The following is a 56,850-nucleotide window of genomic DNA, read 5'->3' as shown; positions in this document are numbered from 1 at the left end:
GCAGGCCGGAGGTGTGCCAGTCGTCGATGACGGTCAGGTCGCTCATCGGCACCAGCGCCATGACCGGCTCGGGCTCGCTGTCCGGGCCGACGACGACGGCCACGATCTCCTGCCAGTGGCTGTGGTGGGCGCCGCTGACGAAGCCCCACTTGCCGTTGACCACGATGCCGCCCTCGGCGCGCACGGCCATCGCGGTGGGGCTGAGCGTGCCGCAGATGCGCACGTCGGGGGTGGCGAACACCTCGTCCTGGACGGCCTCGGGGAAGTGGGCGGTCATCCAGGTCGGGATCCAGTAGACCGAGGCCGTCCACGCCGCGGCGCCGTCGGCGCGGCCCAGCTCGGCGGCGACCTCGACGAGGGTGCGCGTGTCCGCCTCGAAACCGCCGTAGCGGCGCGGCGTCCGCAGCCTGAAGACGCCGGCCTCGGCCAGCGCCTCGATCGTCTCCTCGTGCAGCCTGCGGTTCTCCTCCGCCCAGGCCGCGTTCCTGCGCAGGACAGGGCCTGCCTCCGTCGCGCGGCGGACGAGGTCTTCCCGCGCCGGAGCACCTGTCATCAACACCATGTCCTCCCGGGACGTCAGTCGGGACACTGCTTCCTGAACGTCCCATTCGCCGGTTGACGGGCGCATCTTCCGGCGTGCGGGATTGCCGGGCACGCACGGAGATGCGAAGGTCACCGGCGCCGGGCGAGCCTTGGGGGAAAACCCGAGACGAAGGGTTCGCGCAGCATGACAGCCGTCACCCACGCCCCCATGGCTCCGCCCGAGCCCGGGCTCACCCCCGACGAGATCGTCGCCAGGGCCGAGGCCATGGTGCCCGCCCTGGTCGAGCGCCAGGCCGAGACGGAGCGGCGCACCTACTACGCCCCCGACACCCACGAGGCGTTCGCCAGGGCGGGCTTCTACCGCATCCTGGTCCCCCGCCGCTTCGGCGGCTACGAGTTCGGCGTGGAGACCTTCATGCGGGTGTCGATGACGCTCGCGCGGGGTTGCCCGTCCACTGGCTGGATGTACTCCTTCGGCTCGGCGCACACGCTGGCGGTGGCCACGCTGTTCGGCGAGCGGGCCCAGAGCGAGCTGTTCGCCTGCGGGGACTTCGTCTGCCCGGCCACGGTCGCGCCCGGCGGCTCGGCCCGTCCGGACGGCGAGGGCGGGTGGCTCCTCGACGGCACCTGGAGCTACTGCTCGGGAGCCCCGTACGCCACCCACTTCATGGGCCACGTCGTCGTGGACGGGCAGCCGATGCTGTTCGTCGCGCCGCGCGACCAGTGGCGGCGGCTGGACGACTGGGGCGGCCAGCTCGGCCTGAAGGGCAGCGGCTCGCACAGCATCGCCATGGCGGGCGGCCGCGTCCCCGGCCACCTCACGCTGCCGATCCACCTCAGCCAGGCCGTCGTCACCGGCGGCACCCCGGGCCGGGACCTGCACGGCAACCCCGAGTACGGCGGCGGGCCGCTCAGCGTCATGCTGCTCGGCAGCGCGGCCGTCGTGCTCGGCATGGCCCAGGGCGCCCTGGACGCCTACGAGGAGCTGATGCGGACCAGGACGACCATCTTCCCGCCGTTCACCACCCGCGCCGAGGACCCCGACTACCAGTTCTGGTACGGCGAGGCCGCCGGCATGCTCGCCGCCGCCGAGGCGGCCATGACGAACGCCGTCCAGCAGTGGAGCCGGACCTGCGCGGCGGGCCCGGAGGCGTTCACCAGGGAGCGGGACGTGCGCCTGGCCACCGTCAGCCGCGAGGTCGCCCGGCTGGCCTGGCGGGCCGTGGAGGGCTGCCTGTTCCCGACGGCCGGTTCCAGCGCGGTCAGGGACGGTCAGCGCATGGAGCGGATCTGGCGGGACATGTCCACCACGCACAGCCACGCCGGGTTCGCGATCTACCTGGCGGCCCTGGCCAACCGGGAGCTGTCCCGCGCCCGGTTCGGCCTGGACTGAGCCCTCGGACGACCAAGGCGGGCCCGGTTCCCCGGGCCCGCCTTCCCGTGCGCTCAGGCTCGTACGGCTGCGCTCAGTCCACCAGGACGGGCTCCTGGTCCGGCTGGTGGTGGCCGTCGTGCACGCCGGCGAAGGGCGCCACGCCGCGCAGGCGGACCAGCGCGAGCACGGCCAGCACGGCGCACAGGGCCGCGCTGGCCCACGCGACCGCGTGCAGCCCGGCGGTGAACGCCTCGCGGGCCGCGCCGAGCAGCGCCGCGCCCTGGTCGGCGGGCAGTTGCCCGGCCACGGTGACCGCGCCGGTGATGCCGTCCTGGGCGAGCGCCGGGGTGCCGGCGGGCGGGCTGAAGGTGCCCCGGTAGACCGCGGTGCCGAGGCTGCCCAGGGTCGCGACGCCGAGCGCGACGCCGAACTCGCCGCCGGTGGCCACCAGCGAGGCGGCCGAACCGGCCTGCTCCGGCGGGCTGGTGCTCATCGCCACCTGGTTGATCATGCCGCCGACCGGCCCGACGCCGAAGTAGCACACGCCCAGGAAGACGATCAGCGCGGTCACCGCGCCCACGACGACCTGGGTGAGCAGGAGCTGCCCGACGACCGCGATCACCATGCCGCCGCCCAGCAGGTACGCCGGCCGCACCCGGCTGGCCAGCCGCGGGGTGAGGTTGATCGAGACGATGAGCGCGACGGCCGGGCCCAGCAGCCACAGCCCCGCCTCCAGCGGCGACATGCCCTCGACCGTCTGGAGGAACAGCGCGACCTCCATCCCGGTCCCGGTCTGCAGCGCCCCGCACAGCAGCCCGATCAGCACCGCGGCGGTGAACGCGCGGTGGCGGAACAGCCGCACGTCCAGCAGCGGGTGGGCCAGCGCGCGCTGCCGGTGCACGAACACCGCCCCCACCAGCAGCCCGGCGGCGACCGCGACGGCCGGACCGGCGCCCCATCCGTCGCGGGCGACCGCCTTGAGGCCGTAGATCAGCGGCAGGATCGCCGCCAGCGACAGCACGACGCTGACCAGGTCGATCCGGCCGCCGGCCGGATCGCGGAACTCCGGCAGCAGCGGGGCCGCGGCCAGCAGCAGGAGCATGACCGGCACGCCCATGAGGAAGACCGACCCCCACCAGAAGCGCTCCAGCAGCGCGCCGCCGACCACCGGGCCGAGCGCGATGCCCAGCATGAAGGCCGTGCCCCAGGCGGCCATGGCCAGGCCGAACTGCCGGGGGTCGCGGAACATGACGCCGATCAGCGACAGCGTCGAGGGCAGCAGCGTGGCCCCGGCGACGCCGAGCAGCGCGCGGGCCACGATCAGCATCTCGGGGCTGGTGGGGAAGGCGGCCAGCAGCGACAGCAGGCCGAAGGCCGCGCCCCCCGCCAGCAGCAGCCGCCGGCGGCCGATCCGGTCGCCGAGCGAGCCCATGGTGACCAGGAACCCCGCGGTCATGAAGCCGTAGATGTCGGTGATCCACAGTTGCTGGGTGGCGTCCGCGCCCAGGTCTGCGCTGAGGTGCGGCAGGGCCAGGAACAGCACGCTGATGTCCAGGGCCACGAGCATCGTGGGCAGGAACAGCGCCACCAGCCCGAGCCACTCTTTCCGCCCCGCGCGCGGGGCGCCGTCGTCGGTCACGTCCTCACTCCTTGTTCCCTGGGTTCATGTGGTCAGCTCGATCCGCGTGTGGTCGCCGACCACGAGACGGTGGTCGCTGCGGCCGGGAGCGACGGTGGTGTAGCGCCCGATGAGCGAGCCGCGCAGGCCGCTGGCGGCCACGATGGAGGCGCCGTCGAGCACGATGGAGTCGGACAGGCGGGTGGAGCGCACCACGCAGTCGCGTCCGATGGAGGTGCCGGGCCCGATGTGGCTGTCCACGATCAGGGTGTCCGGGCCGATGATCGCCGGTCCCTCGACGACGGAGGCCACCACCCGCGCGCCGGGGCCGAGCACGACGTCGCCGCGTACCAGGCTGGCGGCGTCCACGTGGCCGGCGATGTCGCGGGAGAGCCGGGCCAGCAGCCGCCGGTTGCACTCCAGGACGTCCTCGACGCGGCCGGCGTCGCTCCAGTAGCCGCGGTAGAGGCTGGCCCTGACCTCCTGGCCGGAGGTCAGCAGCCACTGGACGGCGTCGGTGATCTCCAGCTCGCCCCGGCGTCCGGGGACGATGCGGTCCACCGCCTCGTGGACGGCCGGGGTGAAGAAGTAGACGCCGGTCATGACCAGGTCGCTGCGCGGCCGTTCCGGCTTCTCCACCACCCGCAGCACCGCGCCGGTCTCGTCGGTCTCGACGACGCCGAACGGCCGGGGGTCGGCCACCCGGTGCACCACGATCTGGGCGGCCGGGCGCAAGGCGTGGAACTCCTCGGCGATCGGGCCGATGCCGTCGGCCAGGACGCAGTCGCCGAGGTACATGACGAAGTCGTCGCCGCCGAGGAAGGGTCGCGCCAGCTTGACGCAGTGGGCCAGCCCCAGCGGGCGGAGCTGGCGGATGTAGGTGACGCGCGTCCCGAACCGCGAGCCGTCGCCGACGACCTCGGCGATCTGCGCCTCCCTGTCGCCGACCACGAGGCCGATCTCGGTCACGCCGAGCCCGCGCAGGCTCTCCAGCACGTGCTCCAGGACCGGTTTGTTGGCGATCGGGATGAGCTGCTTCGGCATGGAGTGGCTCAAGGGACGCATGCGGGTGCCGGACCCGCCGGACAGCACCAGAGCCTTCATGCTCGCCAGAATCCCAACGGCGGGCCCCCGCGGGCATCTCTGACAGTGCGGGATGACGGTGAGGAAAGCCCGGCTACCCGATGCCCTCCACCAGCCCGGCGCCCGAGGACAGGCCGTCGCGCAGCCGCTGACCGGCCCGTTCGTCGACCGTGTCGGCCAGTTCGTGCACCCGCGACAGCGCCCGTTCGGCCGCGCTGGCGTCGCCGAGGGCGACCAGCACCTCGCTCAGCATCGTGAGCGTCTGCGCCTCGAACAGCGGCGCGCGCATCTGGCGGAACAGCGTGACCGCCTTGCGCAGGCGGCCGATCGCGTCGCCGGGCTCGTTCGCGGTGACGGCCAGCTCGCCCAGCCCGGCCAGGGCGTGCGCCTCGGCCAGGCGGTGGCGGGCGGTCTCGGCCACGGCCAGCGCCCGGCGCAGCAGGTCGTTCGCCTCGCGCAGGCGTCCCCTGCGCAGGTGGGCGATGCCGAGGCCGTGCAGGGCGAAGGACTCGCCGACGGTGTCGCCGATCTCCTCCACCAGCGTGAGCGCCTCCTCGAACGCGCCGGCCGCCAGCGCGAACTCCTCGGCCTGCAGGTGCACCCGGCCCATCCGGTGCAGGATCTGCGAGATGATGCGCCGGCTGCCGCCGCTCTTGCCGCGGACCAGCGCCTCGGCCAGCATGATCTTGGCGTCGTCGATGTCGCCGCACTCCGACCGGATGGCGGCCAGGTTGTCCAGCGTGTGCGCGGCCGAGATCTGGTCGCCGATGTCGGTGAAGATGGCCAGCGCCTGTTCCAGGTGCGTCGCGGCGGCGTCCAGCTGGCCGTTCATGCGTTCCAGGAACGCCAGGTTCCGCCGGGACCGGGCGATCTGCACGACGTTGCCGGTCTTCTCGAACAGCGTCAGGGCCGCCTCGAAGTCGCGTCTGGCCTCGCCGAAGTGCTGTTCGGTCTGGGCCAGCGTGCCGCGCACGCACAGCATCTCGGCCTGGCCGCGCTCGTCCCCCGCCCGGCGGGCCGCCTCCAGGGCGATCTCCTGGATCTCGCGCCAGTCGTCGAGGTAGACGTGCAGCTCGAAGAAGGGCTCGGCGTTCATGGCGGTGCGCCAGCACAGCTCCACGAACCCGGCCTGGGCGGCCTGGCGGATGCCGGCCAGCAGCACGTGGCGCTCGCGTTCGAACCAGCCGATCGGGTCGGCGACCAGCCGCTCGACCAGCTCGGCCGGGAGCGGCGAGTCGGGGCCTGGCCGCAGGTGGGGGCCGGCGGGCGGGCCGTACTCGCGGGTCCTGGCGGTCTCGGTGAGCCGGTGCAGCGCGTCGAGCACGCGGGCCAGCGCCGCGCTGCGCTCGGCGGGCGGCTCCTCGGCGGCCAGGCGCTCGTGGGCGTAGACGCGGATGAGGTCGTGGAAGCGGTACTGGACGTTGACGTTCCTGCCGACGCCGGCGACCTCGATGAGCTGGGCGTCGACCAGGTCGTCGAAGAGGTCCTGGGCGTCGGCCAGCGGCCGGTCGAGCAGGGCGGCGCCGGTCCAGGCGGAGAAGATGTGCGAGTGCAGGATCGCCAGCCGGCGGAACAGGCAGCGGGCCTGCTCGGCGAGCGCGTCGTAGGTGAGCGACAGGCTGGCCCTGATGCCCATGTCGCCGTGCTTGAGCTCGTCGAGCCGGCGGGCCTCGTCGCCGAGCCGGTCCACGAGCTGCTCCACGGCCCAGTGGGGGCGCGAGGCCAGACGGGCGCCGGCGATGCGCAGCGCGAGGGGCAGGAAGCAGCACAGCTCGGCCAGGGCGGCGGCCGACTCCGGCTCGGCCCGTACGCGCTCGGCCCCGGCGATGCGGGACAGCAGCTCGACGGACTGGGCGGCGTCGAAGAGGTCGACGTCCACGTGGGTGGCGCCGGCCAGCCCGCCGAGCCGGGTCCGGCTGGTGGTGATGACGGCCGAGGTCGGGCTGCCGGGTAACAGCGGCAGCACCTGGCTCTCGGCGGCGGCGTCGTCGAGCACGATGAGCATCCTGCGGTCGGCCAGCAGCATGCGGTACAGCTCGGCCCGCTCGCCGAGGGTGTCGGGCAGCGCCGTACCCTGCACGCCGCAGGCCCGCAGGAACCGGTCGAGCACCTGCATCGGGTGGACCGGGCGGGAGACGCCGCCGTGCAGGTCGGCGAAGAGCTGGCCGTCGGGGAAGTGCGCGGCGACGCTGTGCGCGGCGTGCACGGCGATCGTGGTCTTGCCGATCCCGGCCCGCCCGGCGACCGCGATGACGGGCACGGCGAAGCGGCCGTCCCCGGCCAGGGGGACGGTCACCCGCTGCCTGATGACGTCGAGCTGGGCCTGCCGCCCGATGAAGTCGGCGATGTCGGAGGGCAGCATGCCGGGCACCGCGGGCGGACGGGCGGGCGGCTCGGCCGGGGCCGCCGCGGGGGGCGGCTGCGCCTCCAGGCTCTCGTCGGAGGTGAGGATGGCCGATTCGAGCTGCTGCAGCCGTTCGTTGGGCTCGATGCCCAGCTCCTCGACGATGACCCGCCGGGCGTCGCGGTAGACCTGGAGGGCCTCGGCCTGCCGTCCCGAACGGTAGAGGGCGACCATGAGCTGGGCGGCCAGCCCCTCCCTGAGCGGGTGTTCCTGGACCAGCGCGGCCAGCTCGCCGACGAGCTCGTGGTGGCGGCCGAGGTCCAGTTCGAGCTGCACGCAGTCCTCGTTGGCGGTGACGCGCTGCTCGGCGATCCCGCTGGCCAGCGCCTGCACGGCCCTGCTGTCGATGCCGTCGAAAGCCGGGCCGCGCCACAACGCCAGCGCCTCGCGGTAGTGCTGGATGGCCTCGGGGAAGGAACGTCCGTCGCGAGCCTTGCGGGCCCGGCTCACAAGACTCTCGAAACGGCGTGCGTCGATCGCGTCGGCGGGGGCGCGCAGCATGTAGCCCTGCCGGGTGGTGACGATCATCTCGGGGTGGCCGTGGGCGCTGAACAGGCGCCTGAGCGCGGAGATGCAGATCTGCACCTGTGCGCGCGACGTGGCCGGAGGGTCCTCATCGTAGATCGCCTCGACGAGGCGGTCCAGTGTGACCGAGTGATTGGCGTTCAGGATCAGGACGGCGAGGACGATCTGCTGCCGCGCCCCGCCGAGATCGAGCTGTCTCTCGCTCGCGGTTACCTCGAGCGCACCCAACACGCGAAACTCCACCCGCATCCCCTCAAACAAATCATCGCCCTCGGTCAATGATCTTTCCCGAAGCGACCGGAATCCGGGCGTGATTGCCATGATGAGCGGCGTAACTGGTGCTTACCCCTCAAAAGTTTCTGCCATGGTTGGGTGGATGGTACAACGCCATTGGGTACGTGGCCAGTTTTGGAGCGTTTCAGGGTGATCCGGGTTGCCTGTCACCGTCAGCGCTGAAAGACGCCCTCGATCAGGCCCCACGGCCAGTCCATGGTGCCGTTGACGGTGTCGTGCTGCGCGGCGGACGGAACGGCGTGCGCGGGGGCCGGCGCGGCGGCGATGGCGGCGAAGCCGGCCAGCGCGGCCAGCAGCAGCGCGAGGGTGAGGCGGACGCGGGCGGTGATGGCGGTGGTCGCGGTCATTTCGATCTACCTCCGGGTGATTACCGCGGTCTTCGTCCGCGGCTTCGGAAATGACGCTCACACGGTGCGCAATTCGCCCTTTATCCATCTTCTTTTCACCGGCCATCAGCGCACGTTGGACGCTGTGCACCCCCATCCCCGCACCCGCCGGCGATAGCGGGGATAGCGCGAAATAAGGCGGCCGCCTCTTTTCGCGCTCGGCGGCGATCGGACGGCGATAGCGCGGCGATAGCGGCCGGAGGTCCGGCGGATAGGCGGCGGCGGAAGCCTGGGGCGCGAGCCCGGGCGGCGCGACCTGTCGTCGTCCGGGTGGCCATGTGCGCGGACGGCCCGCGCGGACCACTCGGAGAGGTTCGATGGGAATAGCGGTGCAAGCCCAGGACGCGGTCTACGGCCGGGGTGCGGCCGACCTGCACGTACGCCTGGACCATGACGCCGACGGGCAGTGGGTGCTCGAAGCCGAGACCCGTACGGACCAGGACGGCTCGGTCAGCGAGTGGGCCGACCGCCCGCTCGACCGCGGCCTGTACCGCATCGTGTTCGCCACCGACCCGTACTTCGTCGGGCTCGGGCTGCGGCCGGCGTATCCGGAGATCGTCGTCACCTTCCGCATGGTGGACGAGACCGCCGTGAACCACATCGTCGTGCTGATCTCGCCGCATTTCTCGACCGTCTATTTCGGATCGCTCAGCTGAGGGACAGTGAGGCCGGACATGAAGATCAGCCGCTATCGACCCTTCCCCCGGATGCCGCTCGGCGACCGCGCCTGGCCGGACGCCGAGCTCACCGCGCCGCCGCGCTGGCTGTCCACCGACCTGCGGGACGGCAACCAGGCGCTGCCCAGGCCCATGGACCCCGGCCGCAAGCTGGTGCTGTTCGACCTGCTGGTGGGCATGGGCTACAAGGAGATCGAGGTCGGCTTCCCGGCGGCGAGCCAGGACGACTACGACTTCGTCCGGCTCCTGGTCGAGCGCGACCGCATCCCGGACGACGTGTGCGTGACCGTGCTGACCCAGGCGCGCGACGAGCTGATCGAGCGCACGGTGGAGAGCGTGAGCGGGGCGCCCGGGGCGACGATCCACCTCTACAACGCGACCTCGCCGCTGGCGCGGCGGCTGGTGTTCGGGATGAACCGGGACGAGTGCAAGGACCTGGCGGTCCAGGGAACCCGACTGGTCATGAAATATGCCGATAAATTACTCGAAGAGGGGGATGTTCGGTTTCAGTACTCGCCTGAGCATTTCCACGACACCGAGCCTGACTTCGCGCTGGAGGTCTGCGCGGCCGTCATGGACGTCTGGCAGCCCGGCCCCGACCGGCCGATCATCCTGAACTTCCCCACGACCGTCGAGCGCTCGACGCCCAACGTCTTCGCCGACCAGATCGAGTGGCTGCACCGCAACCTGCCGCACCGCGAGCACGTCTGCCTGTCGGTGCACACGCACAACGACCGCGGCACCGGGGTCGCGGCGGCCGAGCTGGCGATGCTGGCCGGCGCCCAGCGCGTCGAGGGCTGCCTGTTCGGCAACGGCGAGCGGGCGGGCAACGTCTGCCTGGTGACGCTGGGCCTGAACCTGGCCACCCAGGGCGTCGACCCCGGCATCGACTTCTCCGACCTCGACCGGGTGCGGCGCGTCGTCGAGGAGTGCACCGGGCTCGCGGTGCCGCCGCGCCACCCGTACGGGGGCGACCTGGTGTTCACCGCCTTCTCCGGCGGCCACCAGGACGCGATCAAGAAGGCGTTCGACGCCATGGACCGGGAGGCGGCCCGTACCGGGGGCGATCCGGCGGGGCTGCCGTGGGAGGTGCCGTACCTGCCGGTGGACCCGCGGGATCTCGGGCGCACGTACGAGGCGGTGGTCCGGGTCACCAGCCAGTCGGGCAAGGCCGGCCCGGCGTACCTGCTGAACGCCCGGTACGGGATCACGCTGCCGCGCGGGCTGCAGATCGAGCTGGGCCGGGCCGTCCAGGCGATGGCGGAGGCCGGGCAGGGCGAGGTCGAGCCGGAGCGCATCAGGCGGCTGTTCGAGCAGGAGTACCTGCCCCCCGGCGACCCCGGCGGCCTGCCCGGCGATCTCGCCGGGACGGTGGCCACGCTGCACGTCGACGGCGGCGCGTACGGGCAGGCCCGATCGGAGACGGCGGCGGCGCTGCGCGCGGCGCTGGAGGCCGCCGGCGTCCGGGTCCGGGCCGTGCACCACCTCGACGGCGCGGCCGTCGCCGCCGGCGGCGGGGTGACCGTCTACGCCCGGTGCGGCACAGACGGCGGCACAGACGGCGGCTCAAACGGCGGCTCAAACGGCGGCACAGACGGCGGCACGGCGTGGGGCGCCGGGACCGCGCCCGACGCGGTCGCCGCGGCCCTGGCCGCCGTGGGCACGGCCGTGGCCCGCGCCCGCCGCGCGGACCCGCCGCCGGCCTCCGCACCCGCCTCCCCCGCCCCTGAGCTGCCCCTTCCCGAGCCCGGACGCCGGCGCGCGGCCAGGAACCGGCGGCTGATGGCGGGACGATAGAGATCGAATACCACCCCGGCCTAGCGTGAGCGCAACACGACATGTGGGGAGACGGCCATGACTCTCATCGAACGGCAGGAGGAGATGTCCTGCCTGGAGTCGCTCGTCGCCAACGCCATCCTCGGCCGTGGACGGGTCGCGCTGGTCAGCGGGCCCGCCGGGACGGGCAAGAGCGCGCTGCTGCGCGCGTTGTCCGAACAGGCCATAGAGCTGGGCGCGCTCGCGGTGACGGCGACAGGATCGCGCATGGAGCAGGACCTGCAACTGGGCCTGCTCCGCCAGCTCATCCAGGACGCCCCCTTGGTCGAGGAGGAGCGCGAGCGCTCGGAGAAACTGCTGGCGGAGGGCGTGCGGACCGCGACCGCGGCGCACGCCGACGCCGAGCGGCTGCTCGACCCGCAGGTCGTGCACGCCCTCGTCACGGTGCTGCTCGACCTGTCCGAACGCTGCCCGCTGGTGGTCGTCGTGGACGACGTGCACCACGCCGACCGCACCTCCCTGCTCTGCCTGGCCTACCTGGCGCGGCGGGTGCGCAACGCGCGGATCGTGGCGGTGTTCGCGCTCAACGACCGGCAGGGCACGGACGGCCCGCTGGAGACCGACCTGCTGCGGCTGCCGCACTGCCTGCGCCTGCAGCTCGCCCCGCTGTCGCGCAGGGGCGTGGCCGCGCTGGTGGCCGGCCAGGTGGGGCTCAGCGCGACCGAGCGGTTCGCCGACGAGTGGCACACGATCAGCGGCGGCAACCCGCTGCTGGCCGGCGAGCTGGCCGCCGACTACCGCCAGCACCTGCGGGCCGTGGAGGAGCCGCCGCGCGAGCTGGTCGTCGGCGACCGGTTCGTCCGGGCGGTCGAGACGTGCCTGCGGCGCAGCCACCCGCGTACCGTCCGGGTGGCGCAGGGCCTGGCCATCCTCGGCGAGGCCGACGGGCTGGCCGAGATGCTCGAACTGCCCGCGGTGGACGTCGGCAGGGAGCTGCTCACGATCGGCGCGACCGGCCTGCTGCGCGGCGGCGGCTACCGGCACGAGGCGGTGCGCTCGGCGGTGCTGGCCGGCATGGACCTGTCGGAGCGCAAGGAGCTGTACCGCCGCGCCGCCGAGCTGGCCTACACGCGCGGCGTGCGGCCCGGCGTGGTCGCCGACCGCCTGCTCCAGGCCGCCAGGGTCGAGGCGCCGTGGGTGGTGCCGACGCTGGAGGAGGCCGCGCTGGCCGCGCTGCGCAAGGGCGAGGTGGAGTCGGCGGTGGCCTACCTGAAGCTGGCCTGGCGCGAGTGCACCGACGAGCTCCAGCGCTCCAAGCTGATGACCATGCTCGTCCGCGCGGAGTGGCGGATCAACCCGGCCGCCCCCGCCGGGCACCTGGACCAGCTCGCCGAGGCGCTGCAGAAGGGCAGCCTGCACGGCAGCGACGCCGTCGTGCTGGCCCGCGCGCTGCTGTGGCACGGCCGCTTCGAGGACGCCCGCGACGTGCTGGAGCAGCTCAACCAGGAGGCGTCGGCGTCCGACCACGCGACGCTGGCCGAGCTGGTCGTGGCGCAGCTGTGGCTGCGGGTGACCTGCCCGCCGCTGGCCGCGTACGTGGCCAACCCGCCGCGCGAGCACATCCTGGCCGGGATGGTGTCGGTCGCCGTCAACCGGCGGCTGGAGTCCACGCTCGCCCTGGCCGAGGTGCTCACCCACGGCCCGCGCGAGCACAACCTCGACGCCGTCGAGCGCATCCTGGAGGGCGAGCGGCTGGACGAGATGTCCCTGGACGTCGTGGAGAACTCGCTGCTCGCCCTCACCTACGCCGGGCGCTGCGAGCGCGCGGCGCCGCTGTGCGACCTGTTCGGCGACGAGGCGGCGGCCCGGCAGGCGCCCAGCCGCCGGGCCCGGCTGGCCGCCATCCGGGCCGAGATCGCGATCCGCCAGGGCGACATGCCCGCGGCCGAGCGGCACGCCCGCATCGCGCTGGACACGATCCCGATGAGCAGCTGGGGCGTGGCCATCGGCGGCCCGCTGGCCAGCCTGATCATCGCGCTGACCGCGATGGGCCGGCACGAGGCCGTGCGCGACCCGCTGGACCGGCCGGTCGCCGAGGCCATGTTCCAGACCCGTTACGGCCTGCACTACCTGTACGCCCGCGGCCGCTACAACCTGGCCGGCGAGTCGTTCGTGGCCGCCCTGCACGACTTCCTGCGCTGCGGCGAGCTGGTGACGGCCTGGGGCCTGAACAACCCGGCGCTGATCCCCTGGCAGGCCGACGCGGCCGAGGCGTGCCTGCGGATGGGCCAGACCGAGGAGGCCAGGGAGCTGATCAAGGCCCACCTGGACGGTTGCGGCCCCGGCGCCTACCGGGGGCGCGGCATCGGGATGCGGCTCAAGGCGGCCGTCTCCGAGCCGGCCCGCCGTCCGGCGCTGCTGCGCCAGGCGGTGGAGTACCTCCAGCTCGCCGGCGACCGGTACGAGCTGGCCAGGGCGCTGTTCGACCTGGTGGAGGCGTACGAGGCGCTGGGCGAGTTCCGGCGGGCCCGCACGGTGGCCGGACGCGCGCAGGCGGCGGCCCTGGAGTGCGGGGCCGAGCCGATGATCGGCGCGCTCAGCCGGGCGGCGGACGCGGACGGAGCCCCGTCCCCCCTGCCGGGCGACCTGATCGGCGTGCTGAGCGTCGGCGAGCGCCGGGTCGCCGCGCTGGCGGCGGCCGGTTACAGCAACCGCGAGATCGCGGCCAAGCTCTACATCACGATCAGCACCGTCGAGCAGCACCTGACCCGCACCTACCGCAAGCTGAACATCCGCCGCCGGGCCGACCTCCCGCTCGTGGTGGAGTTCGACGACACCGCCCAATCCTGACCGCCCAATCCTGACCGCCCGATCCTGACCCGGGCTGAACCGGTCCGGCGAGCCTTCCGCCGCCGGACCGGGTTCACCCGTGCTCACCTGTGCTCCCGGTGGGCACCGGGCATCCAGGAAGTTGCGGCCGCGCGGGCCCGCGGGCGAGCGTCGAAGGCATGGAACTCACCGTGGTGCGGGGGCAGGCGACCCCCGAGGAACTCGAAGCGGTCGTCGCGGCGGTCTTCCGCCGCCTGGCCGAGGCGGCCGAGCGCGAGGCGTCGGCCTGGTCCGACCCGTCCGTCCTGGTGCCCAGGCCGCTGTCCGGCGGCGACTGGCGGCTGGCGGCCTGGGCGAGCTGACCCGGGTCTTCACGGTACTGGAGGAGGAGCACACCATGTCGTCTCTGCTCGGTTCGCTGCGCCGGCTCGTGCTGGCGCCATCCCTGGCCGACGTGACCTTCGGCGCACGCGGCTTCCCCGTCGTCCCCTCGGCGCTCACCGGCCGCCTGGAGGCGATCCCGCAGGCCGTCGTGTGCGGCTTCGAGTGGGGCATCGACGTCCGTGACCAGTGGGAGATCGAGCGCCGGCTGTCCCTGGTGGACGTCGAGCAGCGCGGCTTCGCCTACGAGGGCGCGACGATGGCCTTCACCGTGCTGGACGCCATGGGCGGCGGGCGCGGGCGGCGTACCCGGGACCTGCTCATGGGCCCGGGGCAGCCGCACATCTTCCTGGCCTACATCGGCATCGGCTTCGCCATGGCCCGGCTGCCGCGGGTGTTGTGGAAGAAGGTGCTGCCCGACCTGGACGGCACCCCGTACCACCCGGTGATGAGCTGGCTGGCCGTGGACGGGTACGGCTTCGACCTGGCCTACTTCCACACCCGCCGGTACGTCGACGGGCAGCAGGTGCCGGCCCCCTACCCCTGGCAGGGCGACGCGGCCTACTTCCCGCGCGCCGTGGACCAGGGCGTCGGCCGGGCGTTGTGGTTCATCCACGGCGGCAGGCCGGGCGACGTGGCCGCGGCGGTGCGCGCGTTCGCCGCGGGGCGGCAGGCGGACCTGTGGAGCGGGGTCGGGCTGGCGGCCACGTTCGCCGGGTGCGCGGCGGGCGCGGCGGCGGTGCTGCGCGAGGAGGCCGGGGAGCACCGGGGCGAGCTGGCCCAGGGCTCGGTGTTCGCGACCAAGGCCCGGCACTACTCGGGGTTCGTCCCGGAGCATTCGGCGGCCACCGGCGCGGTGCTGACCGGGCTCGACGTGGCCGGCGCGGTCGCGCTGGCCGACGAGAGCGCAGTCGCGGCGGGCACGTCGGAACGCGTGCCGGATTACGAGCTGTGGCGCGGCAGGGTGCGCGCGCATTTCGCGGCCGAGGCCGAGATCCCGGCCCGCTGACCGCTTCCCGGAATAAGCACGTCATTCGCTTTCGCACGCCCAAAAATGAGCCTCCGAGCTGAGCAAACCCGAAGTTGTCCGGCCACCGGGCGGCATGTGTCAATGAAATTGGATTGTTCGGGCTATAAGCGGCGGAGGCTCAATTGGCAAGCGCATTGCGGTCACTGAGACGCAGAATTCTGGTGCCGGACGTCGGCGAGACGAAAGTCGAAACGCGCGGCTTCTGGGTGAAGAACGCGGCGTCCACTGAATTACTGGAGACGGTCGGCGAATACTTTCTCGCCGGTTACGCCCACGCCGTGGAGTCACGCACCGTCGCCGAGGCCGAGGACCGGCTCGAAGAGGTGCCCGCCCGCTTCCGCGGCTTCGCCTACGAGGGCGCGGGCATGGGCTTCGCCATCCTGGACTGCCTGACCTTCGGCGACCTGCGCCGGGTCAACGCCTGCCTCCAGGGACGCGGGCACCACCACAACTACATGATCTACGTGGGGATCGGCTGGGCCATGGCCCGGCTCCCCCGCTTCCTGTGGCCCAAGCCCCGGCTGCTGGACCCGCTGCTGCTGTGGCTGGTCCACGACGGGTACGGCTTCCACCAGGCCTACTTCCACACCGACCGGTACGTGCACCAGCAGGTGCGCGAACCCCGCTTCTCCTGGCCGGCCGGCCAGGAGGACTACGCGGCCCACGCCCTCGACCAGGGCATCGGCCGCGCACTGTGGTTCGTCGCCGGCACCAGCGCCGAGCGGGCGGTCACGCTGCTCGAACGGTTCCCCGAGTCCCGGCACGCCGACCTGTACGCCGGCATCGGCCTGGCCGCCACCTACGCGGGCGGCGCCGACGACGCCGAGCTGCGGTGGCTGCGCGAGCGCGCCGGAGCGCACCGGGGGCCGCTGGCCCAGGGCAGCGTGTTCGCCGCCGAGGCCAGGATCCGCGCCGGGCTGCTCTTCCCGCACACCGAGTCGGCCGTGGGCGTTCTCTGCGGCACCACGGCGGAGCGGGCGGCCGAGGTGAGCCGCCTGACCCGCCCCACCGCGACAGCACAGGACTCGCCGCCCGCCTATGAGGGGTGGCGCCGGCGCATCGCCGAGACGTTCGTCTTCCATGGAGGTGTTCCCTCGTGAGCTCGGTAGCCGCGTGGTTGCGCAAGCAGGCGGCGGGAGTCGCCGCACTCGCGCTGATGATCGCCGTCTTCGCGATCGGCCACCCGACCTTCGCCTCCGACGCGACCAAGGCCGAGATGGCCGGCGCGTACGGCTTCAAGTCCCTCGCGATCGCCGTGCCGGGCGGCGGCTCGGCCAAGACCGTCCGCAAGGTGAACCAGGCATACAAGCACATCGACGCCTGGATCTCCTCGGTGGGGGCCGCGATCGCGCTGAACGACCTCGACGGCAACGGCAGGGACGACGACCTGGTGATCGTGGACCCGCGTACCGACCAGGTGGTCGTCACCCCGGCGCCGGTCGAGGGCGGCGGCGAGCGGTACCGGCCGTTCGCGCTGTCGCTCGGCTCGCTGCCGGTCACCGACGCGATGGCGCCCATGGGCGCGGTGCCCGCCGACTACAACGACGACGGCCGGACGGACCTGCTGGTCTACTGGTGGGGCCGCACGCCCACGCTGCACCTGCAGCGGCCCGCCGCGACCCGGTTCGAGGCCGCCGCCTTCGACGCGGCCGAGCTGGTGCCCAACCCGGGCGGCGCGAAGTACGCCGGCGAGGTGTGGAACAGCAACGTCGCGACCGTCGCCGACTTCGACGGTGACGGCAAGCAGGACATCTTCGTCGGCAACTACTTCCCCGACGGCAGCCCGGTCCTCGACAGCCGCGTGGACGGCGGCGTGCAGATGAACCACTCGCTGTCCAAGGCCGTCAACGGCGGCCGGGACTACTTCTTCCGCGGCACCGGCAACGGCGGCTTCACCCGCCTGGACGGCGTGCTGCCGCCGGACGTCTCCACCGGCTGGGAGCTCGGCGCGACCAGCGCCGACCTGGACGGCGACGGCCTGCCCGAGCTGCTGCTGAACAACGACTTCGGGCCCGACCACCTGCTCTACAACACCTCCTCCCCCGGCACCATCAAGTTCTCCGCCACCGTCGGCTCGCACGAGATCGGCGTGCCCAAGTCGAAGGTGCTCGGCGAGGACTCCTTCAAGGGCATGGGCTCCGACGCCGGCGACCTCAACCACGACGGCGTCCTGGACTTCTTCGTCAGCAACATCACCACCCCGTACGGCATCCAGGAGAGCAACTTCACGTTCCTGTCCACCGTCAAGACCCAGGCCGAGCTGCGCGAGAGGCTGCGGCAGGGCGAGGCGCCGTGGAAGGACCTCAGCGCCGAGCTGCGCACCGCCTGGTCCGGCTGGGGCTGGGACCCGAAGATCGAGGACTTCGACAACGACGGCGAGAACGAGATCGTCCAGGCGACCGGGTTCGTCAAGGGCGACGTCAACCGCTGGCCGCCGCTGCAGGAGCTGGCCGCCGCCAACGACGGCGTGACCAGCAACCCCAAGTCGTGGCCGAACGTCACCGAGGGCGGCGACATCGCCGGCGCGCAGACGCTGGCCTTCTTCGCCAAGGGCCCCGACGGCCGCTACGCCAACCTGTCGGAGCAGCTCGGCCTGGCCGTGCCGGTGCCGACGCGCGGCATCGCGACCGGCGACGTCAACGGCGACGGCCTGATCGACTTCGCGGTGGCCCGCCAGTGGGAGGCCCCCGCCTTCTACCTCAACACCAGCCGGTCGGCCGGCTCGTTCCTCGGGCTGCGCCTGCTGCACGACACCCCCTCCGCGGCCGGCCCGCTGCCCGCCGCCGGCTCGCCGGTGATCGGCGCGACGGTGACCGCCACCACCCCCGACGGCCGCTCCTTCATGGGCCGCGTGGACGGCGGCAGCGGCCACTCCGGCAAGCGCGCGCACGCGGTGCACATCGGCCTCGGCGCGAACGTCACCGGCCCCGTGCGGGTCAAGCTGAGCTGGCGCGACCGCGCCGGGCAGCGGCACCAGCAGGAGCTCACGCTCACCCCCGGCTGGCACACCCTCCAGCTCGGCTCGCAAGCGAAGGAGAAGTGACGGCATGGCCGCCAAGACGATCACCCCGCCACGTCACGATCCCAAAGTGATCACGGCGCTGCGCCGGTTCGCGATCTCGATCACCATCTTCAACATCCTCGGCTACACCGTGCTGGGGTTCGAGCAGCCGTGGTCGTGGCCGTTCGTGGCGCTGGCCACCGGCTACACCGTGGAGATCATCCTTGAGGTGATCGGCGCCCGCCAGGAGGGCCGCGCGCCGCGCTTCCTCGGCAACGGCCCGCGCGGGCTGATGGAGTTCCTGTATCCCGCGCACATCACCTCCATCGCGCTCAACATGCTGATCTACGTCAACGACCAGGTGCTGGTCATGATGTTCGGCGTGACCGTCGCCGTGGGCGCCAAGTGGGTGCTCAAGGCGCCGGTGCGCGGGCGGATGCGGCACTTCATGAACCCGTCCAACTTCGGCATCGCGATCATCCTGCTGCTGCTGCCGTGGGCCAGCATCGCGCCGCCGTACCACTTCACGGAGAACGTCGACAACCCGATCGACTGGATCATCCCGGGGATCATCATCATCGGCGGGACCATGATCAACGGTAAGCTGACCGGCCGCATGTGGCTGATCGGCGGATGGGTGGGCGTCTTCGCCCTCCAGGCCGTGGTACGCGGGCTGATCATCGACGACATCTCCATCCTCGGCGGGCTGTCGATGATGACCGGGGTGGCGTTCATCCTGTTCACCAACTACATGATCACCGACCCGGGCACCAGCCCGTCCAGGCCGCTGTCCCAGGTCGCCTTCGGCGGCGGCGTGGCCGTGGTGTACGGCCTGCTCATGGGGATGAACATCCCGTACGGGATCTTCTTCGCCACGGCGGCGGTCTGCCTGATCCGCGGCGGCTTCCTGTGGGCGCTGCACATCGTGAACAAGGCGCGCGAGCTCGACGCCGCCAGGGTCAGCGCAGCCGCCGCCCAGGCGCTGCAGCACGCGCGGGAAGAGGTCGCGAAGGCATGACGAGGATCGCGATCGTCGGCATGGCCTGCCGGTACCCCGACGCCGCCTCTCCCCGGGAGCTGTGGGAGAACGCGGTGGCCGGCCGCCGGGCCTTCCGCCGGCTCCCGGACGAGCGCATGCGGCTGGAGGACTACTGGGACCCCGATCCCGCAGCGCCGGACCGCTTCTACGCCAAGATCGCCGCGGTCATCGAGGGCTACGCCTTCGACCGGGTGGCACACAAGATCGCCGGCAGCACGTACCGGTCGACCGACCTGGCCCACTGGCTGGCCCTGGACATGGCCGGCCGGGCCCTGGCCGACGCCGGGTTCGCCGGCGGCGACGGGCTGCCGCGCGAGCGCACCGGGGTCGTCGTGGGCAACACGCTCACCGGCGAGTTCACCCGCGCGAACGTGCTGCGGCTGCGCTGGCCGTACGTGCGGCGCACCCTGGCCGCGGCCCTGAAGGAGCAGGGCTGGGACGACGACCGCCTGGCCGCGTTCCTGGCCGACTACGAGGAGTCCTACAAGAGCCCCTTCCCGCCGGTGGACGAGGACACGCTGGCCGGCGGGCTGTCCAACACGATCGCCGGGCGCATCTGCAACCACTTCGACCTCAACGGCGGCGGCTACACCGTGGACGGCGCCTGCTCCTCGTCCCTGCTGTCGGTGGTGACGGCCGGCAAGGCGCTGGCCGACCGCGACGTGGACGTGGCCCTGGCGGGCGGCGTGGACCTGTCCATCGACCCGTTCGAGGTGATCGGGTTCGCCAAGACCGGCGCGCTGGCCAAGAGCGACTTCCGCCTGTACGACCGGCACTCCAACGGCTTCTGGCCCGGCGAGGGCTGCGGCATCGTCGTGCTGATGCGCGAGGAGGACGCGCTGGCCGCCGGGCGGCGGATCTACGCCACGATCGCCGGCTGGGGCGTCTCCTCCGACGGCAAGGGCGGGATCACCCGTCCGGAGGTGAGCGGCTACCTGCTCGCGATGCGCCGCGCGTACGACAAGGCCGGGTTCGGCCCGGAGAGCGTCGAGCTGTTCGAGGGCCACGGGACGGGCACGGCGCTCGGCGACGCGACCGAGCTCACGGCCCTGTCGCGGGCCAGGGCCGCGGCCGCGCGGCCGGCCGCGGTCGGCTCGATCAAGGGCATGATCGGCCACGCCAAGGCGGCCGCGGGCGTGGCGGGCCTGATCAAGGCGGCCATGGCCGTGCACGAGCAGGTGCTGCCGCCGACCATCGGGTGCGTCGACCCGCACCAGGTGCTCACCGACGAGGGCGCCACGCTGCGGGTGCTGCGCACGGCCGAGCCGTGGCCGCAGGGCGCGCCGCTGCGCGCCGCGGTGACCGCCATGGGCTTCGGCGGCATCAACACCCACGTGGTGCTGGAGAACACCGGCCCGCGGCGGCGGGTGTCCAGCCGGGTCAAGGCGCTGGCCGCCGCGTCCCAGGACGCGGAGCTGTTCCTGCTGGACGGCGGCACCTGGGACGAGCTGCGCGGCCTGGTGTCGGAGCTGCTCGACTTCGTGCCCAAGGTGTCCTACGGCCAGCTCGCCGACCTGGCCGCCACGCTGCGCGGGCGGCTGCGCGGCCTGCCGTTCCGGGCGGCCGTCGTGGTCTCCTCGCCCGACGACGCCGTACGGCAGCTCACCCGCGTGCTGACGGCGCTGGAGTCCGGCGAGAACGCGCTGTCCACCCCCGACGGCAAGGCGTTCCTCGGCCGCGCCTCGGCCCGGCCGCGGATCGGCTTCCTCTTCCCCGGGCAGGGCTCGGGCCGCGGGACCGACGGCGGCGCGCTGGCCCGGCGCTTCGCCGACGTCGCCGAGGTGTACGCTACGGCGGCGCTGCCCGCCGACGGCGACATGGCGGCCACCGAGGTCGCCCAGCCGCGCATCGTCACCGGCTCGATGGCGGGCCTGCGCGCGCTGTCGCTGCTCGGCATCGAGGCGGACGCGGCCGTCGGGCACAGCCTGGGCGAGCTGTCGGCCCTGCACTGGGCCGGCGCGATGGACGAGGACGCGCTGCTGCGCGTGGCGACCAAGCGCGGCCGGGCGATGCGGGAGCGCAGCGAGCCGGGCACGATGGCCGGCGTGCGGGCCGCGCCGGAGACCGTGCCGGCGCTGCTGGGCGACCTGCCGGTGGTGATCGCCGGGTACAACGGGCCGCTCCAGACCGTCGTCGCCGGGCCGGTGGCGGCGGTGGAGGAGGCCGGCCGCCGGGCCGAGCGCGCCGGGCTCACCTGGACCAGGCTGAACGTCTCGCACGCCTTCCACTCGCCGCTGGTCGCCCCGGCGGCCGAGGCGCTGGCCGGCTACCTGGCCGAGGAGCGGTTCCGGCCGGTTGCCCGGCGGGTCGTCTCCACCGTCACCGGGGACGACCTGGCCGCCGGGACCGACGTCCCGGCGCTGCTGCACCGGCAGATCACCGCACCCGTGCTGTTCGCCCAGGCGCTGGCCGCCGTGGCCGCGGACGCGGACCTGCTGGTCGAGGTGGGCCCCGGCCGGGTGCTCAGCAGGCTGGCGGCCGAGCTGACCGACGTCCCGGCCGTCGCGCTGGACACCGACAGCGAGTCGCTGGCCGGGCTGCTCGGCGTGGCCGGCGCCGCGCACGTGGCGGGCGTGCCCGTCGCCTGCGAGGAGCTGTTCCACGGGCGGCTGGTCAAGCCGCTGGAGATCGGCGCGGCGTTCTCGTTCTTCACCAGCCCGGCCGAGCAGGCGCCGCAGGTGCGCGTCAAGGCCGCCGCCCCGCAGCCGGCGGAGCGGACGGCCGAGCAGGCCGGCGAGGCGAGCAGCAACGGGACGAGCGCCGGGACGGCGGCGAAGCCGGACGAGTCCACGGTCGAGCTGCTGCGGCGGCTGGCCGCCGAACGCGCCGAGCTGCCGCTGGAGATGGTGACCGAGGACAGCAAGCCGCTGGACGAGCTGCACCTCAGCTCGGTCACCGTCATGCACATCATCGACCAGGCCACCCAGCACCTGGGCGTGCCCGCGGGCATGGCGCCGGCCAACGTCGCCACCGCGACGCTCCAGGAGCTGGGCGAGGCCCTGGACCGGCTGGCCGCGCAGCCGCGCGCGCAGTCGGCCCGGGGCGTGGCGGGCGCGGCGCCGTGGGTGCGCCCGTTCGCCGTGGACCTGGACGAGCAGCCGCGGCCCCGGCGGACGGCCGAGGAGCGCGCGGGGTCGTGGCAGGTGTTCGCGCCCGCCGGCGCGCCCCTGGCGGGGCCGCTGCGCGAGGCACTCGAAGGGGAGAAGATCGGTTCCGGTGTCCTGGTGTGCCTACCCGCGCGGTGCGCGGCCGACGACCTGGAGCAGGCGCTGCTCGGCGCCAAGGCGGCGCTGGCCGGCGGACCGGGCACCCGGTTCGTCCTGGTCCAGCACGGCCGGGGCGCGGCCGGGCTGGCCAAGACGTTCCACCTGGAGAGCGGCCTGCCCACCACGGTCGTGCACCTGCCGCAGGACGCGCCGCAGGCCGCCGCGCTGGTAGCCGCCGAGGCCGCGGCCACGACGGCGTTCAGCGAGGTGCACTACGACGCCGCCGGCGTGCGGCGGGTGCCGACGCTGCGAGCGCTGCCGTACCGGCAGGAGCGGGCGCAGGAGCCGCTGACCGGCTCCGACGTGCTCCTGGTGACCGGCGGCGGCAAGGGCATCACGGCCGAGTGCGCCATGGCCATGGCGGGCGAGGCCAAGGTGGCCGTGCTCGGCCGCTCCGACCCCGCCCGGGACGAGGAGCTGGCCGCCAACCTGCGGCGCATGGCCGCGACCGGGCTCACCGTCCACTACGCCAGGGCCGACGTCACCGACGCCGCCCAGGTGCGGGCGGCCGTGGCCGCGGCCGAGCAGGCGCTCGGGCCGGTGACCGCCGTCCTGCACGGCGCCGGGCGCAACGAGCCGGAGGGCATCGCCGGGCTGGACATGGACGCCTTCCGCCGCACGTTCGCCCCCAAGGTGGACGGCCTGCGCAACGTGCTGGAAGCGGTCGAGCCCGGACGGCTGCGGCTGCTGGTGACGTTCGGCAGCATCATCGGCCGGGCGGGCCTGCACGGCGAGGGCCACTACGCCACCGCCAACGAGTGGCTGGCCGACCTGACCCGCGAGGCGGGCGAGCGGCACCCGGGCTGCCGGGCGATCTGCATGGAATGGTCGGTCTGGTCCGAGGTCGGCATGGGCGAGCGGCTGTCGGTCGTGGACCGGCTGGTCGAGCAGGGCATCACGCCGATCCCGGTGGACCGCGGCGTGGAGATCATGCGCCGCCTGGTGAGCGATCCCGACGCGCCCGGCGTCGTGGTGATCAGCGGGCGCACCGAGGGCATCCACACCGTGCGCCGGGAGGAGCCGGAGCTGCCGCTGCTCCGCTTCGTCGGCGCGCCGCTGGTCCGCTACCACGGCGTGGAGCTGGTCAGCGAGGTCGAGGTGAACGCCGGGACCGACCTGTACCTGGCCGATCACCTGCTGGACGGCAACCTGCTGTTCCCGGCGGTGTTCGGGCTGGAGGCCATGGCCCAGGTGGCGTACGCGGCCACCGGCCGTCCCGGCGCGCCCGTCGTGGAGCAGGCGGAGTTCGTCCGGCCGATCATCGTGCCGCCCGACGGGAGCACCACGCTCCGGGTGGCGGCGACGGTCACCGGGCACGACACGGTCGCGGTCGCCATCCGCAGCCAGGAGACCGGCTTCGACGTCGACCACTTCACGGCCGTGCTGCGCCTGGACGCCGGCGCCCCGCCCGCCGGACCGCCCGAGCAGTCCGGCGACGAGCTGCCGCCGGTCGCGCTGGACCCCGACACCCAGCTCTACGGCGAGGTGCTCTTCCAGGGCAGGCGCTTCCAGCGGCTGCGCCGCTACCACCGGGCCGCGGCCCGCGCGGTGGACGCCGACCTCCAGGTGGCGCAGGAGTGCGACTGGTTCGCCGGGTTCCTCCCGCCGGACCTGCTCCTGGGCGACCCCGGCATGCGGGACGCGCTGATGCACGGCAACCAGGTGTGCGTGCCCGACGCCACCCTGCTGCCGACCGGCATCGAACGCGTCCACCCGGCCGGGGCCGCGCTGTCCGGCGCGGACGAGGTGCGCTACTGCGCCTCCGAACGGTCCAGGGACGGCGACGCCTACGTCTACGACGTCGCGGTCCGGACGAAGGACGGCGAGGTCGTCGAACGCTGGGAGGGGCTGCGGTTGCAGGCCGTGCGCAAGAAGGGCGGGGCCGGTCCGTGGGCGGCGCCGCTGCTCGGCCCGTACCTGGAGCGCACGCTGGAGGACCTGACGGGCGCGCGGGTCGCGGTCGTCGTGGAGCCGGGCGAGGGCACCGGCGACCTGGCCGTGGCCCGGCTGGGCGCCGCGGAGGGCGTGCGGACGGCGTCGGCGCACGTGCCGGGACTGACGGTGTGCGTGGCCGCCCCAGGGCCGCTGTCCTGCGCCGTCGAGCCCGTCACCCCCGGCGGCCCTGCCGACCCCGCCGACCCTGCCGACCGGGACGCGCTCGCCGGCGAGATCGCCGCGGCCTGCGGGGAGGACGCGGACACCGCCCGCGCCCGCACCCGCGCCGCGCTCGCCTGCCTGCGCGACGCCGGAACGGGTGCGGCGACGGCAGCGGGGCCCGACGTGCCGCTCGCGGTCACCCGGGCCGCGGCCGACGGATGGGCGGTCCTGACCGGCGGCGGCGCGGCCGTGGCCACGCTCGCCACCCGGGTGAACGGCCTGGCCGGCCCCGTCGTCGTCGCGATCCTCACCGAAGGACGGTCCTAGCCCATGGGCACCTACTACGAGTACCTGCACACGGTCGGCTTCGAGGAGACCAACCTCGTCGGCAACGTCTACTACGTCAACTACCTGCGCTGGCAGGGACGCTGCCGGGAGATGTTCCTCATGGAACGGGCCCGGGACGTCCTCGCCGACCTGCAGGACGACCTCAAGCTGTTCACCCTCAAGGTCGACTGCGAGTTCTTCGCGGAGATCACGGCCTTCGACCAGCTGTCCATCCGGATGCGCCTGATCGAGCTGGCGCAGACGCAGATCGAGTTCGGCTTCGACTACGTCCGGGTCACCCCGGGCGCGCCCGAGGTCCTCGTCGCCCGCGGCAGGCAGCGGGTGGCCTGCATGCGGGGGCCGAACACCAAGACCGCGCCGGCGAGGGTCCCCGAGCCCCTGGTCAGGGCGCTCGAACCGTACCTGGCCTAGAACCGGACCCAGGAGGTCACCGTGCAACTCCACTCATCGGCCCCGGCGCCGCAGGTCGCGGACGCCAAGGCGCTGCGCGAGGCGTTCGGGGCGTTCGCCACCGGCGTCACCGTGATCACCACGGGCGGCGAGGTCCCGCACGCCATGACGGCCAACTCCTTCACCTCGGTCTCGCTCGACCCGCCGCTGCTGCTGGTGTGCGTCGGCAAGGGCGCCGTGATGCACCAGTGCATCACCGCGGCCACGTCGTTCGGGGTGTCGGTGCTGGCCGGGCACCAGGAGGCCGAGGCGCGGCACTTCGCCGACCGCTACCGGCCGCTCGGCCTGGCCCAGTTCGCCGACGTCGAGGTGACGCCGGGCGAGGTCACCGGGGTGCCGCTCATCGCGGGCGCGGCGGCCCGCTTCGAGTGCCGGGTCTGGCGCGCCTACGACGGCGGCGATCACACGATCTTCGTCGGCGAGGTGCTGTCCCTGAGCCGGCGGGACGACTGCGACGGCCTGCTGGTCTACCGGGGCCGCTTCGGGGAGACCTCCCCCGCCCTTCAGGGGGTGTCGGCGTGACCACGCTGGGCACCCGCCCGGTGGCGCTGGGCGGCCGCGTGCCGCCCGGCCCGCCGCCCTGGGCGGCGCCCGTCCTGTACCGGCGGCTGGTCGGCGACCGGCTCGCGCTGCTGTCGAAGGCGACCGCCCGGTACGGCGACGCGGTGCGCATGACGATCGGCCCGAAGAGCATCTACCTGTTCAACCATCCCGACCACGCCAAGCACGTCCTGGCCGACAACAGCGGCAACTACCGCAAGGGCATCGGCCTGGCCGAGGCCCGGCGGGTGATCGGCGACGGGCTGCTGACCAGCGACGGCGAGCGGTGGCGGCAGCAGCGCAGGACCATCCAGCCGCTGTTCCAGAACAAGCGGCTGGCCCAGCAGGACACCGTGCTGGCCGAGGAGGCCGGCCGCCTGGTCGAGCGGCTGCGGGCCCGGGTGGGCGGCGGGCCCGTGGACGTGGCCGGGGAGATGACCGGCCTGGCGCTCGGGGTGCTCGGCCGCACCCTGCTGGCGGCCGACCTCGGCGCGCACGGCTCGATCGGGCACGCCTTCGAGGGCGTCCAGGACCAGGCCATGTTCGAGATGGTCACGCTGGCCATGGTGCCGTTGTGGCTGCCGCTGCCGCTGCACCTGCGCTTCCGCCGGTCCCGGCGGGAGCTGTACCGGGTCGTGGACCTGCTGGTGGACGAGCGGCTGGCCGACCCGACCGACGGCGGCGACCTGCTGTCCCTGCTGATCGAGTCCACCGGGCTGCGGAAGGACCCGCGGGCCGCCCGGCAGCGCCTGCGCGAGGAGCTGGTCACGGTGCTGCTGGCCGGGCACGAGACCACCGCCAGCACCCTGTCGTGGGCCTTCCACCTGCTGGACCGGCATCCGGAGGTGCGCGAGCGGGTGCGGGCGGAGGCCGTCTCGGTGCTGGGCGACCGGCCGCCGGTGTACGAGGACCTGCGCAGGCTCACCTACACGGCGGCGGTGCTGGAGGAGGTCATGCGGCTGTACCCGCCGGTGTGGGCGCTGACCCGGGTGGCGCGGGAGGACGACGAGGTGGGCGGGTACCGGGTCCCGGCGGGGGCGGACGTGCTCATCAGCCCGTACACGCTGCACCGGCATCCGGCGTACTGGCGGGAGCCGGACGCGTTCCGTCCCGAGCGGTTCGAGCCGGGCGCGCCCGCCGACCGGCCGCGGTACGCCTACATCCCCTTCGGCGCGGGCCCGCGCTTCTGCGTGGGCAACCACCTGGGGATGATGGAGGCCACGTTCGTGCTGGCGATGGTCACCCGGGAGCTGCGGCTGACCGGGCTGCCCGGCCGGCGGGCGGTCCCGGAGGCCATGCTGTCGCTGCGGGTGCGCGGCGGGCTGCCGATGACGGTGAGCCCGGCCTAGAGATCGGCCGGAAGGCACGCAAGGGCCCGCGGACGTCGTCCGCGGGCCCTTCCGCAGGTGCCGCCCCTTCCTGTCAGGTGTGGGTGTCGGTCCAGGCCAGCAGGTCGCGCAGGGCGAGCAGGACGGGCGGGTCGAGCGCGTTCATGGGACGCAGCCGCAGGTCGGCGCGCTCGCTGCCGCCGCCGCCCACCTCGATCGGCCCGATCCGCGCGATGCACGTCGCGGCGTCACCCTGGGGCGGGTGGTGCACGGCGTCCTCGCGGGACTCGGCCACGGACTGCGCGATCAGGTACCAGGTGCCCTTGGGCACGTTCTCCAGCACGTACGGGCCGGGCCGGCCGATCAGGGTGAAGCTCGCCGGTCTGCCCTCCAGGATCTGGCCGGGGAAGACGCCGGCGAACACCGGCCGGTCGGCCAGCGGCGAGGTCACGACGCCGTGCAGGGTCGCCGCCGGGCCGCCGAACGCGCGGTCGCCGCCGGCCAGGTCCGCCGCCGTGACGCTCAGGAACTGCCGGTACCTGCTCGGCGACAGGCCCACGCTGTGGGTGAAGCGCGAGCTGAAGGTGCCGACGCTGGAGTAGCCGACCTGGTGGCTGATGTGCGTGATGCTGAGCGAGGTGGACACGAGCAGGCGCTTGGCCTCGCGCAGCCGCACCGCGGACAGGAACCGTCCAGGGGACAGCCCGGTCACGCGCTGGAAGACGCGCGAGAAGTGGAACTTGCTGAACATCGCGGTCCGCGCCATGTCGTCAATGGTGAGCTGCTCGCCATGGTTGTCCTGCATGCTCTCGATGACCCGCAGGACCGCTCGTTCGATGACGTCGTCCATATGGTCTCCCGGAACCCGGAAGCCCTCGGGCGCGCGTCCCCCGTCGATTCTCCGGCCGGAGAATTCCCGGGAGGCGCGACGATTCCTCGGCGCTCCGGATGCATTGCCTTTCGGTTGCCACCCGGTACACGCTCTCGGGCGCGCAGTACGCTGCATGACAAATCGCCCTTTTTTGGGAAATCTTCGGAAATCTCGGCAATTTATCTGAGAATGCGATTTATAGGGCCCATTCGCGGCGGGGGGCCGGCAGGAGTTGCCTGAGCGCCCGGCCGTCGCGGTGGTGCGGCCGCCGCTCGTGCGGGTAGCCGAGCGAGACCTCCTCGAAGCGCACCCCGTCGTGCCAGCTCGTGCCCGGGATGTGCAGGTGGCCGTAGACGACCGCGGCGGCGCGGAAGCGCAGGTGCCAGTCGGCCGTCTGCTCGGTGCCGCACCACTGCGCCAGCGCCTGGTGCCGCAGCACCCGGGTGGGGGCGCGCAGCAGCGGGAAGTGGTTGACCAGGACCGTGGGCAGGGCCGGGTCGAGCGCGTCCAGGCGCGACTCGCTCTCGCGCACCCGGGCCCGGCACCACGCCTGCCTGCTGGGATAGGGCTCGGGATGCAGCAGGAACTCGTCCCTGCACACCACCCCCTGTTCGCGGGCCAGGCCGAGCGCCTGCTCCCGGGTGGTGCCGGGCGGGCGGAAGCTGTAGTCGTACAGCAGGAACAGCGGGACGACGGCCACCGGGCCGCCCGCCCCCGTCCAGACCGCGTACGGGTCCTCGGGCGTGAGCACGCCGAGCCGCCGGCAGATCTGCACCAGGCGCCGGTAGCGCTCCTCGCCGCGCAGGCCGGGGTCGCCGGGCGTGGTCCACAGCTCGTGGTTGCCCGGCGCCCACACCACCTTGGCGAAACGCTCGCCGAGCAGGCCGAGCGTGCGCTCGAAGGCGTCCAGCCGCTCGGCGACGTCCCCCGCCACCAGCAGCCAGTCGTCCGCGGTGCGCGGGCGCAGCTCCTCGACGGCCGCCCAGTTCTCGGGAAATCCGACGTGGAGGTCGCTGATCGCCAGTAATGCCGCACCGGAGGCGCTCACGCCGCGAGCGTATGCGCGCGGGAACGGCCGGGAGGCGCGCGGAAAGAAGAACAGGGGTCGCCGGAGGGCGAATAGGGGGTGGCGGCGGCGCCTTTGTGGATAAGGGCGCGGGGGCGTCCGTTAGGGGTTGTTGCGGCGCACCGCGCATTCAATTCTGAGCATGCCGAAGAAAGCGGAAATGGCACGGCCGTGTTCCGGGGGTGAGGGTGATGGCCGAGGTACGGGGGCAGGAATTCGCTGATTTCGCGCGGGAGGCCAGGCCCATGCTGCGCCGGGTGGCCTTCCGGCTCTCCGACGACTGGCACGAGGCCGACGACCTCGTCCAGCGCACCCTGCTGGCGCTGCACCGGCACTGGGACGGCCTCGACCGGCGCGACCGCGCCGAGGCGTACGCGCGGCAGATCATGCGGCGGCTGATCATCAGCGACCGCAGGTCGCTGCGCTGGTCGCGGGAGGTGCTCAGCGGCGCGCCGCCCGACGCGGCCGCGGCGCTGGACCCCTACGACCTGGTGGGCGAGCGCATCGTGCTGATGGGCGCGCTGGCCAGGCTCGGGCCGCGGCAGCGGGCGACGATCTTCTTCCGGTTCTGGGAGGGGCGCAGCGCCGAGGACACGGCCCGGGTCATGGGCAACGAGTCCTCCACGGTGCGCAGCCAGACCGTCAGGGCGCTGAGCACCCTGCGGGCCGCGCTGGCGCGCACCGACCCCGCCGACCCCGCCGACCGTACCGACCGAAAGCCGACCTGAACGAGGGAGTACCCATGGGTCCACTGCTCTACGAGACGAGGGTGGAGACGCTGGAGGCGCTCGCGGACACCATCGTGCCCGGCCCCAAGCGCGGTCCGGACGACCGGGCGGTGGCCGGCATGAGCCAGACGGGCGGCGCGGTCGCGGCCGGCGCCGTCGAGCTGCTGGAATGGGACGCCACCGGCGTCACCGAGGGCCTGGACGACTACGCCCGCTCGCTGAACGAGCACGCCCGCGCCCACGCCGACCAGCACGGCATCGTGCTGGCGGAGGGCGTGCCGGCGTTCGTGGCCCTGCCGTTCGAGGAGCGCGGCGCGCTGGTGCGCACGCTGACCGCGCCCGGCCACCCGGAGAAGGCGCTGTGGGTGCTGCTGGTGCTGTTCTGCTACATGGCCTACGACTCCGCCGCCCACCTGCACACCGCCGACGCCATCAGGGCCGGGCACCCCGGCCTGACCGCCATGGGCATCGCCCCGCCGGACGCGGACGGGCTGTGGCGCTTCCCCGCCTACTCCTACGGCCGTCCCCTCGCCGACCTCCACCCGGACACGACAGCTTCAGGGAGCCCCGCATGAACGGCGTCGAACGCACCGACGTGCTGGTGATCGGCAGCGGCTTCGGCGGCGCGATCCCCGCCTACCACCTGGCCGCCGGCGGCGCCGACGTGGTGATGCTGGAGCGCGGCCCGTGGCTGGAGTCGGCCGACTACGAGCACGACTTCAAGCTGGGCTCGTCCTACACCCGCATCTTCGACTTCACCGTCGGCGACGGCATGAGCGTGCTGGGCGGCAACTGCGTGGGCGGCGGCAGCGTGGTCTACTTCGCGGCCATGCCGCGCGCGCCGCGCTTCGTCTTCGAGCGCCGCGGCAGCATCAACCGGCGCATGTGGCCGGCCGCGATCAGCCGCGACACCCTCGACCCCTGGTACGACCGGGTCGCCGAGTCGATCTCCATCACCCAGCAGGGCTGGGAGGACGTCTCCTACTCCGGCGGCCTGTGGGCGGCGGCCTGCCGGCACGCGGGCCGCACCGCCAACCCCGTCCCCGCGGCCGTGGACACCGGGGCCTGCGTCAACTGCAACTGGATGATGGCCGGCTGCCGGTTCGACGCCAAGCAGTCGCTGCTGGTCAACTACCTGCCGGCGGCGCTCGCCCACGGCGCCAGGATCAGGCCGCTGCACGAGGTGCAGAGCATCGAGCGCACGCCCGACGGCTCCTACCGGGTGCACTACAAGATCGTCCACGGCGAGGACTACCGCCTGACCGAGGGCGAGGGCACGATCGAGGCCAAGGTGGTGGTCCTGGCCGCCGGCGCCGCCGCCACGCCGGTCATCCTGCAGCGCAGCGAGGCCGCGCTCGGCGCGATGCCGCACGCCGTGGGCCGCTACTTCTCCGGCAACGGCGAGCGGCTCAACACCGCCGTGCTGAACGAGGAGCGCGTGCGCGAGGTGCTGGGCCTGGAGCGCGGCGACGGCCTGGCGTACGCGGCCAACCAGATCGGCAAGGGCCCGACGGTGGCCAACTGGGACCGGCTGGACGGCTCGCTGCCCGAGTACACCCGCTACTCGCTGGAGCAGCTCTACTTCCCGCCCGGCCTCGGCACCATCCTCGCGCTGGCCGGCGGCCCCGACCCGGCGTGGTTCGGGCTGCGCAAGAAGGAGATGCTGGAACGCTGGCGGTCCTGGCTGATCATCTTCCAGATGATCGAGGACGACAACGAGGGCGTCTTCGGGCCGCCGCCCGTGCGGGGCAACGCCGACCGGGTGTCCCAGCAGATGCTGGGTGTCGGCCGGCTGTCGTACAAGCCGACCGCGAACACCTCGGCCGCCTGGGCGATGGCCGACGCCGAGTGCAAGGAGATCCTGGAGCGCGACGGGCTGGCCACGGTGACGCCGTGGACGAACGACCTGGTCGGGGCGTACACCGTGCATCCGCTGGCCTCGTGCCGGATCGGCGACGACCCGTACACCTCGGCGCTGGACGACGGGCACGAGCTGCGCGGGCACCCGGGGATCTTCGTCACGGACGGCTCGGCCGTGCCGGGCGCGCTGACCGTCAACCCGGCGATGACCATCTCCGCGCTGGCCGAGCGGGCCGTGCCGGGGATCGTCAGGGCCGCGCGGGAGCGGGGCGTGGAGGTCTCCTACGGCGCGCCCGCCCCGGACGGCTCCACCGCCGGCCGCCGGGCCACCGCGTCGCTGGCCGCCGCCGCGCTGCGCGGTTAGGGCGCCGGCGATGGGACGGCTGCTCAGCCGGATGACGGCGCCCGGCGCGCTCGCCCAGGTGCGGCACGTCCGCCCGGTGCGGCCGGGCGCCGCCCGCGGCCTGGTGGCCCGGGTGTACGAGCAGGTCGAGCGGGACTTCGGCATGCTGGCGCCGCCGGTGGCCCTGCACTCCCCCGCGCCGCGCGCCCTGGCCGCGTGCTGGCTGGTCCTGCGCGAGTCGCTGCTGGCCGACGGGGCAGCCGGACGGGTGGCCGGGGAGCTGGTGGCCAGGGAGGTCTCGGCCGGCAACGCCTGCCCGTACTGCGTGGACGTGCACGGCGCGACCCTGCGCGCGCTGACCCCCGCCGATCCCGCGCTGCGGCCGCTGGCCGCCTGGGCCAGGGCGAGCGCCGCACCCGGGGCCGGCCCCCCGCCGGTGACGGGGGCGGCGGCCGTGGAGCTCGTGGCGGTCGCGGTGACCTTCCACTACCTCAACCGCATGGTCAACGTGTTCCTCGGCGACTCGCCGCTGCCGCCGGAGCTGCCGGGCGCGGCGCGCGGGCCCGCGCTGCGCGTGTTCGGCGCGCTCATGCGGCCCGCCGCGCGGCGGCCCGCGGCCCCTGGAGGCTCGCTGGGCCTGCTGCCCGGCGCGCCGCTGCCGGACGACCTGGCCTGGGCGGGCGGCGTCCCGCGGCTCGGCGCGGCGTTCGCCAGGGCCGCGGCGGCGATCGAGGAGGGCGGCGCGCGGCGGCTGCCCGTCCAGGTCCGCGAGCTGGTCGCCGAGCGGGTGTCCGGCTGGGACGGCGTCCCGCCGGGTCCCGGCGGCGGCTGGGCGGTGCAGGCCGCCGCCGCGCTGCCGCCCGCGCAGCGTCCGGCCGCCCGGCTGGCGCTGCTGACCGCGCTGGCCTCCCACCAGGTGGACGCGCGGACGGTCGGCGAGTTCCGGGCCGCGACGCCGGGCTCGGCCGCGCTCGCCGACGCCGCGCTCACCGACGCCGCGCTCACCGACGCCGCGCTCACCGACGCCGCGCTCACGGACGCCGCGCTCGTCGAGGCGGCCGCCTGGGCGGCCATGACCGCCGCCCGCCGGACCGGCGCCTGGTGCCTGCCGCCCGCCACCCCGCTTCCGACCGCATCGACAGCCGACTGAAAGGAACGAGGACGTGACCGAGCTAGAGGTAGTGCTCGACGACCTGGCGGCCGACGGCGACCAGCTCGACGCGCTGGTGTCGGGCCTGGACGCCCAGCAGTGGAAGCTGCCCACCCCCGCGCCGGGCTGGACGATCGCCGACCAGATCGCCCACCTGGCCTTCATCTTCCGCCTGGCCACCGCCGCGGCCACCGACGCGAAGGCGTTCGCGGCCATGACGGCCGGCGCCGAGAAGAACTTCGACGGCGCGGTGAACGCCGCGCTCAAGGCGTTCGAGAACGACTCGCCGGACACGCTGCTGGCCAAGTGGCGGGCCGGACGGTCGGAGGTGCACGCCGGTCTGGCCGCCGTGCCCGCGGGCGAGGTCGTGCCGTGGCTGGTCAACCCGCTGCCGCCGATCGTGCTGGCGTGCGCGGGCATCATGGAGACCTTCGCCCACGGGCAGGACGTCGCCGACGCCCTCGGCGTGCGGCTGGAGCGCACCGACCGGCTGCGGCACCTGGTCGTCTTCGCGGTGCTCACCCGGGACTTCGGCTACCTGTCGCGCGGGCTGACCCCGCCGGCCGAGGAGTTCCGCTTCGAGATCACCGGCCCCTCCGGGGAGATGTGGGCCTACGGCCCCGAGGACGCCGCCCAGCGGGTCAGCGGCCCGGCCGAGGACTTCTGCCTGCTGGTGACCAGGCGCCGGCACCGCGCCGACGTGGCGGTCACGGCGACCGGCGCCGAGGCCGACCGCTGGCTGGACATCGCGCAGGCCTACCGCGGGCCGGCGGGCGCCGGCCGGCGTCCCGGCCAGTTCGCCCGCGCCGGCGTCTAGAGAGGCGGCCTCTGAGAAGCGGCCTCTCAGAAGGGGCTTCTGAGAAGCGGCGTCTGAAAGGCGGCGTCCTGAGAAGCCCTCCCGAACCGCGGGCGCGCCCGTCCGGAACTCCCCCAGTCCCGGGCGCGCCCGCTTCTCACACCCCGGCCTCCAGCGCGCGGCGGTCCACCTTGCCCGAGGCCGTCTGCGGCAGGCGCTCGACGAACGTGATCCGCCGGGGGAACTTCTGGGCCGCCAGCCGGGCCCGGACGAACGCCTTCAGCTCGGCCGCCTCGACCGCCGCCGAGGCCACCACGTACGCGTGCGGCCGGGTCAGCCCGCGCAGCCGGTACCCGACCACCGCGCACTCGACGACGGCCGGATGCTCGCGCAGGCAGTTCTCGATCTCGGCGGGCGCCACCCAGGACCCGCCCACCTTCAGCAGGTCGTCGGCCCGTCCCCGGTAGCGGAAGTAGCCGTCGGCGTCCCTGGTCACCAGGTCGCCCGAGCGCACGGTCCGCCCGCCCACGAACGTGCTCGCGGTCCGCTCCGGATCCTGCCAGTACTCCAGCGCGACGGCGTCGCCGGTGACCTCCAGCCGTCCGGTCTCGCCGTCGGGGACCTCCCGCCCCTCGGGGTCCACGACGCGGGCGCGGTAGCCGGGGACGACCTGGCCGAGCGTGCCGGGCCGGACCCGTCCCGGGCGGTTGGACAGGAAGATGTGGTACGCCTCGGAGGAGCCGAGCCCGTCCACCACCTCCACGCCGAAGGTGTCGCTCCAGCGGCGGTGCAGCTCGGGCGGCAGCGCCTCGCCCGCCGACGTGCACAGCCGCAGGCAGCTCAGGTCCTGCCGGCCGGCGTCGGGGTGGGCGAGCATGGCGCTCATCATCGTGGGCACGTTCACCAGGACCGTGGGCCGGTGCTCGGCGATCAGCTCGAAGATCGTCTCGACCCGGCTGCGCTCGGGGAAGATCACGCCGGCCGCGCCGACGCCGAAGGGGAACAGGGCGGTCAGGTCGCGGGCGTAGCCGAAGAACAGCTTGGGCACGGGCAGCACCACGTCGTCCGGGCGCAGGTCCAGCACGCCGCGGGCGTAGGAGTCGAAGCTGACGTGCGGGCTCCTGGCGGGCAGCACGCAGGCGCGCGGCGCGCCGGTGCTGCCGGTGGTGAACTTCCACAGCGCCACGTCCCCCGCGGCGACCGGCACCGGGTCCAGCCGCGCCTCCTGCGCGGCGACCAGGGTGTCGAAGTGGTGCTCGCCGGGGCGCAACTGATGGCGCGGCACGCCGGTGACGAGCAGGCCGGTCAGCCCCGCCGCGCGCAGGCTCTCCAGAGCCGACGGCCCCGCCACCACCAGGCGCGGACGGGCGTAGCCGGCGAAGTAGCGGTAATCCTTGGGCCGCAGGAACGTGTAGACCTCGGCGGTGACCGCGCCGATCTTCTGGGCGCCGTACCAGGTGGCGACCGACTCCACGCTGTCGTCGGCGGCGATGAGCACCCGGTCGCCGCGGCGTACGCCGAGCTCGCGCAGCGCGTTGCCGGCGCGGTCGGCCAGGGCGCGCAGCGTCGCGTAGTCGACGCGGCCCTGGCGGGTGACGAGCGCGGTCCTGGCGCCGTCGGGGCGGTCGAGGAATCGTGCGGCGATGTTGAAAGAGTCCATGACATGCCTTCTCGCTGCTCTGCTCGCGGGCTGGTTCCGCCTTCCACGGTGCCGGGGGCGGGCCGTCCGCAGGGGGTTCTGAGGCGTCAGCAAGCTGGCGGTCGTGGCAGCTTGCTGACGGGTTTCTCCCGGATTGCGGGATGGCCGCCGCAGCGTTGACGGGCCCGTCGGGCCGCGCGTGTACTGGGGTTGCGGCGGCCGCGACGGCCGTCGCGCTGCGGAGGAGAAGCGATGGCATCCACGCCCGCGGGCTCGTGGCCGGTGACGGAGACGACCGGTGAGGCGCCCGGTGACATCACCCGTGACATGACCGGTGACATGACCCGTGACATGACCGGTGACATGACCGGTGAGACGGCGACCGAGACGGCCGCGCCGACGGCCGACTGCCTCGGCGGCGCCGTCCATCTGGCCTGCGCCGAATCCCCGCAGGACGAGCTCGCCGTCATCGTCGCCGGGTTCGCCGGCTACGAGGCCCAGAGCCGGGCGCGGGCCCTGGCCCGGCTCGCCGCCCTGCGCCGCCTGCGCCGCCTGCCCGGCGACGGCCCCCAGGCCGCGTGGACGGGGACGGAGCTGCGCCTGTCGGACTTCGTCGCCGACCCGCCCGCGAGCCTGCGGCGGCACGTGCCCGGCACCGGCCTGCTCAGCGGGCGGCGCTACCGGCTGCCCGTCGAGGTGGTGTGGACGGGCGGGCACGAATGCCTGGTCGAGCCGGCCACGAGCGGCGTGGTGGACAGCGGCGTGCCGGAGGCGATCGCCGAGGTGGTCGCCCACGACGTGGTGGCGCGCTGGTGGGCCGAGCCGCGCGAGCCGCTGCTGCGGGTCTCCGGCTCGCTGGACCGCCTGCTGCCGCCCGGCGTGACGGCCGCGGCCTCGGGGCTGGGGCTGCGGATGTCGGCGTTCGTGTTGTCGGTGCCCGATCTCCGGGTCGCCCTGGTGACCGTCGGCGGCGAGGGCGCGACGCTGGCCGCGGCGGCCGGCCGTACCGTGAAGTCGGCGGTGTGCGAGGCGTTCCTGCGCGCGATGGCGGCCAGGGCGCAGCCGTGGAGCACGCTGGAGCTGCCCGACTGCCTGCGCCGGTTCGCCGTGTGGCAGCGGGAGGGCGACTACGCCGCCCATCTGGAGCGCCTGGCCGTCGACGCCGATCCGCGGCTGGTGGACGAGGTGAGCGGGCTGCGTCCGTCCGGCTGGCCGGAGATCGCCGCGCGCCGGTTCGGGCACGAGCCGGTCGCCGTGCGGGCCGGCGGCGAGGTCGTCAAGGTGTTGTGCCCGGGGGCCGCGTGCTACCGGGCCGCGCCCGGGGCCACCGTGCTGCCCTGTCCCGTGCCCTGACCTCTGCGGACACCGCAACCTGCGAGGAGCGCCGGCCGTCCGGATTCCGATAATGGAAGTGCAAGCTCCGGCCGCCGAACCCCCGGGAGGTGGGGCGTGGATCTGTCCGTCATTGGAGTCACCCCCGAAGCGGAGGCGGTCTACCGCTATTTCCTGCGCCATCGGGGCGAGAGCGTCGGCTCGGTGCCCGAGGCCCTGGACCTCGATCCCGAGACGGTGGAGTCGGCGGTGGAGACGCTCGACCGGCTCGCCATGCTCGACCTGAACGACCGCCACCGGGTCACTGCGACCGAGCCGAGGGTCGCCATCGAGCGCCTGGTCGAGCAGCGTCTGGAGGAGCTGAACGCGGAGATCCGCCGGGTGTTCGGCGCCCGCGACGCCATCTCCAGCTTCCTGGAGGACAAGCGGGAGGGCGACCGCTCCAACGCGGTGCTGGACATCGAGCGGGTGGAGAGCGGCGCGCGGGTCCGCCAGCGCCTGGACGACCTGGCCTTCTTCTCCTACAAGGAGACGCTCTGCCTGCACCCTGGCGGGCCGTTCAACGAGGTGATGATCGAGTCGGCGCTGCCGCTCGACACGCGCTCGCTGCGGCGCGGCCTGGCGTTGCGCGAGATCTTCCACCCCAAGGCGCTGGAGGACCAGCGCATGGTGTCGTACCTGCGCGAGCTGGCGCATCTGGGCGCCGAGATCCGCGTCACCGACCAGCCGATGGACCGCATGCTCATGTACGACCGCAGCGTGGCCGTCGTCCCGATCGACCCCAAGGCGCACTCCACGGGGGCGCTGCTGGTCCGCGAGCCGGGTCTGATCTCCCAGCTCGTCATCTACTTCGAGGGCCTGTGGAAGGCGGCCGTGCCGCTGGCCGACCACCTCGACCCGCCCGGCGAGGAGCCGACGCTGTCGAAGATGGAGCAGCGGGTGCTGGCGGTCATGGCCACGGCCGACAAGGACGAGATCGCCGCCCGCGAGCTGGACATCTCGGTGCGCACCTACCGCCGTTACGTCGCCGACCTGATGGCCAGGCTCGGCGCGGTCAACCGTTTCCAGGCCGCGCTGCGGGCCAAGGAGGAGAACTGGATCTGAGGCGTTTCCTCTGTTGTCTCGTGTCGCAGGACATGAAGAACCCCCGCGTCCCGGTCGCGGGGGTTCTCTCGTGCTCGGCCCGTGTTCTATAGGCAGACCTCCTCGGGGAAATTCACGGTCAATTCCTTTCCGGTGTCGGGGCCTTTTACGGCCAGGTGTTGCCCTGGGGGGAGGGCAGCGGGGTGGGCAGCGGCCAGGTGTTGCCCTCCGGGCCGGCCGGGGCGGGCCAGGTGTTGCCGTCCGCCTGCAGCACCGTGTCGGCGGCAGCGGCGGCGGCCTGCGCGGCGGTGGCGCCGACGGCCCAGACGAGCATCCCGGAGACAATCGCGATAATCCACTGGGAAATCCTCTTGGCAACAATGCTGTTCGTCATTTCACTGCCTCTTTCTCGGCGGTTCGTGGCGCTGTTTCCTTGCACTTCCAACTTTGCGCCGCGGCGGGGGCGCGAACCAGGCTTCGGCGAGGCAGCAAGCTGCAGGGCGTTTCCGCTTCCTGCCACGTCCGGCGCGGTCAAGCACTGCAGGAGGTGACATGAAACGGCCATCGATCCTTAACTGGACGTACCGGGAAGAGTCCGAGGAGGAAACGATGACCATCTCCCCCGAGGTCCTCCAGGAAGCCCCGCCGTCGGCCATGGACCGGCTGCGCGAGGAGCTCGCCGGCGCGCGTGCGGACGTCGCGCGCGGCCGCCCGCAGGCCGTGGAGCGGCAGCACGCGCTGGGCAAGCGCACCGCCCGCGAGCGGCTCGACCTGCTGCTGGACGAGGGCTCGTTCCTGGAGATCGAGATGTTCCGGCGGCACCGGGCCCAGGGGCTCGGCATGGAGGCCCAGCGGCCGCACACCGACGGGGTCGTGGCCGGATCCGGAACCATCGACGGCCGCCGCGTCTTCGTCTACGCGCAGGACTTCACCGTCTTCGGCGGCTCGCTCGGCGAGGCGCACGCCCAGAAGATCCACAAGGTGATGGACCTGGCGCTGTCCAGCGGGTCGCCGTTCATCGGGCTCAACGACAGCGGCGGGGCCCGCATCCAGGAGGGCGTGCTGTCGCTCAACGGCTACGGCGGCATCTTCCAGCGCAACGTGCAGGCGTCGGGGGTGATCCCGCAGATCGCCGTCGTGCTCGGCCCGTGCGCGGGCGGGGCGGCGTACTCGACGGCGCTGGCCGACTTCACGTTCATGGTGCGCGACACCGCCCAGCTCTACCTGACCGGCCCGGACGTGGTCGAGGCGGTGACCGGCGAGCGCATCACGCACGCCGAGCTGGGCGGCGCGCAGGTGCACGCCAGCCGGTCCGGGCTGGCCACGTTCGTGCACGACGACGAGGAGAGCTGCCTGGCCGCCGTCCGCGACCTGGTGTCGATGCTGCCGAGCAACAACATGAGCCGGCCGCCGGCGCTGCCCGCGCGGGCCGCGGCCGGCGACGCCCGGCCCCGGCTGGCCGAGATCGTGCCGGTGGAGCCGAACAAGCCGTACGACATGCGGCTGGTCGTCGCCGAGGTGGTGGACGACGGCGACTTCCTCGAACTGCACCAGAGCTGGGCGCCCAACGTGATCTGCGCGCTGGCCCGGATCGACGGCCAGGTGGTCGGCGTGGTGGGCAACCAGCCGACCGTGCTGGCCGGCGTGCTGGACGTGTCGGCCGCGGAGAAGGCGGCCAGGTTCGTCCGGTTCTGCGACGCCTTCTCCATCCCCCTGGTCACGCTCGTGGACGTGCCCGGCTTCCTGCCCGGCAAGGAGCAGGAGCACGCGGGCGTCATCCGGCACGGCGCCAAGCTGCTGTACGCCTACTGCGAGGCGACCGTGCCGCGCGTCCAGGTCATCGTCAGGAAGGCCTACGGCGGGGCGTACATCGTGATGGACTCCCGGTCGATCGGCACCGACCTGTCGCTGGCCTGGCCGACCAACGAGATCGCGGTGATGGGCGCCGAGGGGGCGGTCAACATCATCCACCGCAAGGAGCTGGCCGCCGCGGCCGACCCCGCCGCCCGGCGGGCGGAGCTGCTGGAGCAGTACACCCGCGAGCTGGTCCATCCGGCGTACACGGCCGAGCGCGGCCTGGTCGACGCGGTGATCGACCCGGTGGAGACGAGGTCGGCGGTGGCGCGCGGGCTGGCCATGCTGCGCGACAAGCGCAAGCACGTGGCGCCGCGCAAACACGGCAACCTTCCCTTGTAGGGCTTCCCGTCAGTTCCCCCCGCCGACCGCAGGGCTTCCCGTCAGTTCCCCTGGTCGGCGCAGGGGACGGGCGCGGGCACCGCCGCCGTCCTGGCGCGCTGTCCGGGGAGCCTGAGCGCGGCCAGGACGCCCGTCAGCATGACGGCGCCCAGGACGAGCACCGCCGCACGCATCCCCTGGGCGGAGGCGTCACGCAGGGCCTGCCCGCCCAGCCCTTCGATGCCGTGGTTGGCCACGGCCACCAGGCCCGCCAGGCCCGCCGCGGTGCCCACCTGCAGCGCGGTGGAGGCCACGCCGGAGGCCAGGCCCTGCTCGTCCGCCGGGACGCCGGTGCCGGCCGCGATCCACATGGCCTCGTACGTGATGCCCATGCCCAGGCCGATGACCACGACCCCGGGCAGGACGGTGAGAAGCGACCCGTCCCCCTGCAGGCCGGGGGCCAGGAGCACGGCGCCCGCGGCGTTGACGAGGATGCCGGCGATCAGCGTGCCGCGGGTGCCGAGCCGGTGGACCAGCCGCTCGCTGAGGAAGTTGCCGGCCGTGATCGACAGGGTCGGGGCGAGGAAGGCCAGGCCGGTCTCCAGGGCGTCGAAGCCGAGGACGTCCTGGAGGTACAGGGTCAGGAAGTACGGCACGGCCTGCATGGTCAGGCCGAAGAGGAGGATGACCACGACCGCGCCGCTGAGCGCGCGGTTGCGGAACAGCCGCAGCGGCATCAGCGGCGTCCGCCCCCGCGCCTGGAGGCGCAGGAACGCCGCCACCAGCACCACCGCGAGCACGGCCGCCGCGACCACCTCGGCCCGCGCCCAGCCCGCCTCCGAGCCGTGCGCGACCGCGAAGATCAGCAGCGTGACGCCGGCGGTGCCGGTGAGCGTGCCTGGCACGTCCACGCTGCCCCGGGTGGCGCGGCCGTCGGGGGGCAGCAGGGCGAAGGCCGCGGCGACGCCCACGGCGGTCAGCGGCACGTTGACGTAGAACACGGCCTGCCAGCCCAGGGCCTGGGTGAGCACCCCGCCGGCCAGCGCGCCCGCCGTGAGCCCGCCGGCCCCGGCCATCGCCCAGACCGTCAGCGCGCGGTTGCGCTCCCTGCCCTCGGCGAAGGCGGTGTTGACCAGGGCCAGCACCGCGGGGAACAGCACCGCGCCGGCCAGGCCCTGCACGGCGCGGGCGGCGAGCAGCACCGCCGGCTCCGTGGCCAGGCCGCCCAGCACGGAGGCCGCGCCGTACAGCGCCATGCCGAGGACGAACATCCGCCGGCGTCCGGCCAGGTCGGACAGGCGCCCGCCGAGCAGCAGGAAGCCGCCGTAGAGGACGGCGTACGCGGTGACCACCCATTGCAGGGTGTGCGCCGAGAAGCCGACGTCGGACGCGATGTCCGGCAGGGCCACGTAGATGATGGTGAAGTCGAGACTGATGATCAGATGCCCCAGCGCGAGCAGCGCGAGGCTCCACCCCGGCCGCCGGATGCGGGCCGGGGAGCGGGTGCTGGACATGGATGTGCCTTTCGTCCGTACGGGGTCCGGTGGCCTGTCATGGCTGCACCGGAACCGGCGGACATCTGTTGGCACACCCCCTGAGCGCGCTGGGGTGGGCTGCGCCCGGGCTCGGGCGGTCCGGTCCGGTCATCGCCCCTCCCCGGGTGTTCCGCGCCGTCTCCGGGACGACTATGCCGTCCGCCGCGGTCCGGCGGGATCGGCCGTCCGGTCACCGTGACCCGGGACCTTGGACCTAGGACCAGGGGCGGGGCCGTTGACAGCATGCGGCGGCGGCCTGCAGCTTCCTGACGTCGCCATCCCTGGATCGCGCCCGTCCCGGATCCCACAGTGGAGGTACGAGAGACAGACCTCCGGCAGACGAGATGGAGATGAGACCCCATGTTCGCCCCTTCACGCCGCACGGCGACGAGGAAGCCATGCTGATCCAGGTGACGATGCGCCAGGTGCGCGGGATGCCGTTCCTCGGCTCCCCGATCGACGGGATCCGCATCATGGCGCTCCTGCCGGGCCACTGGCACAAGGACCTCACCCAGGCCGGCGGGGACATCGTCATCCGGATGCGCGTGGACGAGCCCCTGACCAGCGCGCAGGTGCGCGCCGAGGTGACGCAGACGCTCGCCAACCCCGAGGTGGACCGGTGGGAGCTGGTGGCCTGCCGCGTCCTGTCCCACAGCAGCACAGCCGCAAGGGAGGAAGACCAGTGATCGCATCTGTGGTGGCGCCAGGAGAGTGCCAGGTCTGGTGGGCCGGCCCGCGCGACCATCCGGAGGGGACCCTGCTGTCGGTGCTCAGCGAGCCCGAGCTCGAACGGGCCGCGCGGTTCCGCCGCGAGCCCGACCGCAGGCGCTTCCTGACCGGCTCGTGGCTGCTGCGCACCGCGAGCGCCGTGCAGCTCGGCGTGCGCCCCGAGGACGTCGTGGTGGACCGGTCGTGCCCCGACTGCACCCGGTACCACGGCAAGCCGCAGGTCCGGGCGCCCGGCTTCCCGCTGCACGTGTCGGTCTCGCACTCCGAGGACCGGGTGGCGGTGGCCGTGACGACCGAGGGGCCGCTCGGCGTGGACGTGGAGGCCGTGCCCGCCGACCCGGTGGACGACCTGGCCCGCTGCGCGCTCACCGAGGCCGAGCTGGCCGTCCTGGAGGCGTTCCCCCAGCAGGACAGGTACGAGGCGTTCGCGAAGGTCTGGGTGCGCAAGGAGGCGGCGCTCAAGGCCACCGGGCACGGCCTGCGGGTGCCTCCGACGGAGGTGGCGGTCAGTGGGCCGGCCGACGACCCGGCCCTGCTGAGCTGGCCGCTGGACATCCCGCCGGAGAGCCTGCGGTTCCGCGTCCTGTCGCCGGGCCGCGGCTACGTCGCCGCGGTCGCGGTGATCACCGGCCGTCCGGTCGAGGCGGTGGAGTTCCACCTGCCCGCCGCGCGGGCAGACTTCGCACGGGGCCCCCTGCCGGGGCCGCTGGCCGGCGTCGCGTGACGGGGAGGACGATCCAGATGCGAAGGACCTTCCTCCTCCTGCCGGGCTCCTGGTCGGGCGCGTGGATCTGGGAGCCCGTCGTCCGGCGGCTGCGCCTGCTCGGGCACGACGCCCGCGCCGTCACCCTGCGCGGCCTGTCCGGGCCGCGCGACGACGTCGCCGGCGTCGGCCTGCAGACGCACGTGGACGAGGTGCTGACCCTGCTGAAGAACGAGGGCCTGCGCGACGTCGTGCTCGTCGGGCACAGCTACTCGGGGCTGGTGGCCGGTCAGGTCGCCGACCGGGCGCCGGGCCGCGTCGCCCACACCGTCTACGTCGAGGCGTTCCTGCCGCACGACGGCCGTTCGATGCTGCACGCCTTCCCCGACCGGCAGCGGGAGCAGGAGCTGCGCCTGATCGAGTCGGGCGGGGGCCGCTGGCCCGCCCCCGACCACACCCTGGTGGCCGAGGGACAGGGCCTCACGGCGGCGCAGGCGCGCTGGCTGGCCGCCCGGTTCGTCGGCCACCCCGGCCGCGCCGTGGCCGAGGCCGCCGTGCTCAGCACGCCGCTGGAGCGCCAGCGGGCCAGCTACGTGGTGTGCGACCTGGACCACTTCCAGGGCAGTCTGTCGCCCGACGTGTCCGCGCTGCGCGCGGCGCCGTCCTGGGACTTCCACACCCTGGACACCGGCTGCTGGCCGATGGTCTCAGCGCCCGGCCCGCTCAGCGCTCTGCTGTCCGACGCCGTCGCCGGCCGCCGCTGAGCCGGCCGCCGCTGAGCCGGCGGCCTCGGGACCCGGTGCTAGCCCGGGCCGCGAGGACGCGGGAAGCAGCCGCCGCAGCGAGCCGGCGTGCAGGAACCACAGCAGGCCCAGCGCCACGGCCAGGAGCAGGGCGCTGAAGACCCACTCGTTCGACCCGTCCGGCCCGTAGACGCGGCCGCCGGAGCCGATGTCCACCGCGCGGACCGGCTGCCCTGCCCGGTGGGTGTAGCGGTCGCTGCCGTACAACTCGACGCCCGTCCGGCCGGTGGCGCCGTCGTCGGAGCGGAAGTCGCCCGTCCAGACGCAGGACTCGTGCCCCGGATGCGTGATGCACGCCAGCGTGCGCGGCACGAACACCCCGGGCACGCCGTCGGCGCGGGCGGCGCGGACGACCGTGCCGAGGTTCGGCACGGTCAGGAACAGCAGGAAGCCCGCCACCAGGCTGAGCGCGAAGGAGAAGGCCGGGGAGACCCCGCGGCGCCCGGAGCGCGCCATCACGCCGGCGCCACCGCGCAGGCGCAGCGCATCTCCGCCCGCTCGGACGGACGGGGGCTGCGGTGCAGGAGCATGGCCACCACCATGGGCACGAAGACCAGCCCGTTGTAGAACAGGTGCAGCTCCATGCGCGGGACGAGGAGCTGGATGATGCTCGTCGGCACCGGGCGGCCCATCAGGTTGTTCCCGGTGAGCGCCTGGAGGAGCAGCAGCAGGTGCTCCAGGTGGTGCCAGACCTGGATGCCCAGGGAGATGTTCCACCACGTGCGTGACCTGCCGGTGAAGCCGGAGCGCAGCATCAGCAGGCCGACGAGCATCAGCAGCGCGTAGCCGTAGTGCATCCACTCGGAGCTGACCAGCCAGGGGAAGGGCATGCCGAGGACGCCGCGCGCCTCCTTCAGCGGCCAGCCCAGCACGTAGACCTGGATGGCCTGGGCGACGTGCTCGGCCCAGTGGGCGAGCACGACGACGAGGTAGAGCGTGAGGGCGGGCTTGTGGTAGCGGGTGTTGAGCGCGCTCAACAGGCCGCCGGACGTCGACACCGTGTGGGTGGCCATGCGGGAACCTCGGCTTCCGGGATCGTCGGTCACGCGTCGTCCCGGCACGGCGAGGTCGCCGGCGAATGCTCTTCGGTCCCCTTCGGTTGCGCCTGCTCCGGGAGATCGCGAGTTCAGTGTCCGTTGTGATCCCGTGCCTGACAACTCACAAATTGCGCGGCAGGCCGGCGAGCAGTTGCTTGGTCGTCAGGGTGACGCCGCAGCGGCCGGCGACGTAGCCGAGCGCCTGCCGGTGGTCGGCGGCGCTGAGGTCGGCGACGGCGTCGGCCACCACGTACGGCTGGATGTCGTGGGTGAAGGCGTCCAGCGCGGTGGTCAGGACGCCGATGTGGGCGTAGACGCCGGCGATGAGGAGCTGGTCGCGTCCCGACTCGCGCAGCCACCACAGCAGGGTGGTCTCGTGGAAGGCGCTGTAGCGCCGCCGGGTGAAGATCCAGTCGCCCGGTCCCGGCGCCATCGGTTCGGGGAAGCCGCGCCGGGCGGGCTCCAGCCGGTCGCTGCGCCGCCAGAAGTCCCTGGCCAGCCCCTGCTGCTCACCTGTCAGCAGGCCCGGCTGGGCCGCGTAGGCGACGGGCACGCCGAGGCGCGCGCACAGCTCGCGCAGCGCCGTCACGTTGCGCACCAGGTCGGTGAGCGGCGCCTCGCCGGGCGGGAAGAGGTCGAGGCAGGCGTGCTGCAGGTCGACCAGCAGCAGGACGGCACGGCGCGGGTCGGGCGTCCAGGTGACCGCGGCGGGCGGCAGCTCGGCGGCGTCCGGCATCGGGTAGGGCTCGATCTCTGAAACGACCGGCACGGCGACCTCCGAATTTCTCGCAGCTTTTTGAGGCTGTTTCCATGATGTGCCGCCACGGCGTCCCCCGAAATGCGGAACGGCGGCAGGAAGCTGACTTCCCGCCGCCGTTTCCAGCCATTTTCCTTTTTCCGGGCAGCGTGCCCGGCCCATGGTCAGAGCCCGGCCGCCGCCCGCAGTTCCTCCGTCCGGTTCACCCGCTCCCAGGTGAACTCGTCGCGGCCGAAATGCCCGTAGGCGGAGGTGCCCGCGTAGACGGGACGCAGCAGGTCCAGGTCCCGGATGATCGCGGCCGGCCGCAGGTCGAACACCTCGCGCACGGCGTCGTGGATGCGCTCCCTGGGCACCCGTTCGGTGCCGAAGCACTCCACGAACAGGCCCACCGGCCGCGCCTTGCCGATCGCGTACGCCACCTGCACCTCGCACCGCCCGGCCAGCCCCGCGGCCACCACGTTCTTGGCCACCCAGCGCATGGCGTAGGCGCCCGACCGGTCCACCTTGGAGGGGTCCTTGCCGGAGAACGCGCCGCCGCCGTGCCGGGCCATGCCGCCGTACGTGTCGATGATGATCTTGCGTCCGGTCAGGCCCGCGTCGCCCATCGGGCCGCCGACCTCGAACCGGCCCGTCGGGTTGACCAGCAGCCGGTGGCCGGCGGTGTCGATCCCCGCCTCGGCCAGCACCGGCTCGACGACCTCGCGCGTGACGTCGGGGGTCAGCATGTCGGCCAGGTCGACGTGCGCGGCGTGCTGGGTGGACAGCACGACGGTGTCCAGGCGGACCGGCCGGTCGCCCTCGTACTCGACGGTGACCTGCGTCTTGCCGTCCGGCCTCAGGTACGGCACCGTCCCGGACCTGCGGACCTCCGCCAGCCGCCGGGCCAGCCGGTGGGCCAGCATGATCGGCAGCGGCATCAGCTCGGGCGTCTCCTCGCACGCGTAGCCGAACATCAGGCCCTGGTCGCCGGCGCCCTGCCGGTCCAGCTCGTCGGCGGCGGCCTCGCCGCGGTGCTCGTAGGCGTCGTCCACGCCGCGGGCGATGTCGGGCGACTGGGTGCCGATCGACACCGACACGCCGCAGGAGGCGCCGTCGAAGCCCTTCTGGGAGGCGTCGTAGCCGATCTGCAGGATCGTCTCCCTGACCAGGCCGGGGATGTCCACGTACGTCTGCGTGGTGACCTCGCCCGCGACGTGCACCATGCCCGTGGTGATCAGCGTCTCGACCGCGACCCGGCTGCCGGGGTCCTTGGCCAGCAAGGCGTCCAGGATGCCGTCGCTGATCCGGTCGGCGATCTTGTCGGGGTGGCCTTCGGTGACCGATTCTGAGGTGAACAAACGACGTGACACCGATGCCTCCTAGTAGGGCAGCCGGCGCCCGGCGGGGGTGCGCAGGTCGAGTGCGGTCACGGGGGTACGCGGTTTCTTCGGCCTCGGCACCCGAATCACTTTGGGCATGGAACGGCTCCACATCTTGGCGGCGGGAAAACTACTCGAATTTCCCGGACACAGATCATCCAAGATTTCGCGTCGAGCATTCTTGTTCGATGACCTGCGCGACGAAGGTTCGCCTTCGACAATAACCACGGCCGGGCGCGGCGATTTCTTTCCCTGTGCGGCGTCGGGGCCGGTCGGGCAATCCAGGAGATGCCCCGGACGCGCCGGGAGGCCACGATGCTCCTGATGCCCGGACGGCTCTTCCCGCCGGGCGGATCACCTACGCCGGGTCCCGGCCGCACCGGCGACGAAAGGCTGATCATGAACGGAATCGGCGCGGAGATCGGGATCATCGGCGGGAGCGGGTTCTCCTCGGTCGCCGACGGGGCCCGGGAGGTCGCGCTCACCACCCCGTACGGCGAGCCGTCGGCGCCGATCTCGCTGGCCCGGGTGCGCGGCCGCACGGTCGCCTTCCTGCCCCGGCACGGGCCCGACCACCGCCGGCCGCCGCACCGGATCAACTACCGGGCCAACCTGTGGGCGCTGCACTCGGTCGGCGTGCGCCAGATCCTCGCGCCGTGCGCGGTCGGCTCGCTCCGGCCCGAGCTGGGGCCGGGCGTGATGGTGGTGCCCGACCAGCTCGTGGACCGGACCTGCGGACGCGTCCGGACGTACTTCGACGACGCGGCGGTGCACGTGCCGTTCGCCGACCCGTACTGCCCGGTGGGCCGCGAGACGGTGCTCGACGCCGCCGCGGCGACCGGCCAGGACTGCGTGGACGGCGGGACGACCGTGGCGGTCGAGGGCCCGCGCCTGTCCAGCCGGGCCGAGGCGCAGTGGTACGCCGCGCAGGGGTGGTCGCTGCTCGACATGACGGCCTGCCCGGAGGCGGCGCTCGCCCGCGAGCTGGCCCTGTGCTACGTGCCGGTCGCGCTGGTGACGGACCTGGACGCCGGGCTCGGCGTGGGCTCCGGCGCGCGGCGCGACGAGCTGTTCAGGATCTTCCACGAGGGGCTGGACCGGTTGCGGGCGCTGGTGCTGGCGACCGTGTCCCGGCTGCCGCGCACCCGTACGTGCGGCTGCGCGCGGGCCCTGGAGGACGCCGCCCTGCCCGCCGACGCCGGCCACCTCGGCCCCCTGCCCGCCTGAAGCCGCCCCGAGCCGCCTGAACCACGTGAAGCCGCCCCGAACCGCCTGAACCACCTGAAGCCGCCCCGAGCCCCGAGCCGCCCGAGCCGCCTGAACCGCTCGCGGCTCGTCGAGGCACGGGAAACCCGGGTCCCCTCGGGAACCCGGGTGTGATCGCGGGGCCTACACCGCCATCGGCACGTGCGCGTCCAGGGCGACGCGTTCGACCAGCGCCTCCAGGTTCGGGTCCGCGTCGAAGACGTCCCCGACGTCGATGGCGATGCCCAGCTCCTCCTTGATCCGCCCGACCAGCCGCGCCGCGGCCGCGAACTCCCCTTCCAGGTCGGAGAACGTCGCCGCCTCCAGCCCCTCGGGCACGTCGAGCACCTCGTTCCAGATGTCGCCGACCTTCTCGCGAAGCTCGGCGAGGCTGCGTCCGCCGGTCATGGGCCGTCCCTTCTCATGGTCTGCTGGTGATTGTCGCAACGGCGCCGCGGCGGCTACATCTCCGAGGATGCCCTGGCCCTGACCTGGCCGAGCAGCGCGTCGAGCGTCCCGTCGCACAGCAGGACGGCCGGTTCGACGGCCACTCCGAGCCGGTCCTCGATCCTGGCGGCCATCCGCAGCGCGGCCAGCGCCGTGCCGCCGAGCTCGCCGAAGGTGGCGCCGGCCTCGTCCGGGCCGGCGCCGAGCACGGTGTTCCAGATGTCGGTGACGTGCCTGTCGACGTCCGCCGGGTCCACGTCGCGCGTCCTCCCGTGAGGCTCCCTTGGGGGGACCATAAGCCGCGGGGGCGGCGGGCGCTTGTCCTGACGTGCGCACTCGGGGCCGTTCGCCCGCGCGGGCCGTCCCGTCCGCGCCGCCAGGTCAGGACGCGGCCCGTTCCGCCTCCCGCGTGCGCGACAGCGCCCGGACGATGCGCGCGTGCCCCTCGTTCCCCCTCGCCAGCACCTCGGCCACCGGGCCGTCGTCGGCGGCGCGCAGGGCGGCGGCGACGCGGCTCAGGTCGCGGGTCAGCTCGTCCAGCAGGTCGGCCACCGGGGTCGCGTTGTGCGCCAGGATGTCCCGCCACATGCCCGCGGGGCTGCCGGCCACCCGCGTCACGTCCCGCAACGCCCCGGCGGCCAGCGAAAGACCGCCCGCGTCCCCGCTCGCGTCCGCGTCCGTGTCCCCGCCCGCGTCCCCGTCCCCGTCCTGGGCCGGTCCGGCGGGGCCGTCCGGGTCGGCGGTCGCGAACCGGGCGGCGAGCGCGGCCGACAGGACGAGCGGCAGGTGCGACACGGCCGCCGCGGCCCGGTCGTGGACGTCCGGCGCGAGCAGCCGCACCTCGGCCCCGCACGCGGTCGCCAGCGCCGCCACCGTGCCCAGCGCGCGCGGCGACAGCTCCGGGTGGGGGCACAACGCCCACGTCCTGCCCTCGAACAGGCCCGCCCGCGCGGCCCCCGGCCCCGACACCTCCCGCCCGGCCATCGGATGGCCGGGCACGTAGCAGGACAGGTCGCAACCGCCGCGCCCGGCCTCGGCGAGGATCCGCGTCTTGGCGCTGGCCACGTCCGTGTAGACCCGTCCCAGCCCGCGGGCCTGCGCCTCGCGCAGGACGGCGGCCACCGACGAGGGCGGCGTGGCGATCACGACGACGTCGGCCGGCCCGGCCCCGGCCCGCAGCGCGGTGCCCGCGCCCATCCGCGCGGCCTGCGCCAGCGCCCACGGGTCGTGGTCGGCCAGCTCGACCCGGACGCCCGCCCGCCGCAGCGCGCACGCCACGGACGTGCCGATCAACCCACAGCCGATCACCACGACACGGCGGATTGGGGACATGGCCGAACCTCGCTTCCCTCGGACGTCACTCCCCCATGGTCGCGGCGCGAGGCGCCCGGCGGCGGTACGCCGGCCGTCTTCTTGCTGCCGCCCCGCGGCACGTTCCTGCCAGCGCAACCCCAGGTCAAGCCCCTGGACGCGCTCCTACGATCACGACATGTCCTACCAAGACCTGCTGTCCCGCCCGGTACGCCCGCCCGACCGCGTGCTGCGCTACGGCGACCGCCACCCCGACCAGGTGATCGACGTCTACGACGGCGCCGGCCGCGCGCCCCTCGTCCTGCTGCACGGCGGCTACTGGATGGCCGAGTACGACCGGCGGCACGCCCGTCCGATGGCCGTCGCCCTGGCCGCGCTCGGCCATCCGGTCTGGCTGCCCGAGTACCGCAGGGTGGGCCAGGACGGCGGCGGCCACCCGGGCACGTTCGACGACGTGGCCGCCGCGCTCGACGTCGTCCGGGCGGAATGCCCGTCCGGGGTGCTGCTGGTGGGCCATTCGGCGGGCGGTCACCTCGCGCTCTGGTCGGCGCTGCGGCACCGGCTGCCGCCCGGCTCCCGCTGGCACGGCGAGCCGGCGGTCAGCGGCGTGGTGGGGCTGGCCGCCGTCTGCGACCTGGGCGAGGCGTTCACGGCCGGGCTCGGCGGCGGCGCAGCCCGCGCCCTGCTGCACGACCGCGCCGACCTGCTGGACGAGGTGGACCCGGCGCGCATGCTGCCCTACGACCGGGGCCCGCTGGTGCTGGTGCACGGGGTCAAGGACCGCGTGCTGCCGGTGTCGATGAGCCGCCGCACGGCGGCGGCCGAGCCGTCGGCGGTGCTGATCGAGCCGTCGGACGCCGGCCACTTCAGCCTGATCGACCCCTTGTCGAGCACCTGGCCCCTGATCACCGCGGCCATCGAGGCCGCGGCGGGGCGCAGCGCTGTCAGGACGGCTCGGGCCTGAGCGCCCCGGCCGATCCGGACGCCCCAGCCGAGCGGGACGGCCCGGACGAGCAGGACGGCTCGGACGAGCAGGACGGCTCGGACGAGCAGGACGGCTCGGGCGTGAGGGCGCCGACGACGCGGGCGAGCAGGGCGGCCCACTCCTCGTCGCCGACGGCGTGCAGGTCGGGCGTGACCAGGGCGCTGCCCATGGACAGCAGCAGGCAGAAGTGGGCCAGCGCGGCGGGCGACAGCGCCGGGTCCAGCTCGCCCCGATCCTGGGCGAGGCGGGCCAGCGCGGCCATCGACCCGGCGCGCTCGCCGACGTAGTCGCGCATGGGCCGGGCGACGTCCTCGTCCCGGCGGGCGGCGACGAGGGCCTCGACGATGAGGTAGCCGCGCGCGTCGCGCCGCTGCGGCAGCCAGCGTCCGATCTCCAGCAGCAGGTCGGGGACGGGCCGGTCGGGGTCGGCGGCGAACAGGTCGGCCAGCCCCCGCCGCCCGTGCGCGCGCAGCGCCGCCACCAGCAGCTCGGCCTTGGAGCCGAAGTGCGCGTACAGCGCGCCGTTGCTCACCCCGGCGGCGGCGGCGATGTCGGCGACGCGGGTGCCGTCGTACCCGCGTTCGGCGAACGCCTCCGCGGCGGCGCGCAGCAACCGTTCACGAGTCTCGGCGGCGGTGACGCCGGCGATTCGGCCCATGGCAGCATTAAACAGCCCGCCCACCCGGGACGTGACCATCGACCGGATCCCCCGCCCGCGCCGATCAGTCGTCGAGGGCCTGGTAGAGCGTGGTCCAGAAGTCGTTGATGAGCCGCATCGAGTCCGGGGTGGACATCCCGACCTGGGTGAGCAGGATCCCGGTGAGCCGCCTGGCCGGGTCGGCGTAGGCGGTGGTGCCGGTCCCGCCGTCCCAGCCGAACTGGCCGGCGGAGGCGTAGTCGCCGCGGCGGGTGCGCACCGCCATCCCGAAGCCCCAGCCGCCCTGGAGCCCCTGGCCGCCGGACACGTGGACGATGTTCCCGTACATGGCGTCCCGGGCGGCCTGTTGCGCCGGGGTGAGGCGGTTGGTGGTCATCAGCTCGACCGCGGGCCTGGACAGGATCCGCTCGCCGTCGTGCACGCCGTGGTTCAGCAGCATCCGGAAGTAGGCGTGGTAGTCGTCCACGGTGGAGACCAGGCCGCCGCCGGCGCCCTGGAACGCCGGGGGCCGGGCGGTTCTGCCGCCCTCCGCCGCGTCCCACACCAGGAACTCGCCGGTCGCCGGGTCGGGCCCGTACAGGGGCGGCAGCCGGTCGATCTTCGCGGCGGGCACGTGGAAGGCGGTGTCCTTCATCCCCAGCGGGTCCAGGACGCGTTCGCGCAGGAACGCCTCCAGGGACCGGCCGGTGACCCTGGCCACGAGCACGCCGACCACCTCGTTGCTGAGGTCGTACTGCCACCGCTCCCCCGGCTGGTACGACAGCGGCAGCTCGCCGAGGCGGCGCATCCACTCGTCCGGGTGCGGCGCCGGCCCGGAGGCCACGCTGTAGTCGGTCCGCTCGAAGGTGGCGGCCCTGATCGGGGAGTCCAGCAGCGTGAAGTCCACGCCGAGGCCGAACGTGGAGGTCAGCAGGTCCCGTACGGTGATCGGCCGGCGCGCCGGCACGGTGTCCTCCAGCGGGCCGTCGGGACGCCGCAGCACCCGCCGGTCGGCCAGTTCGGGCAGCCACGGATCGACCGGGTCGTCCAGCCGCAGCCGGCACTCGTCCAGCAGGACCATCGCCGCCGCCATCGTGACCGGCTTGGACGTGGACGCCATCCGGAAGATCGTGTCCCGGCTCATCGGCGCGCCGCCGTCGTGGCGCATGGTCCCGATCGCCTCGACGTGCGTCTCCTCGCCCCGGCCGACCAGGGCGACCAGCCCGGGGATCCGCTTGGACTCCACGTGCCGGGTCAGCACCTCGCGCAGCCGGCGCAGCCCCGCTCCGGAGAAGCCGTTGTCGTTCTCGATCGTCATGGCGGGTCGTCCCTCTTTCGTGGTGGTCGTCGTCCGCACGGCTGAAAGGCGTGGTGGACGGGGCCACCGGGCTTCTTCGAGGTGGCCGTGCGACGAGCCTGGACCCTGCCCCAAGGTCAAGGTCAACCCCGCCGCGACCACGGGCGTCGGGCCCACGCCGTGCGCGCTACCCTCGGCCCTGTGAAGCCCCGCACCCCGTACCCGGGCGCGCCGCTCGCCGACCGGCGAGCCGCGCGCGTCCGCCCGCCGTCCGCAACCGCGCCGAGCCGATGACGGACGGGCTCACGATCGGCCAGACGGCGGCCTTCGCCGGCGTCACCGTCAAGACCGTGCGGCACTACCATCGGCTGGGCCTGGTCGCCGAGCCCGAACGCGACGGCTCCGGCTACCGGCGTTACCGGTCGGCCGACCTGGTCCGGCTGGTCCGGGTCCGGACCCTCGCCGCGGCCGGCGTGCCGCTGGCCGAGATCGGCGACCTGCTCGACGCCGATCCCGAGCCGTTCGCCGCCGCCCTGGACGACGTCCGCCGCCGGCTGACCGAGCGGATCGACGACCTGACCGCGCGCCGCGACACGCTGCACCGCCTGGCCCACGGCGACCGGGTCCTGCTGCCCGACCGGGCCTGCGCCGTCCTGGACCGGCTGGCCGCCCTCGGCTTCGGCCCCGACTACGTGTCCACCCAGCGCGAGGCCCTGGTTCTGACCAGGGCGCTGATGCCGGCGATCTTCGACAGCTTCCTGACCCGGCTCGAACACTCACTGGACGACCCCGAGCACGTCGAGCTGACCAGGCGCGCCCTGGAGGCCAGGACCTGGGACCCGGACGACCCGCGCATCGAGGAGCTGGCCTCCGCCCTGGCCGCCAAGCTGCTGACCGGCCCGGAGCTGCGGGCGATGCCCGACGCGTTCTGGAACCGTTCCGACGCCGCCGCCCGCTACGCGCTGGTCAACCAGCACGGCGAGGGCCGGGAACCGTCCATCGCCCGGCTGAACGCCCTGGTCGAGGCGGAGCTGCGAGCGTCCGGCATCGACCTCCCCCGCCGGTGACGCCGGCGGTCGGGGGCGGTCAGCCGATGCGCAGGGGCAGGGTGCGAGGACCCCGCACCTGACTGGCGGCCCAGGTGACGGCGCCCGGGTCGGCGAGGGTGAAGGCGGGGATGCGCTGGAGCCAGACGTCGAGGGCGGTGCGTAGTTCCATGCGGGCCAGGTGGGAGCCGACGCAGCGGTGGATGCCGAGTCCGAAGGCGGCGTGGCGGTTGACCTCGCGGTCGATGCGGATGTCGGCGGGGTGGTCGAAGTGGGCGGGGTCGCGGTTGGCGGCGGGGAAGGAGAGCAGGACCCAGTCGTCGGCTTTCATGTCGACGCCGTTCCAGTGCATGTCGTTTTTGACGAGGCGGGCCATGGTGACGGGGGCGTAGGCGCGCAGGAACTCCTCCATGGCGGTGGGGAGCAGGGCGGGTTCGGCGACCAGGCGTTCGCGGTCGGCGGGGGTCTTGGCCAGGTGCCACAGGGACGCCCCGATCGCGCTCCACGTCGTGTCGATGCCCGCGATGAGCAGCAGCGTCATCGTCCCGACGACGTGGACGGGGTCCAGCTTCGCGCCGTTGAGCTCGGCGCCGAGCAGGTAGGTCGTGAGGTCGTCCCGCGGGTGGGCCAGGTGGTCGTGGATCTGCTCGACCAGATAGGACGACAGCTCGGCGATGTGCTCCATCCGTGTCTCGGTGGGCTCGTTCACGCTTTCCAGGGCGTTCTCCACGAACCGCTGGAACCGGCCGGCGTCCTCGGACGGGAAGCCGAGCATGTCGGCGATCACCCGCATCGGGATGTACTGGGCGTACTCGCGGGCCGCGTCCACGACCTCCCGCCCTTCCAGGCCGTCGATCAGCTCGTGACACAACGCCCTGGTGCTCGCCTCCCGCCTGGCGACCGCCGTCTTGGTGAAGGCGGGCAGCAGCAGCTTGCGGGCGTCGTGGTGGAAGGGCGGGTCGGACGAGATCGGCGGGACCCCGCCCACCGGCGCGAGCTCCCGGGGCGGCTTGACGTTGCTGACGACGATGGCCCGGGAGGAGAAGCGCTCGGTGTCGTAGGCGATGGCGGCGACGTCCTCGTACCGGGTGGGCAGCCACACCCCGCCGAACCGCTCGGTGTGCGCGATCGGGCAACGCCGCCGCAGGTCGTCCTGGATGGGGTACGGATCCGCGGCCCACTGGGGGTCGACGTGGGAGAAGTCGGTGGCCCAGTCGGAGACCGGCTCGGTGACGATCTCACTGACGCTGACGGTGCCGCGCAGCCGGTTCCTGCGCGCCTCTTCCAACTGGGGGCCGAAGCGGTCGTCCACGGTCATCTCGCAGCTCCATCCCTGACGTCGATGAACCGGTCGGAGTCGATCTGAGGTGAATCCCACCCTCCCCCGAATTAAAAAAGCATTCATTTGATACGTCAACCCACCACCAAGAACGTCACCGCCGTTGTCCGGCGCGCTCGCAGATGTCAGTACGACACAGGAGGTGTCAGCGGACCCGGCAGCAGGCCATCGGAGATGCCAGTAGGCGCGTACAGCGGGAGGTCCGGCCAGAGAATGATGACGTCCGACCCCGGCGGCCGTGCGCTGGTGGTGGCACCGGCGGACGGCGAGTCGTCCGCATCGGTCGGAAATGTCAGTACAAGATCATACTCTTGCCGACCGTGACCGCTACTCGCACCATCTCGTTCGGCCTCTGGGTTTCCTACGCGCAGGCATATCTCGTTGATGACACTGACGACAACCCGGGCTACGCCACCTTCGCCGATGACCATCCCGACCACCCCGTCGGAATCATTCGCGTGGAGGACGGCGCGGCTCTCCTGCTCACGAGCACACACACGGGCACCCTTGACTTCTCGGTGACCGTGGCCGACCAAGACCCGGGAGCCGACACCGACGGATATGAGGACATTGTGGAGATCAGCTTTCACTCGGAGGCCGGACGGCTCTCGCTGTGCGAGTGGGGAGGCGAAGGCGTTCACGAACTACCCGAACTGCCCTCGGGGCCAGGGTGGTATCGGTTGCGCTATCACGCCGTGAACATGGACGAGGAGTCGGAAGCGGAAGATCGTTATCTGCTGCAGATCTGGCCGGAGCCTGAGTCCGTTCCTCGGGTGATCAAGAGCACGAGCGCGCACCTCGCCTACTGGCGCGGCGTGGGCTGACGTCCCGGCTTCAGGAGGTTTCCGGTCAGGCCCGATGCCGACATCAACCGCGCTTTCCCATTGACCGGCATGGCCCGGATCCCGACCGGCTGAATCGCCACCTCCGCGAACTGGGCATTGATCCGATCGCCGACGACCACATCGACAACCCCATACCAGCCGCCCTGGCGATCGCCGGCCGGCTCACCGGCGTCCTGATCACCCCAGAGCACCTTCGCGGCCCCATTCTCGGCGCCGCCATTCCGGCTTACTGATCACCTTGACCACCTTCCGTGATCTCGGCACCATGCCGACATGAGTGCCGGCCTGATCATCGCGATGCCTCTCCGGCAGTGGGGGCTGATCGACGCGTCCATGGACAACGACGCCAGCGTCGAGACGGTGAACGGCAATCGCCAGCGGGCCGACCTCGCGCGCAGCATCCGCAGGGCCGGTTGGGATCAGATCGCCCACTGGACACCCGGCGTCCCAGGCTCCGGTTCGTGGCCGCCACCGGACGAGATCGTGAAACCCAAGCTCACGATCGCCCAATGGCTGCTCACCATCGACGTCCTCGAACGCTGGGCCGCAGCCGCCGATCGCACCGGACGTCACGAAGCCGCCGCCCGAGAACGCGAGCTCCGAGACCTGATTCTCTCCCGGCTGCAAGCGCACGGCGTCCGACTCCCTGAAGGGTCAGCCGACAGCCCTGGGCCATGACTCAAGGGAACGTGATCTTCGACCCGGTACTGCCGACTTCGATGACGCGAGCATCCGTAATT

General features: G+C 73.4%; 50 protein-coding genes (1 of these 50 only partly in view). 30 read left to right on the top strand and 20 right to left on the bottom strand.

What is annotated here, in order from left to right; genetic code table 11:
• Positions 1-553: the start of an acyl-CoA dehydrogenase family protein gene (locus tag ACIBST_RS23915; RefSeq protein ID WP_397174642.1), read on the bottom strand. It extends 623 nt beyond the left edge of the window; only the first 553 of its 1,176 coding nucleotides appear in the window; its start codon is at positions 551-553; its stop codon lies beyond the left edge, outside the window.
• A 174-nt stretch (positions 554-727) separates the two neighbouring features.
• On the opposite strand from ACIBST_RS23915, the gene ACIBST_RS23910 reads away from it, so the two are divergent.
• Positions 728-1,936, top strand: a complete 1,209-nt coding sequence (locus ACIBST_RS23910) for an acyl-CoA dehydrogenase family protein (RefSeq protein WP_397174641.1) — start codon at positions 728-730, stop codon at positions 1,934-1,936.
• Positions 1,937-2,009: 73 nt separating this feature from the next.
• Here the strand turns inward: ACIBST_RS23910 and ACIBST_RS23905 are convergent, their stop codons facing one another.
• The 4 genes from ACIBST_RS23905 to ACIBST_RS23890 all read right to left on the bottom strand — a co-directional run bounded on the left by ACIBST_RS23905 (position 2,010) and on the right by ACIBST_RS23890 (position 8,189).
• A complete protein-coding gene (locus ACIBST_RS23905) occupies positions 2,010-3,485 on the bottom strand; it encodes an MFS transporter (protein WP_397174867.1) in 1,476 nt (491 codons plus the stop codon).
• Positions 3,486-3,581: 96 nt separating this feature from the next.
• On the bottom strand, positions 3,582-4,640 hold the full coding sequence (locus ACIBST_RS23900) for a glucose-1-phosphate thymidylyltransferase (RefSeq protein ID WP_397174639.1): 1,059 nt from the start codon (positions 4,638-4,640) through the stop codon (positions 3,582-3,584).
• Positions 4,641-4,713: 73 nt separating this feature from the next.
• Positions 4,714-7,779 (bottom strand): BTAD domain-containing putative transcriptional regulator, encoded by a 3,066-nt coding sequence (locus ACIBST_RS23895; RefSeq protein WP_397174637.1) that lies wholly within the window; start codon positions 7,777-7,779, stop codon positions 4,714-4,716.
• A 215-nt stretch (positions 7,780-7,994) separates the two neighbouring features.
• On the bottom strand, positions 7,995-8,189 hold the full coding sequence (locus ACIBST_RS23890; protein ID WP_397174636.1) for a hypothetical protein: 195 nt from the start codon (positions 8,187-8,189) through the stop codon (positions 7,995-7,997).
• 368 nt (positions 8,190-8,557) lie between these two features.
• Between ACIBST_RS23890 and ACIBST_RS23885 the strand changes: the two genes are divergently transcribed.
• The 12 genes from ACIBST_RS23885 (at position 8,558) to ACIBST_RS23830 (ending at position 27,011) form a co-directional block, all read left to right on the top strand.
• Positions 8,558-8,884, top strand: a complete 327-nt coding sequence (locus ACIBST_RS23885; RefSeq protein WP_357982008.1) for a hydroxyisourate hydrolase — start codon at positions 8,558-8,560, stop codon at positions 8,882-8,884.
• Positions 8,885-8,902: 18 nt separating this feature from the next.
• The gene (locus ACIBST_RS23880; protein WP_397174634.1) at positions 8,903-10,702 is read left to right on the top strand and encodes a 2-isopropylmalate synthase; all 1,800 of its coding nucleotides are present in this window, start codon (positions 8,903-8,905) and stop codon (positions 10,700-10,702) included.
• Positions 10,703-10,759: 57 nt separating this feature from the next.
• Complete coding sequence (locus ACIBST_RS23875; RefSeq protein ID WP_397174632.1) at positions 10,760-13,531, top strand: AAA family ATPase; 2,772 nt, start codon at positions 10,760-10,762, stop codon at positions 13,529-13,531.
• Positions 13,532-13,689: 158 nt separating this feature from the next.
• A complete protein-coding gene (locus ACIBST_RS23870) occupies positions 13,690-13,872 on the top strand; it encodes an acyl-CoA carboxylase epsilon subunit (RefSeq protein WP_397174630.1) in 183 nt (60 codons plus the stop codon).
• 35 nt (positions 13,873-13,907) lie between these two features.
• Complete coding sequence (locus ACIBST_RS23865) at positions 13,908-14,900, top strand: DUF1702 family protein (protein ID WP_397174628.1); 993 nt, start codon at positions 13,908-13,910, stop codon at positions 14,898-14,900.
• Between the two features lie 143 nt (positions 14,901-15,043).
• A complete protein-coding gene (locus ACIBST_RS23860; protein ID WP_397174626.1) occupies positions 15,044-16,021 on the top strand; it encodes a DUF1702 family protein in 978 nt (325 codons plus the stop codon).
• A complete protein-coding gene (locus ACIBST_RS23855; protein WP_397174624.1) occupies positions 16,018-17,964 on the top strand; it encodes a CRTAC1 family protein in 1,947 nt (648 codons plus the stop codon). The genes ACIBST_RS23860 and ACIBST_RS23855 overlap by 4 nt, the downstream gene beginning before the upstream one ends.
• Before the next feature lie 4 nt (positions 17,965-17,968).
• On the top strand, positions 17,969-18,940 hold the full coding sequence (locus ACIBST_RS23850; RefSeq protein WP_358007565.1) for an enediyne biosynthesis protein: 972 nt from the start codon (positions 17,969-17,971) through the stop codon (positions 18,938-18,940).
• Positions 18,937-24,651: a type I polyketide synthase gene (locus ACIBST_RS23845; RefSeq protein WP_397174622.1), complete on the top strand. Its 5,715-nt coding sequence runs from the start codon at positions 18,937-18,939 to the stop codon at positions 24,649-24,651. Before ACIBST_RS23850 ends, ACIBST_RS23845 begins: the two co-directional genes overlap by 4 nt.
• A gap of 3 nt (positions 24,652-24,654) precedes the next feature.
• On the top strand, positions 24,655-25,083 hold the full coding sequence (locus ACIBST_RS23840; RefSeq protein ID WP_352329445.1) for an acyl-CoA thioesterase: 429 nt from the start codon (positions 24,655-24,657) through the stop codon (positions 25,081-25,083).
• A 21-nt stretch (positions 25,084-25,104) separates the two neighbouring features.
• Entirely contained in the window at positions 25,105-25,644 is a 540-nt protein-coding gene (locus ACIBST_RS23835; protein ID WP_397174620.1) for a flavin reductase family protein, read from the top strand.
• Positions 25,641-27,011, top strand: coding sequence for a cytochrome P450 (locus tag ACIBST_RS23830; RefSeq protein WP_397174618.1), 1,371 nt, complete (start codon positions 25,641-25,643; stop codon positions 27,009-27,011). Before ACIBST_RS23835 ends, ACIBST_RS23830 begins: the two co-directional genes overlap by 4 nt.
• 73 nt (positions 27,012-27,084) lie before the next feature.
• Here ACIBST_RS23830 and ACIBST_RS23825 read toward each other — a convergent pair whose 3' ends face one another.
• The gene (locus tag ACIBST_RS23825; RefSeq protein WP_397174616.1) at positions 27,085-27,840 is read right to left on the bottom strand and encodes a helix-turn-helix domain-containing protein; all 756 of its coding nucleotides are present in this window, start codon (positions 27,838-27,840) and stop codon (positions 27,085-27,087) included.
• A gap of 217 nt (positions 27,841-28,057) precedes the next feature.
• Positions 28,058-28,909, bottom strand: coding sequence for a metallophosphoesterase family protein (locus tag ACIBST_RS23820; RefSeq protein ID WP_397174614.1), 852 nt, complete (start codon positions 28,907-28,909; stop codon positions 28,058-28,060).
• Between the two features lie 209 nt (positions 28,910-29,118).
• Between ACIBST_RS23820 and ACIBST_RS23815 the strand changes: the two genes are divergently transcribed.
• The 5 genes from ACIBST_RS23815 to ACIBST_RS23795 are packed head-to-tail and all read left to right on the top strand — an operon-like array spanning position 29,119 to position 33,825.
• Positions 29,119-29,655 carry a sigma-70 family RNA polymerase sigma factor gene (locus ACIBST_RS23815; RefSeq protein WP_397174612.1) on the top strand — a complete coding sequence of 179 codons (537 nt, stop codon included), beginning with the start codon at positions 29,119-29,121 and terminating at the stop codon, positions 29,653-29,655.
• Between the two features lie 14 nt (positions 29,656-29,669).
• Positions 29,670-30,230, top strand: coding sequence for a DUF5987 family protein (locus ACIBST_RS23810; protein ID WP_397174610.1), 561 nt, complete (start codon positions 29,670-29,672; stop codon positions 30,228-30,230).
• Positions 30,227-31,879 carry a GMC family oxidoreductase N-terminal domain-containing protein gene (locus tag ACIBST_RS23805; RefSeq protein ID WP_397174608.1) on the top strand — a complete coding sequence of 551 codons (1,653 nt, stop codon included), beginning with the start codon at positions 30,227-30,229 and terminating at the stop codon, positions 31,877-31,879. The genes ACIBST_RS23810 and ACIBST_RS23805 overlap by 4 nt, the downstream gene beginning before the upstream one ends.
• Positions 31,880-31,889: 10 nt before the next feature.
• Positions 31,890-33,008: a carboxymuconolactone decarboxylase family protein gene (locus tag ACIBST_RS23800; protein WP_397174606.1), complete on the top strand. Its 1,119-nt coding sequence runs from the start codon at positions 31,890-31,892 to the stop codon at positions 33,006-33,008.
• Between the two features lie 13 nt (positions 33,009-33,021).
• A complete protein-coding gene (locus ACIBST_RS23795) occupies positions 33,022-33,825 on the top strand; it encodes a TIGR03084 family metal-binding protein (RefSeq protein WP_397174605.1) in 804 nt (267 codons plus the stop codon).
• 136 nt (positions 33,826-33,961) lie between these two features.
• On the opposite strand, the gene ACIBST_RS23790 is transcribed toward ACIBST_RS23795, so the two are convergent.
• The gene (locus ACIBST_RS23790) at positions 33,962-35,464 is read right to left on the bottom strand and encodes a benzoate-CoA ligase family protein (protein ID WP_397174604.1); all 1,503 of its coding nucleotides are present in this window, start codon (positions 35,462-35,464) and stop codon (positions 33,962-33,964) included.
• Between the two features lie 231 nt (positions 35,465-35,695).
• On the opposite strand from ACIBST_RS23790, the gene ACIBST_RS23785 reads away from it, so the two are divergent.
• Both ACIBST_RS23785 and ACIBST_RS23780 read left to right on the top strand, forming a co-directional pair.
• A complete protein-coding gene (locus ACIBST_RS23785) occupies positions 35,696-36,796 on the top strand; it encodes a hypothetical protein (protein ID WP_397174603.1) in 1,101 nt (366 codons plus the stop codon).
• Between the two features lie 96 nt (positions 36,797-36,892).
• The gene (locus ACIBST_RS23780; RefSeq protein WP_357709415.1) at positions 36,893-37,879 is read left to right on the top strand and encodes a helix-turn-helix transcriptional regulator; all 987 of its coding nucleotides are present in this window, start codon (positions 36,893-36,895) and stop codon (positions 37,877-37,879) included.
• 145 nt (positions 37,880-38,024) lie between these two features.
• On the opposite strand, the gene ACIBST_RS23775 is transcribed toward ACIBST_RS23780, so the two are convergent.
• Entirely contained in the window at positions 38,025-38,192 is a 168-nt protein-coding gene (locus tag ACIBST_RS23775) for a hypothetical protein (RefSeq protein WP_397174602.1), read from the bottom strand.
• 275 nt (positions 38,193-38,467) lie between these two features.
• Between ACIBST_RS23775 and ACIBST_RS23770 the strand changes: the two genes are divergently transcribed.
• Positions 38,468-40,054: an acyl-CoA carboxylase subunit beta gene (locus ACIBST_RS23770; protein WP_397174601.1), complete on the top strand. Its 1,587-nt coding sequence runs from the start codon at positions 38,468-38,470 to the stop codon at positions 40,052-40,054.
• A 41-nt stretch (positions 40,055-40,095) separates the two neighbouring features.
• Here ACIBST_RS23770 and ACIBST_RS23765 read toward each other — a convergent pair whose 3' ends face one another.
• On the bottom strand, positions 40,096-41,547 hold the full coding sequence (locus ACIBST_RS23765) for an MFS transporter (RefSeq protein WP_397174599.1): 1,452 nt from the start codon (positions 41,545-41,547) through the stop codon (positions 40,096-40,098).
• A 371-nt stretch (positions 41,548-41,918) separates the two neighbouring features.
• Here ACIBST_RS23765 and ACIBST_RS23760 point away from each other — a divergent pair, with 371 nt between their 5' ends.
• The 3 genes from ACIBST_RS23760 to ACIBST_RS23750 are packed head-to-tail and all read left to right on the top strand — an operon-like array spanning position 41,919 to position 43,764.
• On the top strand, positions 41,919-42,254 hold the full coding sequence (locus tag ACIBST_RS23760) for a hypothetical protein (RefSeq protein ID WP_352329776.1): 336 nt from the start codon (positions 41,919-41,921) through the stop codon (positions 42,252-42,254).
• A complete protein-coding gene (locus ACIBST_RS23755) occupies positions 42,251-43,021 on the top strand; it encodes a 4'-phosphopantetheinyl transferase superfamily protein (RefSeq protein WP_364338558.1) in 771 nt (256 codons plus the stop codon). Before ACIBST_RS23760 ends, ACIBST_RS23755 begins: the two co-directional genes overlap by 4 nt.
• Positions 43,022-43,038: 17 nt before the next feature.
• Positions 43,039-43,764 (top strand): alpha/beta fold hydrolase, encoded by a 726-nt coding sequence (locus ACIBST_RS23750; protein WP_397174597.1) that lies wholly within the window; start codon positions 43,039-43,041, stop codon positions 43,762-43,764.
• On the opposite strand, the gene ACIBST_RS23745 is transcribed toward ACIBST_RS23750, so the two are convergent.
• The 4 genes from ACIBST_RS23745 to metK all read right to left on the bottom strand — a co-directional run bounded on the left by ACIBST_RS23745 (position 43,708) and on the right by metK (position 46,949).
• Complete coding sequence (locus ACIBST_RS23745) at positions 43,708-44,262, bottom strand: hypothetical protein (protein ID WP_397174595.1); 555 nt, start codon at positions 44,260-44,262, stop codon at positions 43,708-43,710. The genes ACIBST_RS23750 and ACIBST_RS23745 overlap by 57 nt on opposite strands.
• The gene (locus ACIBST_RS23740) at positions 44,259-44,816 is read right to left on the bottom strand and encodes a hypothetical protein (protein WP_397174593.1); all 558 of its coding nucleotides are present in this window, start codon (positions 44,814-44,816) and stop codon (positions 44,259-44,261) included. Before ACIBST_RS23740 ends, ACIBST_RS23745 begins: the two co-directional genes overlap by 4 nt.
• A gap of 145 nt (positions 44,817-44,961) precedes the next feature.
• Positions 44,962-45,609 carry an isochorismatase family protein gene (locus tag ACIBST_RS23735; RefSeq protein ID WP_397174592.1) on the bottom strand — a complete coding sequence of 216 codons (648 nt, stop codon included), beginning with the start codon at positions 45,607-45,609 and terminating at the stop codon, positions 44,962-44,964.
• A 152-nt stretch (positions 45,610-45,761) separates the two neighbouring features.
• Positions 45,762-46,949 (bottom strand): methionine adenosyltransferase, encoded by a 1,188-nt coding sequence (metK, locus tag ACIBST_RS23730; protein WP_397174590.1) that lies wholly within the window; start codon positions 46,947-46,949, stop codon positions 45,762-45,764.
• 408 nt (positions 46,950-47,357) lie between these two features.
• Between metK and ACIBST_RS23725 the strand changes: the two genes are divergently transcribed.
• Positions 47,358-48,185, top strand: coding sequence for an S-methyl-5'-thioadenosine phosphorylase (locus ACIBST_RS23725; RefSeq protein ID WP_397174588.1), 828 nt, complete (start codon positions 47,358-47,360; stop codon positions 48,183-48,185).
• 162 nt (positions 48,186-48,347) lie between these two features.
• Here the strand turns inward: ACIBST_RS23725 and ACIBST_RS23720 are convergent, their stop codons facing one another.
• The 3 genes from ACIBST_RS23720 to ACIBST_RS23710 form a co-directional block, all read right to left on the bottom strand.
• Positions 48,348-48,611, bottom strand: a complete 264-nt coding sequence (locus ACIBST_RS23720) for a phosphopantetheine-binding protein (protein WP_364338564.1) — start codon at positions 48,609-48,611, stop codon at positions 48,348-48,350.
• 53 nt (positions 48,612-48,664) lie between these two features.
• Positions 48,665-48,907: a phosphopantetheine-binding protein gene (locus ACIBST_RS23715; RefSeq protein WP_397174587.1), complete on the bottom strand. Its 243-nt coding sequence runs from the start codon at positions 48,905-48,907 to the stop codon at positions 48,665-48,667.
• 124 nt (positions 48,908-49,031) lie between these two features.
• Positions 49,032-49,982 carry a prephenate dehydrogenase/arogenate dehydrogenase family protein gene (locus ACIBST_RS23710; protein WP_397174585.1) on the bottom strand — a complete coding sequence of 317 codons (951 nt, stop codon included), beginning with the start codon at positions 49,980-49,982 and terminating at the stop codon, positions 49,032-49,034.
• 157 nt (positions 49,983-50,139) lie between these two features.
• On the opposite strand from ACIBST_RS23710, the gene ACIBST_RS23705 reads away from it, so the two are divergent.
• Positions 50,140-50,925 carry an alpha/beta hydrolase family protein gene (locus tag ACIBST_RS23705; protein WP_397174583.1) on the top strand — a complete coding sequence of 262 codons (786 nt, stop codon included), beginning with the start codon at positions 50,140-50,142 and terminating at the stop codon, positions 50,923-50,925.
• Here ACIBST_RS23705 and ACIBST_RS23700 read toward each other — a convergent pair.
• Both ACIBST_RS23700 and ACIBST_RS23695 read right to left on the bottom strand, forming a co-directional pair.
• Positions 50,906-51,604 (bottom strand): TetR/AcrR family transcriptional regulator, encoded by a 699-nt coding sequence (locus tag ACIBST_RS23700; RefSeq protein ID WP_397174581.1) that lies wholly within the window; start codon positions 51,602-51,604, stop codon positions 50,906-50,908. The genes ACIBST_RS23705 and ACIBST_RS23700 overlap by 20 nt on opposite strands.
• A gap of 64 nt (positions 51,605-51,668) precedes the next feature.
• Positions 51,669-52,901 carry a serine hydrolase domain-containing protein gene (locus tag ACIBST_RS23695; protein WP_397174580.1) on the bottom strand — a complete coding sequence of 411 codons (1,233 nt, stop codon included), beginning with the start codon at positions 52,899-52,901 and terminating at the stop codon, positions 51,669-51,671.
• A 269-nt stretch (positions 52,902-53,170) separates the two neighbouring features.
• On the opposite strand from ACIBST_RS23695, the gene ACIBST_RS23690 reads away from it, so the two are divergent.
• Positions 53,171-53,947, top strand: coding sequence for a MerR family transcriptional regulator (locus ACIBST_RS23690; RefSeq protein ID WP_397174578.1), 777 nt, complete (start codon positions 53,171-53,173; stop codon positions 53,945-53,947).
• 19 nt (positions 53,948-53,966) lie between these two features.
• Here ACIBST_RS23690 and ACIBST_RS23685 read toward each other — a convergent pair whose 3' ends face one another.
• Positions 53,967-55,244, bottom strand: coding sequence for a cytochrome P450 (locus tag ACIBST_RS23685; RefSeq protein WP_397174576.1), 1,278 nt, complete (start codon positions 55,242-55,244; stop codon positions 53,967-53,969).
• A 332-nt stretch (positions 55,245-55,576) separates the two neighbouring features.
• Here ACIBST_RS23685 and ACIBST_RS23680 point away from each other — a divergent pair, with 332 nt between their 5' ends.
• From ACIBST_RS23680 to ACIBST_RS23670, 3 genes are read left to right on the top strand one after another with little or no spacing between them, the layout of a single operon-like run.
• Positions 55,577-56,089 carry a hypothetical protein gene (locus ACIBST_RS23680; protein WP_397174574.1) on the top strand — a complete coding sequence of 171 codons (513 nt, stop codon included), beginning with the start codon at positions 55,577-55,579 and terminating at the stop codon, positions 56,087-56,089.
• Positions 56,071-56,343, top strand: coding sequence for a DUF6461 domain-containing protein (locus tag ACIBST_RS23675; RefSeq protein WP_397174865.1), 273 nt, complete (start codon positions 56,071-56,073; stop codon positions 56,341-56,343). Before ACIBST_RS23680 ends, ACIBST_RS23675 begins: the two co-directional genes overlap by 19 nt.
• 40 nt (positions 56,344-56,383) lie before the next feature.
• A complete protein-coding gene (locus ACIBST_RS23670) occupies positions 56,384-56,788 on the top strand; it encodes a hypothetical protein (RefSeq protein WP_397174572.1) in 405 nt (134 codons plus the stop codon).
• Positions 56,789-56,850 lie beyond the last annotated feature (62 nt).

This window comes from Nonomuraea sp. NPDC049684, assembly GCF_044465345.1.
GTDB lineage: Bacteria > Actinomycetota > Actinomycetes > Streptosporangiales > Streptosporangiaceae > Nonomuraea.
The sequence above is the reverse complement of the archived record's forward strand: the minus strand, read 5'-3'. Positions and strand labels throughout refer to the sequence as shown.

Bases quoted from the DNA above. Each gene is read 5' to 3' on its own strand.
- ACIBST_RS23910 (WP_397174641.1), top strand. From the start codon at position 728: ATGACAGCCGTCACCCACGCCCCCATGGCTCCGCCCGAGCCCGGGCTC.
- ACIBST_RS23905 (WP_397174867.1), bottom strand. From the start codon at position 3,485: ATGCTCGTGGCCCTGGACATCAGCGTGCTGTTCCTGGCCCTGCCGCAC.
- ACIBST_RS23900 (WP_397174639.1), bottom strand. From the start codon at position 4,640: ATGAAGGCTCTGGTGCTGTCCGGCGGGTCCGGCACCCGCATGCGTCCC.
- ACIBST_RS23890 (WP_397174636.1), bottom strand. From the start codon at position 8,189: ATGACCGCGACCACCGCCATCACCGCCCGCGTCCGCCTCACCCTCGCG.
- ACIBST_RS23880 (WP_397174634.1), top strand. From the start codon at position 8,903: ATGAAGATCAGCCGCTATCGACCCTTCCCCCGGATGCCGCTCGGCGAC.
- ACIBST_RS23875 (WP_397174632.1), top strand. From the start codon at position 10,760: ATGACTCTCATCGAACGGCAGGAGGAGATGTCCTGCCTGGAGTCGCTC.
- ACIBST_RS23870 (WP_397174630.1), top strand. From the start codon at position 13,690: ATGGAACTCACCGTGGTGCGGGGGCAGGCGACCCCCGAGGAACTCGAA.
- ACIBST_RS23865 (WP_397174628.1), top strand. From the start codon at position 13,908: ATGTCGTCTCTGCTCGGTTCGCTGCGCCGGCTCGTGCTGGCGCCATCC.
- ACIBST_RS23850 (WP_358007565.1), top strand. From the start codon at position 17,969: ATGGCCGCCAAGACGATCACCCCGCCACGTCACGATCCCAAAGTGATC.
- ACIBST_RS23845 (WP_397174622.1), top strand. From the start codon at position 18,937: ATGACGAGGATCGCGATCGTCGGCATGGCCTGCCGGTACCCCGACGCC.
- ACIBST_RS23840 (WP_352329445.1), top strand. From the start codon at position 24,655: ATGGGCACCTACTACGAGTACCTGCACACGGTCGGCTTCGAGGAGACC.
- ACIBST_RS23825 (WP_397174616.1), bottom strand. From the start codon at position 27,840: ATGGACGACGTCATCGAACGAGCGGTCCTGCGGGTCATCGAGAGCATG.
- ACIBST_RS23815 (WP_397174612.1), top strand. From the start codon at position 29,119: ATGGCCGAGGTACGGGGGCAGGAATTCGCTGATTTCGCGCGGGAGGCC.
- ACIBST_RS23810 (WP_397174610.1), top strand. From the start codon at position 29,670: ATGGGTCCACTGCTCTACGAGACGAGGGTGGAGACGCTGGAGGCGCTC.
- ACIBST_RS23805 (WP_397174608.1), top strand. From the start codon at position 30,227: ATGAACGGCGTCGAACGCACCGACGTGCTGGTGATCGGCAGCGGCTTC.
- ACIBST_RS23800 (WP_397174606.1), top strand. From the start codon at position 31,890: ATGGGACGGCTGCTCAGCCGGATGACGGCGCCCGGCGCGCTCGCCCAG.
- ACIBST_RS23790 (WP_397174604.1), bottom strand. From the start codon at position 35,464: ATGGACTCTTTCAACATCGCCGCACGATTCCTCGACCGCCCCGACGGC.
- ACIBST_RS23785 (WP_397174603.1), top strand. From the start codon at position 35,696: ATGGCATCCACGCCCGCGGGCTCGTGGCCGGTGACGGAGACGACCGGT.
- ACIBST_RS23775 (WP_397174602.1), bottom strand. From the start codon at position 38,192: ATGCTCGTCTGGGCCGTCGGCGCCACCGCCGCGCAGGCCGCCGCCGCT.
- ACIBST_RS23770 (WP_397174601.1), top strand. From the start codon at position 38,468: ATGACCATCTCCCCCGAGGTCCTCCAGGAAGCCCCGCCGTCGGCCATG.
- ACIBST_RS23765 (WP_397174599.1), bottom strand. From the start codon at position 41,547: ATGTCCAGCACCCGCTCCCCGGCCCGCATCCGGCGGCCGGGGTGGAGC.
- ACIBST_RS23760 (WP_352329776.1), top strand. From the start codon at position 41,919: ATGAGACCCCATGTTCGCCCCTTCACGCCGCACGGCGACGAGGAAGCC.
- ACIBST_RS23750 (WP_397174597.1), top strand. From the start codon at position 43,039: ATGCGAAGGACCTTCCTCCTCCTGCCGGGCTCCTGGTCGGGCGCGTGG.
- ACIBST_RS23740 (WP_397174593.1), bottom strand. From the start codon at position 44,816: ATGGCCACCCACACGGTGTCGACGTCCGGCGGCCTGTTGAGCGCGCTC.
- ACIBST_RS23725 (WP_397174588.1), top strand. From the start codon at position 47,358: ATGAACGGAATCGGCGCGGAGATCGGGATCATCGGCGGGAGCGGGTTC.
- ACIBST_RS23720 (WP_364338564.1), bottom strand. From the start codon at position 48,611: ATGACCGGCGGACGCAGCCTCGCCGAGCTTCGCGAGAAGGTCGGCGAC.
- ACIBST_RS23710 (WP_397174585.1), bottom strand. From the start codon at position 49,982: ATGTCCCCAATCCGCCGTGTCGTGGTGATCGGCTGTGGGTTGATCGGC.
- ACIBST_RS23705 (WP_397174583.1), top strand. From the start codon at position 50,140: ATGTCCTACCAAGACCTGCTGTCCCGCCCGGTACGCCCGCCCGACCGC.
- ACIBST_RS23700 (WP_397174581.1), bottom strand. From the start codon at position 51,604: ATGGGCCGAATCGCCGGCGTCACCGCCGCCGAGACTCGTGAACGGTTG.
- ACIBST_RS23695 (WP_397174580.1), bottom strand. From the start codon at position 52,901: ATGACGATCGAGAACGACAACGGCTTCTCCGGAGCGGGGCTGCGCCGG.
- ACIBST_RS23690 (WP_397174578.1), top strand. From the start codon at position 53,171: ATGACGGACGGGCTCACGATCGGCCAGACGGCGGCCTTCGCCGGCGTC.
- ACIBST_RS23685 (WP_397174576.1), bottom strand. From the start codon at position 55,244: ATGACCGTGGACGACCGCTTCGGCCCCCAGTTGGAAGAGGCGCGCAGG.
- ACIBST_RS23670 (WP_397174572.1), top strand. From the start codon at position 56,384: ATGAGTGCCGGCCTGATCATCGCGATGCCTCTCCGGCAGTGGGGGCTG.